The organism is Streptomyces sp. NPDC016469 (genome assembly GCF_040632905.1).
In the GTDB taxonomy this organism is placed as follows: domain Bacteria; phylum Actinomycetota; class Actinomycetes; order Streptomycetales; family Streptomycetaceae; genus Streptomyces.
On the sequence record NZ_JBEYCQ010000001.1, the window covers coordinates 310,570 to 367,439 of the forward strand.

49 protein-coding genes and 1 pseudogene are annotated in these 56,870 nt (G+C 71.5%); 29 read left to right on the forward strand and 21 right to left on the reverse strand.

From position 1 onward, the window contains the following. Positions 1–189 precede the first annotated feature (189 nt). The 3 genes from ABZ565_RS01500 to ABZ565_RS01510 all read right to left on the reverse strand — a co-directional run bounded on the left by ABZ565_RS01500 (position 190) and on the right by ABZ565_RS01510 (position 3,291). Entirely contained in the window at positions 190–1,944 is a 1,755-nt protein-coding gene (locus ABZ565_RS01500; protein WP_361018970.1) for an NAD+ synthase, read from the reverse strand. A 72-nt stretch (positions 1,945–2,016) separates the two neighbouring features. Next, a complete protein-coding gene (locus tag ABZ565_RS01505) occupies positions 2,017–2,448 on the reverse strand; it encodes a CBS domain-containing protein (RefSeq protein ID WP_361018973.1) in 432 nt (143 codons plus the stop codon). Positions 2,449–2,604: 156 nt separating this feature from the next. Next, the gene (locus tag ABZ565_RS01510; protein WP_361018976.1) at positions 2,605–3,291 is read right to left on the reverse strand and encodes a DUF3105 domain-containing protein; all 687 of its coding nucleotides are present in this window, start codon (positions 3,289–3,291) and stop codon (positions 2,605–2,607) included. Positions 3,292–3,511: 220 nt separating this feature from the next. Here ABZ565_RS01510 and glnA point away from each other — a divergent pair, with 220 nt between their 5' ends. The 7 genes from glnA (at position 3,512) to ABZ565_RS01545 (ending at position 10,525) form a co-directional block, all read left to right on the forward strand. Then, positions 3,512–4,873: a type I glutamate--ammonia ligase gene (gene glnA / locus ABZ565_RS01515; RefSeq protein WP_018518530.1), complete on the forward strand. Its 1,362-nt coding sequence runs from the start codon at positions 3,512–3,514 to the stop codon at positions 4,871–4,873. A gap of 95 nt (positions 4,874–4,968) precedes the next feature. After that, a complete protein-coding gene (locus ABZ565_RS01520) occupies positions 4,969–5,958 on the forward strand; it encodes a CehA/McbA family metallohydrolase (RefSeq protein WP_361018980.1) in 990 nt (329 codons plus the stop codon). Between the two features lie 146 nt (positions 5,959–6,104). After that, a complete protein-coding gene (locus ABZ565_RS01525) occupies positions 6,105–7,115 on the forward strand; it encodes a HAMP domain-containing sensor histidine kinase (RefSeq protein ID WP_361018983.1) in 1,011 nt (336 codons plus the stop codon). Then, positions 7,090–8,091 carry a response regulator gene (locus tag ABZ565_RS01530; protein WP_361018985.1) on the forward strand — a complete coding sequence of 334 codons (1,002 nt, stop codon included), beginning with the start codon at positions 7,090–7,092 and terminating at the stop codon, positions 8,089–8,091. The genes ABZ565_RS01525 and ABZ565_RS01530 overlap by 26 nt, the downstream gene beginning before the upstream one ends. A gap of 123 nt (positions 8,092–8,214) precedes the next feature. Then, on the forward strand, positions 8,215–8,829 hold the full coding sequence (locus ABZ565_RS01535; RefSeq protein ID WP_361018988.1) for a hypothetical protein: 615 nt from the start codon (positions 8,215–8,217) through the stop codon (positions 8,827–8,829). Between the two features lie 53 nt (positions 8,830–8,882). Then, positions 8,883–10,136, forward strand: a complete 1,254-nt coding sequence (locus ABZ565_RS01540; RefSeq protein WP_361018991.1) for a helix-turn-helix transcriptional regulator — start codon at positions 8,883–8,885, stop codon at positions 10,134–10,136. Between the two features lie 14 nt (positions 10,137–10,150). Then, positions 10,151–10,525, forward strand: a complete 375-nt coding sequence (locus tag ABZ565_RS01545) for a hypothetical protein (RefSeq protein ID WP_361018994.1) — start codon at positions 10,151–10,153, stop codon at positions 10,523–10,525. Positions 10,526–10,695: 170 nt separating this feature from the next. Here ABZ565_RS01545 and ABZ565_RS01550 read toward each other — a convergent pair whose 3' ends face one another. Next, positions 10,696–11,313 carry a hypothetical protein gene (locus tag ABZ565_RS01550; RefSeq protein ID WP_361018997.1) on the reverse strand — a complete coding sequence of 206 codons (618 nt, stop codon included), beginning with the start codon at positions 11,311–11,313 and terminating at the stop codon, positions 10,696–10,698. 9 nt (positions 11,314–11,322) lie between these two features. After that, entirely contained in the window at positions 11,323–11,748 is a 426-nt protein-coding gene (locus ABZ565_RS01555; protein ID WP_361019000.1) for a contact-dependent growth inhibition system immunity protein, read from the reverse strand. 199 nt (positions 11,749–11,947) lie between these two features. On the opposite strand from ABZ565_RS01555, the gene ABZ565_RS01560 reads away from it, so the two are divergent. From ABZ565_RS01560 to ABZ565_RS01580, 5 genes are all read left to right on the forward strand, one after another. After that, entirely contained in the window at positions 11,948–12,319 is a 372-nt protein-coding gene (locus tag ABZ565_RS01560; protein WP_361019003.1) for a tetratricopeptide repeat protein, read from the forward strand. Beyond that, positions 12,316–12,651, forward strand: coding sequence for a hypothetical protein (locus ABZ565_RS01565; RefSeq protein ID WP_361019006.1), 336 nt, complete (start codon positions 12,316–12,318; stop codon positions 12,649–12,651). Before ABZ565_RS01560 ends, ABZ565_RS01565 begins: the two co-directional genes overlap by 4 nt. A gap of 54 nt (positions 12,652–12,705) precedes the next feature. After that, positions 12,706–12,930, forward strand: a complete 225-nt coding sequence (locus ABZ565_RS01570) for a hypothetical protein (RefSeq protein ID WP_361019009.1) — start codon at positions 12,706–12,708, stop codon at positions 12,928–12,930. A 164-nt stretch (positions 12,931–13,094) separates the two neighbouring features. Beyond that, positions 13,095–13,898, forward strand: a complete 804-nt coding sequence (locus ABZ565_RS01575) for a putative protein N(5)-glutamine methyltransferase (RefSeq protein ID WP_361019013.1) — start codon at positions 13,095–13,097, stop codon at positions 13,896–13,898. A gap of 85 nt (positions 13,899–13,983) precedes the next feature. Beyond that, complete coding sequence (locus tag ABZ565_RS01580; RefSeq protein WP_361019016.1) at positions 13,984–16,974, forward strand: bifunctional [glutamine synthetase] adenylyltransferase/[glutamine synthetase]-adenylyl-L-tyrosine phosphorylase; 2,991 nt, start codon at positions 13,984–13,986, stop codon at positions 16,972–16,974. 141 nt (positions 16,975–17,115) lie between these two features. On the opposite strand, the gene ABZ565_RS01585 is transcribed toward ABZ565_RS01580, so the two are convergent. Both ABZ565_RS01585 and ABZ565_RS01590 read right to left on the reverse strand, forming a co-directional pair. Next, complete coding sequence (locus ABZ565_RS01585) at positions 17,116–18,021, reverse strand: phosphatase PAP2 family protein (RefSeq protein WP_361019298.1); 906 nt, start codon at positions 18,019–18,021, stop codon at positions 17,116–17,118. Positions 18,022–18,183: 162 nt separating this feature from the next. After that, the gene (locus tag ABZ565_RS01590; RefSeq protein ID WP_361019019.1) at positions 18,184–19,248 is read right to left on the reverse strand and encodes a LacI family DNA-binding transcriptional regulator; all 1,065 of its coding nucleotides are present in this window, start codon (positions 19,246–19,248) and stop codon (positions 18,184–18,186) included. A 371-nt stretch (positions 19,249–19,619) separates the two neighbouring features. Between ABZ565_RS01590 and ABZ565_RS01595 the strand changes: the two genes are divergently transcribed. From ABZ565_RS01595 to ABZ565_RS01615, 5 genes are all read left to right on the forward strand, one after another. Next, positions 19,620–20,897, forward strand: a complete 1,278-nt coding sequence (locus ABZ565_RS01595) for an extracellular solute-binding protein (RefSeq protein ID WP_361019022.1) — start codon at positions 19,620–19,622, stop codon at positions 20,895–20,897. Positions 20,898–20,918: 21 nt separating this feature from the next. Further along, positions 20,919–21,935 (forward strand): sugar ABC transporter permease, encoded by a 1,017-nt coding sequence (locus tag ABZ565_RS01600; protein ID WP_361019025.1) that lies wholly within the window; start codon positions 20,919–20,921, stop codon positions 21,933–21,935. After that, positions 21,932–22,819, forward strand: coding sequence for a carbohydrate ABC transporter permease (locus tag ABZ565_RS01605; protein WP_361019028.1), 888 nt, complete (start codon positions 21,932–21,934; stop codon positions 22,817–22,819). Before ABZ565_RS01600 ends, ABZ565_RS01605 begins: the two co-directional genes overlap by 4 nt. Before the next feature lie 95 nt (positions 22,820–22,914). Further along, positions 22,915–24,591, forward strand: coding sequence for an alpha-amylase family glycosyl hydrolase (locus ABZ565_RS01610; RefSeq protein WP_361019030.1), 1,677 nt, complete (start codon positions 22,915–22,917; stop codon positions 24,589–24,591). After that, the gene (locus ABZ565_RS01615; RefSeq protein WP_093709104.1) at positions 24,576–25,646 is read left to right on the forward strand and encodes a LacI family DNA-binding transcriptional regulator; all 1,071 of its coding nucleotides are present in this window, start codon (positions 24,576–24,578) and stop codon (positions 25,644–25,646) included. Before ABZ565_RS01610 ends, ABZ565_RS01615 begins: the two co-directional genes overlap by 16 nt. Before the next feature lie 66 nt (positions 25,647–25,712). On the opposite strand, the gene ABZ565_RS01620 is transcribed toward ABZ565_RS01615, so the two are convergent. Then, on the reverse strand, positions 25,713–26,651 hold the full coding sequence (locus ABZ565_RS01620; RefSeq protein ID WP_361019033.1) for a hypothetical protein: 939 nt from the start codon (positions 26,649–26,651) through the stop codon (positions 25,713–25,715). A gap of 429 nt (positions 26,652–27,080) precedes the next feature. Here ABZ565_RS01620 and ABZ565_RS01625 point away from each other — a divergent pair, with 429 nt between their 5' ends. The 5 genes from ABZ565_RS01625 (at position 27,081) to ABZ565_RS01645 (ending at position 38,171) form a co-directional block, all read left to right on the forward strand. After that, positions 27,081–28,799: a carbohydrate-binding module family 20 domain-containing protein gene (locus ABZ565_RS01625; protein ID WP_361019036.1), complete on the forward strand. Its 1,719-nt coding sequence runs from the start codon at positions 27,081–27,083 to the stop codon at positions 28,797–28,799. 92 nt (positions 28,800–28,891) lie between these two features. Continuing rightward, a complete protein-coding gene (pulA, locus tag ABZ565_RS01630) occupies positions 28,892–34,216 on the forward strand; it encodes a pullulanase-type alpha-1,6-glucosidase (protein ID WP_361019039.1) in 5,325 nt (1,774 codons plus the stop codon). Between the two features lie 95 nt (positions 34,217–34,311). Then, positions 34,312–36,348, forward strand: a complete 2,037-nt coding sequence (locus tag ABZ565_RS01635) for a regulator (protein ID WP_361019042.1) — start codon at positions 34,312–34,314, stop codon at positions 36,346–36,348. A gap of 103 nt (positions 36,349–36,451) precedes the next feature. Beyond that, on the forward strand, positions 36,452–36,802 hold the full coding sequence (locus ABZ565_RS01640) for a 5-carboxymethyl-2-hydroxymuconate Delta-isomerase (protein ID WP_361019045.1): 351 nt from the start codon (positions 36,452–36,454) through the stop codon (positions 36,800–36,802). A gap of 94 nt (positions 36,803–36,896) precedes the next feature. Beyond that, on the forward strand, positions 36,897–38,171 hold the full coding sequence (locus ABZ565_RS01645) for a hypothetical protein (protein ID WP_361019048.1): 1,275 nt from the start codon (positions 36,897–36,899) through the stop codon (positions 38,169–38,171). Positions 38,172–38,208: 37 nt separating this feature from the next. Here ABZ565_RS01645 and ABZ565_RS01650 read toward each other — a convergent pair. From ABZ565_RS01650 to ABZ565_RS01660, 3 genes and pseudogenes are all read right to left on the reverse strand, one after another. Beyond that, a pseudogene (locus ABZ565_RS01650) lies at positions 38,209–38,881 on the reverse strand (TetR/AcrR family transcriptional regulator). An 89-nt stretch (positions 38,882–38,970) separates the two neighbouring features. Then, the gene (locus ABZ565_RS01655) at positions 38,971–40,902 is read right to left on the reverse strand and encodes a hypothetical protein (protein WP_361019051.1); all 1,932 of its coding nucleotides are present in this window, start codon (positions 40,900–40,902) and stop codon (positions 38,971–38,973) included. A gap of 67 nt (positions 40,903–40,969) precedes the next feature. Continuing rightward, positions 40,970–41,515 carry a carboxymuconolactone decarboxylase family protein gene (locus tag ABZ565_RS01660; RefSeq protein ID WP_361019053.1) on the reverse strand — a complete coding sequence of 182 codons (546 nt, stop codon included), beginning with the start codon at positions 41,513–41,515 and terminating at the stop codon, positions 40,970–40,972. Positions 41,516–41,584: 69 nt separating this feature from the next. Between ABZ565_RS01660 and ABZ565_RS01665 the strand changes: the two genes are divergently transcribed. Both ABZ565_RS01665 and ABZ565_RS01670 read left to right on the forward strand, forming a co-directional pair. Further along, positions 41,585–42,088: a MarR family transcriptional regulator gene (locus ABZ565_RS01665; protein ID WP_361019055.1), complete on the forward strand. Its 504-nt coding sequence runs from the start codon at positions 41,585–41,587 to the stop codon at positions 42,086–42,088. 147 nt (positions 42,089–42,235) lie between these two features. Next, positions 42,236–43,897 (forward strand): alpha-L-fucosidase, encoded by a 1,662-nt coding sequence (locus ABZ565_RS01670; RefSeq protein WP_361019058.1) that lies wholly within the window; start codon positions 42,236–42,238, stop codon positions 43,895–43,897. On the opposite strand, the gene ABZ565_RS01675 is transcribed toward ABZ565_RS01670, so the two are convergent. Next, complete coding sequence (locus tag ABZ565_RS01675) at positions 43,894–44,541, reverse strand: response regulator transcription factor (protein WP_361019061.1); 648 nt, start codon at positions 44,539–44,541, stop codon at positions 43,894–43,896. The two genes, ABZ565_RS01670 and ABZ565_RS01675, sit on opposite strands and share 4 nt — an antisense overlap. Further along, a complete protein-coding gene (locus ABZ565_RS01680; protein WP_361019064.1) occupies positions 44,526–45,794 on the reverse strand; it encodes a sensor domain-containing protein in 1,269 nt (422 codons plus the stop codon). The genes ABZ565_RS01675 and ABZ565_RS01680 overlap by 16 nt, the downstream gene beginning before the upstream one ends. 240 nt (positions 45,795–46,034) lie before the next feature. Here ABZ565_RS01680 and ABZ565_RS01685 point away from each other — a divergent pair, with 240 nt between their 5' ends. After that, on the forward strand, positions 46,035–48,164 hold the full coding sequence (locus tag ABZ565_RS01685) for an MMPL family transporter (protein ID WP_361019067.1): 2,130 nt from the start codon (positions 46,035–46,037) through the stop codon (positions 48,162–48,164). A gap of 74 nt (positions 48,165–48,238) precedes the next feature. On the opposite strand, the gene ABZ565_RS01690 is transcribed toward ABZ565_RS01685, so the two are convergent. The 4 genes from ABZ565_RS01690 to ABZ565_RS01705 all read right to left on the reverse strand — a co-directional run bounded on the left by ABZ565_RS01690 (position 48,239) and on the right by ABZ565_RS01705 (position 51,635). After that, a complete protein-coding gene (locus tag ABZ565_RS01690) occupies positions 48,239–48,820 on the reverse strand; it encodes a winged helix-turn-helix domain-containing protein (RefSeq protein WP_361019070.1) in 582 nt (193 codons plus the stop codon). Between the two features lie 274 nt (positions 48,821–49,094). Next, the gene (locus ABZ565_RS01695; RefSeq protein WP_361019073.1) at positions 49,095–50,006 is read right to left on the reverse strand and encodes a hypothetical protein; all 912 of its coding nucleotides are present in this window, start codon (positions 50,004–50,006) and stop codon (positions 49,095–49,097) included. An 83-nt stretch (positions 50,007–50,089) separates the two neighbouring features. Beyond that, entirely contained in the window at positions 50,090–51,124 is a 1,035-nt protein-coding gene (gene glnII, locus ABZ565_RS01700; protein ID WP_361019075.1) for a glutamine synthetase, read from the reverse strand. A 127-nt stretch (positions 51,125–51,251) separates the two neighbouring features. Continuing rightward, positions 51,252–51,635, reverse strand: a complete 384-nt coding sequence (locus ABZ565_RS01705) for a hypothetical protein (RefSeq protein WP_361019078.1) — start codon at positions 51,633–51,635, stop codon at positions 51,252–51,254. Positions 51,636–51,963: 328 nt separating this feature from the next. Between ABZ565_RS01705 and ABZ565_RS01710 the strand changes: the two genes are divergently transcribed. Both ABZ565_RS01710 and ABZ565_RS01715 read left to right on the forward strand, forming a co-directional pair. Beyond that, complete coding sequence (locus ABZ565_RS01710; RefSeq protein ID WP_361019081.1) at positions 51,964–52,362, forward strand: hypothetical protein; 399 nt, start codon at positions 51,964–51,966, stop codon at positions 52,360–52,362. Positions 52,363–52,677: 315 nt separating this feature from the next. After that, positions 52,678–53,592: a Gfo/Idh/MocA family oxidoreductase gene (locus tag ABZ565_RS01715; RefSeq protein WP_361019084.1), complete on the forward strand. Its 915-nt coding sequence runs from the start codon at positions 52,678–52,680 to the stop codon at positions 53,590–53,592. An 18-nt stretch (positions 53,593–53,610) separates the two neighbouring features. On the opposite strand, the gene ABZ565_RS01720 is transcribed toward ABZ565_RS01715, so the two are convergent. Beyond that, positions 53,611–54,078 (reverse strand): MarR family transcriptional regulator, encoded by a 468-nt coding sequence (locus ABZ565_RS01720; RefSeq protein ID WP_361019086.1) that lies wholly within the window; start codon positions 54,076–54,078, stop codon positions 53,611–53,613. Between the two features lie 70 nt (positions 54,079–54,148). Between ABZ565_RS01720 and ABZ565_RS01725 the strand changes: the two genes are divergently transcribed. Then, positions 54,149–55,021: an alpha/beta fold hydrolase gene (locus ABZ565_RS01725; protein ID WP_361019089.1), complete on the forward strand. Its 873-nt coding sequence runs from the start codon at positions 54,149–54,151 to the stop codon at positions 55,019–55,021. Here ABZ565_RS01725 and ABZ565_RS01730 read toward each other — a convergent pair. Then, complete coding sequence (locus tag ABZ565_RS01730; protein ID WP_361019092.1) at positions 55,018–55,383, reverse strand: arsenate reductase family protein; 366 nt, start codon at positions 55,381–55,383, stop codon at positions 55,018–55,020. The two genes, ABZ565_RS01725 and ABZ565_RS01730, sit on opposite strands and share 4 nt — an antisense overlap. A gap of 142 nt (positions 55,384–55,525) precedes the next feature. Between ABZ565_RS01730 and ABZ565_RS01735 the strand changes: the two genes are divergently transcribed. Beyond that, the gene (locus tag ABZ565_RS01735) at positions 55,526–55,807 is read left to right on the forward strand and encodes a hypothetical protein (protein ID WP_073965512.1); all 282 of its coding nucleotides are present in this window, start codon (positions 55,526–55,528) and stop codon (positions 55,805–55,807) included. A 56-nt stretch (positions 55,808–55,863) separates the two neighbouring features. On the opposite strand, the gene ABZ565_RS01740 is transcribed toward ABZ565_RS01735, so the two are convergent. Both ABZ565_RS01740 and ABZ565_RS01745 read right to left on the reverse strand, forming a co-directional pair. Beyond that, positions 55,864–56,301, reverse strand: coding sequence for a hypothetical protein (locus tag ABZ565_RS01740; RefSeq protein ID WP_361019095.1), 438 nt, complete (start codon positions 56,299–56,301; stop codon positions 55,864–55,866). A 63-nt stretch (positions 56,302–56,364) separates the two neighbouring features. After that, complete coding sequence (locus ABZ565_RS01745; protein ID WP_361019098.1) at positions 56,365–56,739, reverse strand: VOC family protein; 375 nt, start codon at positions 56,737–56,739, stop codon at positions 56,365–56,367. Between the last annotated feature and the right edge of the window lie 131 nt (positions 56,740–56,870).

The window sequence follows — 56,870 nt, forward strand, 5'->3', positions numbered from 1 at the left end:
AGTGGGCCGCACCTGACCAGCGACGTCGGCGACTTCGGCCGAAAACAAGCTGTCCGGGGCTGAGGACGAACCCCCAGCCCCGGACGGGTCGCGGCTCATCAGCGGCGACCGGCCACAAACAAGCCCGTCCGGCGCTCAAGGACAACCCCCAGCCCCGGACGGGCGCATGTATCAAAGAATCCGCGGGCTTCAGACCGCCTCGCGCCACCGATTCGTGATCGGCAGCCGCCGGTCCTTCCCGAACCCCTTCGGTGAGATCTTCGTCCCCGGCGGATACTGCCGCCGCTTGTACTCCGCCGTGTCCACCATCCGCAGCGTCTTCGCCACCAGCGCCCGGTCGAACCCGGCCGCGACGATCGCTTCGATCCCCTGGTCCCGGTCCACGTACAGTTCGAGGATGCGGTCCAGCACGTCGTAGTCCGGCAGCGAGTCCGTGTCCACCTGGCCGGGCCGCAGCTCGGCGCTCGGCGGCTTCGTGATGGACGCCTCCGGGATCGGCGGGGTCTGCCCGCGCTCCTCGGCGGCCCGGTTGCGCCACTTCGCCAGCCGGAACACCGACGTCTTGTACATATCCTTGATCGGCCCGTACGCGCCGACGGAGTCCCCGTACAGCGTCGAGTAGCCGACCGCCAGCTCCGACTTGTTGCCCGGGGCCAGGACGATCTGGCCCTCCTGGTTGGAGATGGCCATCAGCATCGTGCCGCGCAGCCGCGACTGCAGGTTCTCCTCGGCGAGCCCGGTCAGCCCCAGCGACCCCATGTACGCGTCGAACATCGGCTCGATCGGGATGGTCCGGAAGTTGAGCCCGGTGCGCCGGGCCAGCTCGGCGGCGTCGTCCTTGGAGTGGTCCGAGGAGTACTTGGACGGCATCGAGACCCCGTACACCTGCTGCGCCCCCAGCGCGTCGCAGGCGATCGCGGCGACCAGGGCCGAGTCGATGCCGCCGGAGAGCCCGATGAGCACGCTGTTGAAGCCGTTCTTCGCGGCGTAGGCCCGCAGGCCGACGACCAGGGCGGTGTACAGCTCCTCGTCGTCGTCCAGCCGGTCCGCGTACCCGCCGGCGAGCTCGGCCCCGTACGCCGGCAGGGGCTCCTCGGAGAGGACCACGTGGTCGATCCGCAGTCCGTCGGCGACCACGCCGGACGGCGCGTCCGTCGGGGCGGCGGGCAGGTCCAGGTCGAGGATCACGCTGCCCTCGGCGAACTGCGGGGCGCGGGCGATGACCTCGCCCTCCCGGTCGACCACGATCGAGTCGCCGTCGAAGACCAGCTCGTCCTGGCCGCCGATCATCGCGAGGTAGGCGGTCGTGCAGCCGGCCTCACGGGCGCGCTTGCGGACCAGCTCCAGCCGGGTGTCGTCCTTGTCCCGCTCGTACGGCGAGGCGTTGACGGACAGCAGCAGCCCGGCCCCGGCGGCGCGCGCGGCCGGGACGCGGCCGCCGTCCTGCCACAGGTCCTCGCAGATCGCGAGGGCGACATCGATGCCGTGCACGCGTACGACCGGCATCGAGTCGCCCGGCACGAAGTACCGGAACTCGTCGAAGACGCCGTAGTTCGGCAGGTGGTGCTTGGCGAAGTTCAGCGCGATCCCGCCGCGGTGCAGCACCGCGGCGGCGTTGCGCGGCGAGCCGGCCGGCTGGCCGTAGCGCTCCGCCGCGAACTCCGATCGGTCGAGGTAGCCGACGAGGACGGGGATCTCCCCGAAGCCCTCCGCGTCGAGGCGGGCGGCGAGCGCGCGCAGCGCCGCCCGTGACGCCTCGACGAAGGACGACCGCAGGGCCAGGTCCTCGACGGGGTAGCCGGTCAGCACCATCTCGGGGAACGCCACGAAGTGGGCGCCCTGTTCGGCGGAGTGCCGGGTCCAGTGGACGATCGCCTCGGCGTTGCCGGCGAGGTCGCCGACGGTCGAGTCGATCTGATTCAGTGCGAGGCGTAGTTGAGGCACGCGGCCCACTCTAATCGTCTGACTGACGCGATGCCCGGGCGGGCCGTGCGGAAGGACTACGCCGCGGCGGGTTCAGTGGTGCGAGCGCGAGTAGACCTGCTCCGCCCAGTCGGCGATCTGGTCGTCCGAGAGGTGCCGGGCGAGGTCCGCCTCGCTGATCATGCCGACCAGCTTCTTGTTCTCGATGACGGGCAGCCGGCGGATCTGGTGGTTCTGCATCTGCTCCAGCACCGCTTCCACGTCCGCGTCCGCGTCGATCCAGCGGGGCGTGCCCTGGGCGAGGTCGCCCGCGGTGACCTTGGACGGGTCCCGGCCCTCCGCCACGCAGCCGACCACGATGTCGCGGTCCGTGAGGATGCCGATCATCCGGTCCTCCTCACCGCTGGCCGAGATGGGCAGTGCGCCGACGTGGTGCTCGCGCATCAGCTGGGCGGCGCGGTCGAGGGTCTCGTGCGCCGGGATCCAGGTGGCGCCGGTGTGCATGATGTCCTTGGCGGTGGTCATGGGGGATTCCTCCTGCGTACCGAGGGGCAGCCGTACATACATCCCCGAGCGAACCCATCGTCATGGGCCCGTTCGGGGGATGCGACCGCTGTAGCCCATTCGGGTGCATTTACGGTACGAGGGAACTTTCCGGGCCCTCCGTTCCCGTCACCCGGGTCAGGAGCCGTCGAGGCCACCCGTGCAGGCCGCGCCCGGCTCGGGGGTCTGCGGCCCCTGCACGTAATGCGCGAAGAACTGCGCCACGCGCGGGTCGTCCGCGCCGTCGACGGTGACCTGCTTGCCCCAGGCGCTCAGCATGATGGCCCCGGCCTGGTCCTTGTACGGGCTCATGAGCGAGTACGGCGTGCCGGAGACCCGGTCGGCGAGCTTCTGGAGGTCGGCGGCGGGCGCGTCGTCGGTGTACGTCACCCAGACCGAACCGTGCTCCAGGGCGTGCACGGCGTTCACGTCGGGGATGGCCTTCTTGTAGACCTCGCCGTCGCAGTTCATCCAGACCGGGTTGTGGTCCCCGCCGACCGGAGGCTTCATGGGGTAGTCGACGTCGTCGGTCACATGGTTGCGGGTGAGTTTCTTCGCGTCCCACGACTTCTCGCCCTTGATCGGCCCGGTGGCCAGGTTCTCGTCCTTCTCACCGGCGGAGGGCGTGCCACCCTTCCCGTCGGCGGTCATCGAACTGTCCGGACCGTCGGAGTCCGACTTGTCGATGATCGTGTACGAACCGAAGGCGACGAGCCCGGCGACGACGACAGCACTGAGGCTCACGGTCAGGATCCGGTTGCGGCGGTCCCGCGTGCGGTCGGCGTTGCGCATCTGCTCTATGCGGGCCCTGCGGTCGTAGCTCATGGCGTGTGGTCCTTCTGCGAAGGGGGACGGGGAGCGGCGGCTCGGGGTGACGGGGCGGTTCCCGCCCGTACACACCACGGCCGCCGATCGTAGTGGGTGGCCGAGTGCTCCATGTCACGTCGGGTGCGTAATCTGGGGGAAATCCGGGGTCGCGATACTGGAGTCTCTCCCCAGCCCCGGGAGGTGGAGCACGGACCGTCTGAACTGCAAGGATGTGGCTATGGACAAGCAGCAGGAATTCGTCCTCAGGACCCTTGAGGAGCGCGACATCCGGTTCGTACGGCTGTGGTTCACCGATGTCCTCGGGTACCTGAAGTCCGTGGCGGTGGCTCCGGCCGAGCTGGAACAGGCGTTTGACGAGGGCATCGGCTTCGACGGCTCCGCGATCGAGGGCTTCGCGCGCGTCTACGAGTCGGACATGATCGCCAAGCCGGACCCGGGCACGTTCCAGATCCTGCCGTGGCGCGCTGAGGCACCGGGCACCGCCCGGATGTTCTGCGACATCCTCATGCCGGACGGCTCACCGTCCTTCGCGGACCCGCGCTTCGTGCTCAAGCGCATCCTGGCCAAGACCTCGGACCTGGGCTTCACCTTCTACACCCACCCGGAGATCGAGTTCTTCCTGCTGAAGGACAAGCCGGTGGACGGCACCCGGCCCACCCCGGCCGACAGCTCCGGCTACTTCGACCACACCCCGCAGAACGTCGGCATGGACTTCCGCCGCCAGGCGATCACCATGCTCGAATCCATGGGCATCTCGGTCGAGTTCAGCCACCACGAGGGCGCGCCCGGCCAGCAGGAGATCGACCTGCGGTACGCGGACGCGCTGTCGACGGCCGACAACATCATGACGTTCCGCCTGGTCATGAAGCAGGTGGCGCTGGAGCAGGGCGTGCAGGCGACGTTCATGCCGAAGCCGTTCTCGGAGTACCCCGGCTCCGGCATGCACACCCACCTCTCCCTCTTCGAGGGCGACCGCAACGCGTTCTACGAGTCCGGCGCGGAGTACCAGCTCTCCAAGGTCGGCCGCTCCTTCATCGCGGGCCTCCTGCGGCACGCCGCGGAGATCTCCGCCGTCACCAACCAGTGGGTCAACTCCTACAAGCGCATCTGGGGCGGCTCCTCCCGCGCCGCGGGCGCCGGCGGCGAGGCCCCCTCGTACATCTGCTGGGGCCACAACAACCGCTCCGCGCTGATCCGCGTCCCCATGTACAAGCCCGGCAAGACCGGCTCGGCCCGCGTCGAGGTCCGCTCCATCGACTCCGGCGCCAACCCGTACCTCACCTACGCGGTCCTCCTCGCCGCCGGCCTCAAGGGCATCGAGGAAGGCTACGAACTCCCGGCCGGCGCCGACGACGACGTCTGGGCCCTCTCCGACGCGGAACGCCGCGCGATGGGCATCGAACCACTCCCGCAGAACCTGGGCGAGGCGATCTCCCTGATGGAGAAGAGCGAACTGGTCGCGGAGACCCTGGGCGAGCACGTCTTCGACTTCTTCCTCCGCAACAAGAAGCGCGAGTGGGAGGAGTACCGCAGCGAGGTCACGGCCTTCGAACTGAAGAACCTGCTGCCGGTGTTGTAAGGCGCGGCTCGGAAAGCGCAAGGCGGGCGGGGCACTCGGTTCGACCGGGTTGCCCCGCCCGTGTGCCGGGTCGGCAGACCCGTCGGAGGAGAGGCATGTCGAGTCCGGAGTTTCCTCCGGTGCGGGCGGCGGGGCGCGGGGCGGCCTGGTACCGAGGCGACTGTCACGTCCACTCCGTCCACTCGGACGGTGAGCTCACCCCGGAGGGGCTGGCCGCCAGGGCGCGCGCCATGAGGCTCGACTTCATCGCGACGACGGAGCACAACGCGGCTGCGAAGCCGGGTGCCTGGGGCCATCTGGCCGCCGATGACTTCTTGATCCTCCTGGGCGAGGAGGTCACCACGAAGACCGGGCACTGGCTCGCCCTGGGTCTCGCTCCCGGCAAGGTCATCGACTGGAACCACCAGACCGGGGACGGACGGGTGGGCGAGTGCCTGGACCAGGTCCATCGAGCAGGGGGCGTGTGCGTGGCCGCACACCCACGTGCGCCGTACCCGTCGGGCGACTTCATGTTCCCGTTCCCCGGCTTCGACGTGGTGGAGGTCTGGAACGGACTGTGGGCGTCGGACCGCCCCTGGAACGCCGACAACGAGGCGGCCCTGGCCGAGTGGGCGCGGACCCTGGCAGCGGATGTCCGTACGGGCTCGTGGCGACCGGCGATGGGTAACAGCGACACCCACCTGGAGGGGCAGATCGGTATCCCTCACACCGTGGTCCTCGCCGAGGAACTGAGCACGACGGCCGTCCTGGCCGGAATCCGCGCGGGCCGCAGCTGGATCGCCGAATCGGCGGACGTGGACGGGTCGTTCACCGCCCACGCCGATGATCGCGCCGCCGGACTGGGAGAGCGCCTTGCGACTCATGGCGGGCAGGTGGAGATCCGCGCGGCCGTACGAGGCGTCCCGGCGGGGACCATCAGCTTCCACACGGACCGGGGCAGGGTTCACCAGGCGTTGCTGCCCGATGACGGCGCCGGAGCGGTGCGGTGGCCCACGACGGCGGAGCAGTCGGCGTTCGTCCGTATCGAGGTCCGCCACCCCAACGGGCACGTCGCCGCACTCACCAATCCGATCGTCCTGGTCTGACCGCTCGTCCCTTGCTGCGACTTCTCCTGCCGCTGACCTGTCCCGACAGCACGAGCCGAAGACAGTACTGCCCCCGTTTTGTTCCAGCGGAGCGGTGACGGAGCTGGGAAGCGCGGCCTAATCTGGGCGCATTGCCGAGGGGGGCCATGAGCGAGACCATCACCGGACTCTTGTCAGGGACGACTGCGGGTGCCGTCGCGATGTTGGCCCTGTGGTTTGCCGTCAGGCAGTCCAGACGGGCGGACGAAAGGACGTACGAACTCGCGAGGTCGATCGAGGAGATGAGGAAGACTCTGCGCCTGCAGCAGTACGAGGCGTCGGAGGCGGCCAGGTCTCAGCGCTTGGTCCCGGAGCTGCTTGAACGCCTGCCCGATGAGATCGCCTTCCGGGTATGGCAGGACACGAAACGCCGGACGCAGCGCGTCACCAACGTGACAGCCGACATTGTCCACCTGAGCTCGGCCGACGTGAGCGGCGAACGGGCCAGGCTGACACAGGAGATCGCCCACTCGCTCGGCACCCCGCTGGCCCAGATCGAGGTTGCGGCGCTGTCCATGGAGTCCCTCTCGGTGGGTGGGGACGAGACTGCGGAGCGCGCTGTCCGGCGCATCCGGGAGGGCGTCGAGATATGCAAGTGCTTCATCAACGCGTACAGGAACTACGGAACCCTTCAGAAGGGTGTGGGGGAGTCCTTCACGGGCGCGGGTGCGGAGGCGCTGATCATGGCGCTCGATTTCTACTCGGACGCGGCCGGTAAACCGATCCATGCGGAGGTCGGTGAAATTCCGGAGTCCTTTGTCGGGTACTCGAACGACTTCGTTATCGCCGCGCTTCTGCCGCTTCTCGAAAACTCCGTCGACGCGTCTCCGGAGCGTGGGCGGATCGCGGTGAAATTTGCGAGAAGGCCGGACGCCATCTCGTTCACCATCTCCAACATGTGCGCGAGCGGACCGCCGGGCGGCGAGATCTTCGACCGGGGATACACCACCAAGAGCGGGCATCAGGGCGTGGGCCTGTCCGTGAGCAAGGGCCTGATCGAGGGCTACGCGGGCGGCGAGATATCGATGGCTGTGGACGATGACGAGGTCACGTTCACCGTTGCGTTGCCCTTCCGGAGAGAGGAGGACGGCGATGTACTCGGTACTGGTGGTCGATGACTCGCACAGCATGGCTGATCAGCTCGCTGAACTGATCACCGTGCAGACCGGCTTCCGCGTGCTGGCCTGCAGCCGGCCGGAAGACGCCCTAGCGGCCGTTCAGGAGCACCCGATCCGGGTCGCCCTGCTGGACCAGCGGATGCCGCTCAAGAGCGGCACCGAGCTCTACCGCGAGCTTCAGCTAGTGAACCCCACGCTCAAGGCCGTCATGGTCACCGGAGAAGCGAGCTCGAACGAGGTCGGTCAGGCGATGACCCTCGGGTTCTCGGATTATCTCGCCAAGGGTGAGATCGCGAGTGTTTCCGAGGTCGTCCTCAAATGGCATACCCAATACGAGGTGGACCGGGCGGCTCAATGGCGTGTCGGCGCCCCTGAAATCCTCCATTCCGAACGGAGGAAATACCTGCTCTTCGGCGACAGGGTCAGGTACTACCTGGCCGGGGTCAAGGTCCTTGACGAAGCGTATGTGCTTCCGGGCGGCTGGGCCACGGTCCAGCAGATCAACGCGGGCCAGGAGAAGAAGTACACGTACAGCACGTCCGTCAAAGAGACGTTCATCGTGGAGACGTCCCAGCAATACAACGCCAAGGGAAGCCTGGCGGCGGACATCGCGAGGAAGACGAAGGTCGGCGCACGCATCGAGGCGGCGGTCACCCGGATCGTGAAGAAGGCCCGGACGACCGAGACGACGGCCACGGCGTCGACAGAGGAGTCGTATCGGCTTCCTGAGGAGTCGTCGGACCCGGCGGAGAACTATGTGAAGTCCCGCCACATCGAGAGCGCCCCCGTCTACAAGAAGCTACGCCTCTCCTTTGTGAAGGCGTGCAACTGCTGTCACGAGGACACGTCGGTCCCGTTGGTGGTGCTGGTGTTCGACGACGCCTACGCGACCAGGCACACGGACTACTACCGCGACGGAACGTCGGAGGTCATCGAAACCGGCCACATCCGCCGTCCCGCCCCGGACACCGCGTAGCCCGGACCTCCCGGGCCCGGTTCCTGGCCAGGCGGCAGATTGATCGTCGCGTCGGTGGCCGGCTCCGGCCAGTGCGGCGGGTCCAGCTCATCGAGCGTGCGGTCGAGGCGCAGCGGAAGGGCCATGGCGTTCATCGTCGGTCTCGGCCCACGTATGCCGCCCGTCGTGGCCGGCGAACAGGCAACAGGCGTCGCCGTCGTGCCAGGGGGCAGTGGACGTGCAGTCCGGGAGAATGCTCAGCTCGATGTCGGCGTCGTGCCACCGGAGCCACAGGGCGATGACTGGACCGGCCTCGCCAAGGAGTCCGTAGTGCGGGCCGTCCGTGTGGCGGGGGAGTTGGCACTGCACGGCCGCATCGACGCATCCCGATCCCGTGATCTGGCGCGCCTCGTCGGCGAGGGCAAGCGGCAGCCGACGCCAGAGCGTGCACCGCATCACAGCGCCGTTCGGGTGGGGCAGGCGGTGCAGCGCGGGCACATGCACGGCGGGAACACGTCGGAGCCGATGGGCGCCATCCGGTCGCTGTCCGCCGTTACGTCCGTCCTCGGTCCCCACGACCGGCCGGAGTCGCGGGAGACCCGGAGAGTCATGACCACCTGCGCGTCGCTGTCGTTCGTCAAAGATTCTCTTCCCGTGGTCATGATCGAACTCCTCGGTGATCTCGTGTGTCCGTCCTGGTCGACAACAGAAAATCGCGCGAAGTCGCAGGTCTCCACGGCACCTATGCGGCACTCTTGATGCAGATTCGGGCATGGCGCGGAGCCGGTCGGATTCGGAGTGAGGGAGGCGTCATGGGGCTGGCGGATCGGCGCAGGACGCTGGGCTGCAGTCAGGAGAAGCTGGCTGAGCTGGTGGGCGTGGACCGTACGACGGTCGGGCGCTGGGAGAGGGGCGTGATCCAGCCCCAACCGCCTCAGAGGCGCCGCTTGGCGTTAGCGCTGGAAGTCGGCCTTCCCGAGCTGGACGCTCTTCTGTCACCATCACGAGCTTCCGGACAGGGAGCGGTCGGTCACGAGTCCGCACAGTCCCACGACGCGGGAGACCCCGACGAAATGATTCGCCGTGAATTCCTTCGGATACTGACCATCAGCGGGGCCCTGACCATCCTGCCGGTGGAAGAGGCCGAAGCGCTTGTCGACGGTGTGCGCCGGGGAGAGCCGGCCGACTTCGCCCGCATGAACGTCCACCTCTGGCAGGTCTATCAGTTGGCCCGCTCCAAGGGTTCTGTCTACCCGGTCGTCCGGGATCAGCTGGCCGCCCTCACCGATGCTCTCGGCGGCCACAGGGGAAGCCCGCGTCCTCTGTTGAACGCGGCGGCCGACCTGTTTCAGCTCGCCGGTGAGGTGGCGTTCGACGGCAGCAGATACGCCGACGCGGCGGCTTCGTACTCCTTGGCGGCATCAGTCGGCAAGGACGCCGACGCGTACGACCTGTGGGCGTGCGCACTCGTACGCCATGCCTATGTCGACATGTCGGAGCGGCGCTATCAGCAGGCCGCGCAGATGCTCGGGGCAGCCGCGAGGCTGGCGGAGCGGGGTGACAGCCACCTCTCGACGCGCCACTGGGTCGCCTCGGTTCAGGCGGAGGCGTTCGCCGGTCTCGGCGATCTGGACGCGTGCGAGCGTGCGATGGATCAGGCGGATCGCGTAAGAGACCTGCCTGAGGCCGGCGTCAGCGGTGGTTGGCTCAGGTTCGACGGTGCGCGCCTCACCGAGGAGCGAGGCTCGCGGTACGTGCAACTCGGCCGCTTGGATCTGGCAGAGCGGGCGTTGCACGAGGCACTGAAGCAGACCGCCCTGGCGTCGGGACCCTCCTACCGGCGACGTGCTTCGGTGCTTGTCGACCTGGCTGCCGTCGGTGCGAAGCGGCGCGATCCCGAGCAGGTGGTCACGTACGGAACCGAAGCCGTCGGCCTGGCGCGCGCCTCAGGGTCCGGCTATGTCGCCCGTAGACTCCGTGCCCTGCGTGACGAGTTCGGCCCCTTGGATCGCGACCAGCGTGTCGTGGAGCTGGGGGCGGAGATCGGCTTGCTCAACACAGCGTGAGGAAAGGTGTGTTCATGTCGCAGACCGAAGGCGCGCGTCTGTTTCGGGAGAGTTGGATCGCCGGGGTGCGGCGGCACTTTCCCGGGGAGCCCAAGGCCGGGTACGTCACGCCGTGGGAGGAGACGCCGCAGTGGGAGCGGGAGGCGGCCGGGGCGGTGTACGCGCAGGTGCGGCAGTTCGTCGAGGTGAGCGGCGGGCACGTGGCGCGGCTGTCGCGGGAGCAGAAGGGGCGGTTCGTCGCGTTGTGCTGGACGGCCCAGATGTACAAGCACTTCGAGGAGCCGAAGCCCGGGTACGTCGCGGACTGGGACGGGTTGCCCGCGTGGCAGCGGGAGACCGACGCTGACATCTTCGAAGCCATTGAGGCCGTGCGGCGGCTCGCGACGTAGCGGAGTGGTCGACGCCGGGGACGTCATTCAGGGAGGCCGGTTGATGCGACTGGTCGAGCCACCGGGCTCGCCCCTGAATCACCACCGACCGCGCCCGGATCAGGCACCGGGCCCGCAGCCGGCCGCTCGCCAACTGCCGCACGCGTACGAGAAGACAGCCGCCATCGGCCCTAGTCGAGTCCGGCGACCGGCTCGGTGAAGTCCCTGGTCAAGGCAGTGGGGTCGCTGGGCGCGGCCAGTGGTGTTCGTCGGGTGGCTCTCGCACCGGCGTCCACGGTGACGCCCAGGTCGCGCCGCATCGCCTCTCTCGTGACGCCTATGAGAGACCAGAGCGCATGCTGCCCTTCGGCGGCCGAGCGCATGGTCTCGCCCGGGCGGGGGCTTCCCTGTTCCAGGCGCTTGATCTGTCCATAGACCCCGTTCAGCGCCTCGTTCAGTTCGTGAGCCGGAACGATCACCGCGTCGGGGGCGATCATCAGGGCTTCGGACCATCGGTCACGGTAGTCATCCTTGGTGCCTTCCAGCGCCGATACGTCCTCCTGCCCGACGGTGTGATCCCGCATGAGGTACAGGTGTCGGCTGAGTGCCGTCGCGAACTGCCGCGCGTCCCGGTGCAGTTGTGTGTAACAGCTCCTGCGTGTCTCACGATTCTCGCGAGCTTCCTGGATGGCATGGGCCATCTCCAACTCACGCTTCTTGGCGCGGTCGGCGCCCCGCTGGGTGAGCAGCGCGCCCCCAAGTGTTCCCGCTACACCGGTGATCGCGATCAGTACCGCCCCCATGTCCATTCGGTCACCCTAGATGGCGTCACTTGGCCGCGCGCTGAAGCGGGCCATGTCGTCCTCGGCGCCTTGGGGAAGAGCGTCGTAGGCCGACTCCGGCAGGGCCGTGACGGCGGCACGCAGCTCCTCCGCGACCTCCGGCAGTGGAGCCCAGACTGCCGGTGGGACGTTCACGGTGGCGAGCAGTAGGTCGCCCGGGTAGAAGTACGCGTCGAGCAGCGGATCGTCCACCAGGAGGCGCACGGCGAGCGGTACGACGTACGGCAGGGCCACCTGCTGGGAGACGAGCGTGCGCAGGTCCGCCGGGCGCAGTTCGCGCAGCGGTACGCGCCGCAGCGCGTGCACCTTCCGTACCAGGTGGGTCGCATCGGCGGGCGGATCCGGCCAACGTGGCGGATCCAGCTCATCGAGCGTGCGGTCGAGGTGCAGCGGAAGGTTCATGGCGTTCATTGTCGGCCGCGCCGTATGTGTGCCATCCGGCGCGGCAGTGGGAACCCGGACACCCGTGCGAGCCGTCCCTACCGTAGACGTCGGTGTGACCGGGAGGACGTGTATGTCGCGAGGTTGGAAGGTCGTTGCGGCTCTGCTGGCCGTCGGGGGCGTTGCCGAGGTGGTGCGCAGGCGGCGGAGGGCGGACTGGATGGGGCGGGCGATCAGGGAGCTCGACGTCCGGGACCGGGTGTTGCGCACGGAGGATTCCGGGACTCTCGACCTTCGGCACGAGGCCCATCGGCTACGTGAACTGGGCGACGCCGCAGGCGCGTTGGAGGTCCACGGGCGATTGCTGTCCGCCCGGGCGGAGGCGCTGGGCGGGGATCATCCGCAGGTGCTCGTCACGCGCTTCAATCACGCCGGCCATCGATGGGAGGCCGGGGACAGGGCCGGAGCTCTGATGGCGTACGAACAAGTCCTGGCCGACATGGTGCGGGTGCTGGGGGAGGACGATCCCAGTACGTCGTGGACCCGGAACGTGCTGGCGAGCCGGAAGAAGGAAGTGGAGGACACCCCGTGACCACCCTGTGGCGCCCCACGGGACCCGAAGAACTGGACCTGGTGCGCGACCTGAACTGGCGCGCCTGGCCTCCGCGCCTCCCGGAGCAGCCGATCTTCTACCCGGTCCTCAACGAGGACTACGCGATCCGGATCGCCCGCGACTGGAACGTCCAGCACAGCGGCGTCGGTTACGTGACCCGCTTCGAGGTCGAGACCGAATTCCTGAGCCGGTACCCGGTGCAGCAGGCCGGCGGGCGGACGATCCTCGAACTGTGGGTCCCGGCAGAGGAGCTGGACGACTTCAACGCGCACATCGTGGGCGAGATCGAGGTGACCCACGAGTTCCGCTGAGGCTGCTCCCTGCCCGACAATGGGCGGAACCAGGGGGAACGGGGGAGGCACACCATGTACGCGGTTCTCATTGTGTTCGGGCTGCTCCTGAGCACCATCGTGTTCCTGATCGTGAAGGTGAACCTGCGGCAGCGGCGGCGTACGCACAACTTCGACGGTCAGGAGATCGAGCGGCACCACAGCGCGGAGATACGCCACATCCGCGCCGCCAACACCTCGGTCGCCGTCCACAACAGCTTCGTCAACGGCGGCAACGAGTACAGGCCCGGAAGGCGCTGAAACCTGAGGTAGTCTTTCGCATCCCCGCACGGGGACGTAACCAAGGAGGTGGGACCCATTACCGCTGTATCGACCCGGGTGCTCCCCTCCCGTGAACGCGTGGCCGACCGGATCTGAACCGGCCGCGGAGCACCCCTCGGCGTTCATCCGAAAGGCTCCGCACCATGCCGGTCCCGCTGTCACCGTCCGACCTGTCCTCCCTCGTCGCCACCCTCCGCGCCGCCGGCTGCGTCTTCGCCGAGGACGAGGCCGGGCTCATCGCCGCCACCGCCACCGATCCCGCCCAGGTCGCCGCCATGGCCGAACGGCGCGCCGCCGGGCACCCCCTGGAACACGTCCTCGGCTGGGCCGAGTTCGCCGGGCTGCGGATCGCCGTCGACCCCGGCGTCTTCGTCCCCCGCCGCCGCACCGAGTTCCTGATCGACCGGGCCGTCGCCCTCGCCCCGGACCCGGCCGTCGTGGTCGACCTGTGCTGCGGCTCCGGCGCGCTCGGCGCCGCCCTCGCCGCCGCCCTGGACCGGGTCGAGCTGCACGCCGCCGATGTCGAGCCCGCCGCCGTACGCTGCGCCCGGCGCAACATCGGGGACCGGGGGCGGGTGTACGAGGGCGACCTCTTCGCACCCCTGCCGGGCGCCCTGCGCGGGCGCGTCGACGTGCTCCTCGCCAATGTGCCGTACGTACCGACCGGCGATGTCGCCCTGCTCCCCGCCGAGGCCCGCGTCCACGAACCGCTCGTCGCGCTCGACGGCGGCGGCGACGGCCTCGACGTCCTGCGCCGGGTCGCCGCGGAGGCGCCCCGCTGGCTCGCCCCGGGCGGCAGCCTCCTGGTCGAGACGAGCGAGCGGCAGGCGGAGACCGCGGCGAAGGTCCTGGCGGACGGCGGGCTCGTGGCGTGCGTCGACTCCTGCGAGGAGCGGTACGCGACCGTCGTCACCGGGTCGCTGCCGGCGCGGCCCACGGCGCCGTGACCGGGACGCCGAAGGCGCGGGGCGTCCGTACCGCCTAAACTCCGAAGGCTGGGAGCTGATCGGGCGGCGAGCGGGAGAGCGCGGGATGACCATGGTGCCGGGACGCAGGAGCAGTACGTTCACCCGACTGCTGCGGCACGGTTTCACCGACCCGTCCGCCGCCGAGCGGCTGCTCGACCTGCCGGACTTCTCGTCCGTACGCTCCGACTCCGTGCTCCTCGACGCGCTCGGCGCCACCGCCGACCCCGACCTCGCGCTGCGCGGCCTCGTCCGGCTGGTCGAGGCGGAGGAGGCGGGGGAGCGGCAGATCCTGCTGGACACGCTGGTCACCGCCAAGCCGCTGCGGGACCGGCTGCTCGGGGTGCTCGGCGCGTCCGAGGCGCTCGGCGACCACCTGGCCAGGCACCCCCGCGACTGGCAGGCCCTCGTCACGTACGAGGCCGCCGACCTGCACCCCGGGGTCGCCGAGTTCGAGCAGGAGCTCGCCGGGGCGGACGGGCCGGACGCCCTGCGCGTCGGCTACCGGCGGTGCCTGCTGTCCATCGCCGCGCGGGACGTCTGCGGGACGACCGATGTCGCCGAGACCGCCGCCGAGCTGGCCGACCTCGCCACCGCGACCCTGCGCGCCGCCCTCCGTATCGCGTCGGCCGCCGCCCCCGACGACGCCGCGCAGTGCCGGCTGGCGGTCATCGCGATGGGCAAGTGCGGCGGGCACGAGCTGAACTACGTCTCCGACGTGGACGTCATCTTCGTCGCCGAGCCCGCCGACGGGGCCGAGGAGAGCAAGGCCATGCAGGCCGCGACCCGGCTCGCCTCGCACCTCATGCGGATCTGCTCCGACACCACCGTCGAGGGCACCATCTGGCCCGTCGACGCCAATCTCCGCCCCGAGGGCCGCAACGGCCCCCTCGTCCGCACGCTCTCCTCGCACCTCGCGTACTACCAGCGCTGGGCCAAGACCTGGGAGTTCCAGGCGCTGCTCAAGGCCCGGCCGGTGGCCGGGGACCGGGCGCTCGGCGAGGAGTACGTCGAGGCCGTCTCACCGCTCGTCTGGCAGGCGGCCGACCGGGAGAACTTCGTCCCCGACGTGCAGAAGATGCGCCGCCGCGTGGTCGACACGATCCCCGCCGACCGCGTCGACCGGGAGCTGAAGCTCGGCCCCGGCGGGCTGCGGGACGTCGAGTTCGCCGTACAGCTCCTCCAGCTCGTGCACGGCCGCAGCGACCCCGCCCTGCGCAGCGGATCGACCCTGGAGGCGCTGGGCGCGCTCGCCGGGGGCGGTTACGTGGGACGCGTCGACGCCGTACAGCTGGACGACGCCTACCGCTTCCTGCGCGCCATGGAGCACCGCATCCAGCTCTACCGGCTGCGCCGCACCCACCTCGTCCCCGACGAGGAGCCCGACCTGCGGCGCCTCGGCCGCTCCCTCGGGCTGCGCACCGACCCCATCGCCGAGCTGAACCAGGCGTGGCGGCGGCACGCGTCCGTGGTGCGCCGGCTGCACGAGAAGCTGTTCTACCGGCCGCTGCTGGACGCCGTCGCCCAGCTCGCGCCCGGCGAGTCCCGGCTCAGCACCAAGGCCGCCGCCGCCCGGCTCGTCGCCCTCGGTTACGAGGACCCGGCCGCCGCCCTGCGGCACCTGGAGGCCCTGTCGTCCGGGGTCTCCCGCAAGGCCGCCATCCAGCGCACCCTGCTGCCGGTGCTCCTCGGCTGGTTCGCGGACTCCGCCGACCCGGACGCCGGGCTCCTCGGCTTCCGCAAGGTGTCCGACGCCCTCGGCAAGACCCCCTGGTACCTGCGGCTCCTGCGCGACGAGGGGGCCGCCGCCGAAAATCTCGCCCGGGTCCTGTCGGCCGGCCGGCTCGCCCCGGACCTGCTGATGCGTGCGCCCGAGGCCGTCTCCATCCTCGGCGACCCGCAGGGCCTCGCCCCGCGCAGCCGGGTCCACCTGGAGCAGGAGGTGCTGGCCGCCGTCGGCCGCGCGGACGACGCCGAGTCGGCCGTCGCGGTGGTGCGCGGGGTGCGCAGGCGCGAGCTGTTCCGCACGACGGCCGCCGACCTCATCGGCTCGTACGGCACGGAGGACAGCCCCGCCGAGTCCGACCCCGGCGCCCTCGTGGACCGGGTCGGCGGCGCCGTCACGGACCTGAACGCCGTCACGATCGCCGGCGCCCTGCGCGCCGCCGTCCGCGCGGAGTGGGGCGACACCCTGCCGACCCGGTTCGCCGTCATCGGCATGGGGCGGTTCGGCGGGCACGAGCTGGGGTACGGCTCCGACGCGGACGTCCTCTTCGTGCACGAGCCCCGGGAGGGCGTGGACGAGCAGGAAGCGAGCCGGGCGGCGAACCGGGTGGTCTCCGAGATGCGGCGCCTCCTCCAGCTGCCCACCGCGGACCCGCCGCTGCTCATCGATCCCGACCTGCGCCCCGAGGGCAAGAACGGGCCCCTCGTACGCACCCTGAAGTCGTACGACGCGTACTACCGGCGCTGGTCCCTCGGCTGGGAGAGCCAGGCTCTGCTGCGGGCCGAGCCGATGGCCGGGGACCTGGACCTGGGCGCGGAGTTCGTGGAGCTCATCGACCCCCTGCGGTATCCGGTGGACGGGCTGGGGGATGACGCCGTCCGCGAGATCCGGCGGCTCAAGGCCCGGATGGAGTCGGAGCGCCTGCCGCGCGGCGCGGACCCGACGCTCCACACGAAACTGGGGCGCGGCGGGCTCAGCGACGTCGAGTGGACGGTCCAGCTGATGCAGATGCGCCACGGCCACGAGGTCCCCGGCCTGCGGACCACCCGCACCCGCGCGGCCCTGGCCGCGGCGCGCGCGGCGGACCTGATCTCCGAGGACGACGCGCAGACCCTGGACGAGGCGTGGGTCCTGGCGACACGCGTCCGCAACGCGGTGATGCTCGTACGGGGGCGCCCCGGCGACACGTTCCCCTCGGTCCCGCGCGAGCTGACCGCCGTCGGGCGGTACCTGGGGTACGAGGAGGGGCACGTGGGGGACATGCTCGACGACTACCGCCGGGTGACGCGGCGGGCGCGGGGGGTTGTGGAGGAGCGGTTCTACGGGGGCTGAGCGGGGCCCCTCCGGGGGTTTCGTGGGGCGCTGCCCCACAACCGCCTCCTCAATCGCCGCAGGGGCTTGATTTGTCCGCTGCCCGGTGAAACCCAGCCCCTCCGGCGATTTGAGGAGCGGGGTCCGGGGCGGAGCCCCGGGTCAGTTGCGGGTGGGGGCCGGTTCCCTGCGTTGCGCGCTGAGCGCGCTGAGGCGAGGGCGCCCCGCCTTCGGCGGGATGAGCCGCGGCAGCCGGTGCGGCAGCGACCCGTACCACGCGTACGACGCCGCGTAGCCGAACGCCAGGCAGGCCACGCCGCCCACCGCGTCCAGCCAGAAGTGGTTCGCCGTCGACACGATCACCATCAGGGTGACCGTGGGGTACAGCAGCCCCAGGATGCGCGCCCAGGGGGCCGAGGCCAGGGCGAAGACGGTGAGGCCGCACCAGAGGGACCAGCCGATGTGCATCGACGGCATCGCCGCGTACTGGTTGGACATGTTCTTGAAGTTGCCCGACGCCATCGAGCCCCAGGTCTGGTGAACCAGGACCGTGTCGATGAAGTGGCCGCCGTTCATCAGGCGGGGCGGGGCCAGGGGGTACAGGTAGTAGCCGAGGAGCGCGACGGCCGTGGTGGCGAACAGGGCCAGTCTGGCTGCCGCGTACCGGCCCGGATGCCGGCGGAACAACCATACGAGCACACTGACCGTGACGATGAAGTGCAGCGTCGCGTAGTAGTAGTTCATCGACACGATGAGCCATGTCACCGAGTTCACCGCGTGGTTGACCGACTGCTCGACCGCGATGCCGAGGAAGCGTTCGACCGACCACAGCCAGTCCGCGTTGGCGAGGGCGGCGGCCTTCTGCTCGGGGACCGCGTTGCGCACCAGCGAGTACACCCAGTAACTCATCGCGACGAGCAGGATTTCGAACCAGAGACGGGGCCGCCGTGGCGACCGGGGGGACCGCAGCCGGGCCGCGACGTGATCGAGTGGTCTGTCGAGCGCTCTGCCGAGCCCGTGCGCGCGGCCGGACTGCTTGGTGTTCGCCTCGGGAGCCGCCTCGTTCACGATGGGTGACGGGGTGGCCTCCGTGCGGCCTTCCTGTCGTTTCACGCTCAATTCACCCATAGGCACAGAGTCTGCCAGATTTGCCTTCTCTGCCCGATGATCCTCCGGCGGAGCGCGAGTTGCACGTCCGGCGGGAGCGCCCAGGGGTGTGCGACGGGCCGGTCAGGCCTTCGCGTGCGATCCTGGGAGGGCGGCGGGGGTGGCCGTGTCCTGGCCGGGGCCCGCCGCCGTGGAGCCGCGTACCACCAGCTCCGGCATGAAGACGAACTCGCTGTGCGGGGCGGGCGTGCCGCCGATCTCCTCCAGGAGCGTGCGCACCGCGGCCTGGCCCATCGCCGTGACCGGCTGCCGGATCGTGGTCAGCGGCGGATCGGTGAACGCTATGAGCGGCGAGTCGTCGTACCCCACCACCGACAGGTCGCGCGGGACCTCGCGGGAGAGCCGGCGGGCGGCCCTGATCGCGCCGAGCGCCATCATGTCGCTCGCGCACACCACCGCCGTGCAGCCCCGCTCCATCAGCGCGGAGGCGGCGGCCTGGCCCCCCTCCAGCGTGTAGAGGGAGTGCTGGATCAGCTCCTCGACCTCGTCCGCCGTCAGGTGCAACTGCTCGCTCATCGTGGCGTGGAAGCCCTCGATCTTGCGGAGCACCGGCACGAAGCGCTTCGGGCCGACCGCGAGCCCGATCCGGGTGTGGCCCAGCGACACCAGATGCGTCACCGCCAGCCGCATCGCGGCCCGGTCGTCCGGCGAGATGAAAGGTGCCTGCACCTTGGGCGAGAAGCCGTTGACCAGTACGAAGGGGACGCCCTGGGCGCGCAGTTGCTCGTAACGCCCCATGTCGGCGGAGGTGTCGGCGTGCAGCCCGGAGACGAAGATGATCCCGGAGACGCCCCGGTCGACCAGCATCTCGGTCAGCTCGTCCTCGGTGGAGCCGCCCGGGGTCTGGGTCGCGAGGACCGGGGTGTAGCCCTGCCGGGTCAGCGCCTGCCCGATGACCTGGGCGAGCGCCGGGAAGATCGGGTTCTCCAGCTCGGGCGTGATGAGGCCGACGAGCCCCGCGCTGCGCCTGCGCAGCCGTACGGGCCGTTCGTAGCCGAGTACGTCGAGCGCGGCGAGTACGGACTCGCGGGTGGCAGCGGCTACCCCGGGCTTGCCGTTCAGTACGCGGCTGACCGTCGCTTCGCTGACCCCCGCCTGAGTTGCGATATCGGCAAGCCGTGCGGTCATGGCAATGGACTGTACCGGGAGCGGGTCGGATTGCCCACCATGCACGGGAAACGGGCGGGACCGGCCGTATCGGGGCGCTCGGAGGGGCGCCCCGCCGCACCTGGCGGCAACATCTTGCAAGGTCTTGCGGGCCCGGTTTGCCGGCTGCGGTCAGATCGTCGCACTGCGGCATCAGGGCTGGTGGGCCCTCTGTGGCAGGGATCGGGGAGTTTCGTCAAGTGGCTTGACGGCAACCTTGAGGACACGCCAATGTAACGATCGCCGGAGCTTGCAGAAATCTTCCGCAAACTCTTTCGGTCGTCTTTCATCCTTGTTACGTTCACGTCGACCCGGCGCCGCGACGGAGCGGTACGGCAGTTGAAGGAGTTCAGATGCGACGTGGCATAACGGCCACCGCCCTGGTCGCGGCCCTGGCGCTCGCGGCGACCGCCTGCGGCAGCGATGACGACAAGTCGGACAGCGGTTCCAAGGGCTCGGGCGAGCTCTCCGGCACCGTGACGTGGTGGGACACCTCCACCGCGGGCAGCGAGGACAAGGTCTTCAAGAAGATCGCCGAGGGCTTCGAGAAGCTGCACCCGAAGGTCGACGTCAAGTACGTCAACGTGCCCTTCGGCGATGCGCAGAACAAGTTCAAGAACGCGGCGCAGGCCGGCTCCGGCGCTCCCGACGTGATCCGCTCCGAGGTCGCCTGGACCCCCGAGTTCGCGGACCTCGGCTACCTCGCCCCGCTGGACGGGACCCCCGCCCTGCAGAAGCAGGACGACTTCCTGAAGCAGGCCGCCGCGTCCACCAAGTACAACGGCAAGACGTACGCGGTGCCGCAGGTGATCGACTCCATGGGCATCTTCTACAACAAGAAGATGTTCAAGGAGGCCGGCGTCGAGGTCCCCACCACCATCGACGAGCTGAAGACCGTCTCCAAGAAGATCAAGTCGAAGACCGGCAAGACCGGCTTCTACCTGCGCGGTGACGACGCCTACTGGTTCCTGTCCTTCCTGTACGGCGAGGGCGGCGACATGGTCAACGCCGCCGACAAGGCCGTCACCATCGACGACGCCGCCGGTGTCAAGGCCATGAAGGTCGTCAAGGACCTGGTCGACTCGGGCGCCGCCAAGACGGACGCCACGGACGGCTGGGAGAACATGCAGGCGTCGTTCAAGAACGGCGACGTCGCGATGATGATCAACGGCCCGTGGGCCGTCGCCGACACCTTCACCGGCAAGGAGTTCAAGGACAAGGCCAACCTGGGCGTCGCCCCGGTCCCGTCCGGCTCCGCCGCCCAGGGTGCCCCGCAGGGCGGCCACAACCTGGCCGTCTACGCCGGTTCCAAGAACCTGGACGCCTCCTACGCCTTCGTCGACTACATGACCTCCGTCAAGACGCAGGCCCAGGTCACCAAGGAGCTGAACCTCCTGCCGACCCGTACCTCCGCCTACGCCGAGGAGCCGGTCGTCAACAACGAGATCGTCGGCTTCTTCAAGCCGGTCGTCGAGAGCGCCGTCGAGCGCCCCTGGATTCCGGAGACCGGCAGCCTCTTCGCGCCGCTCGTCACCGAGTACACCAAGGTCCTCACCGGTCAGACGACCCCGGAGAAGGCGGTCAAGGCGACCGGCGACTCCTACCGCAAGCTCCTCAAGGGCTGGAAGTAACTCAGGAAGGCAGGCCGGCTGATGGCTGTCCACACCAGCCAGTCGGTGGTGAAGGCCGCGGGCGACGACGTCGCCCGCGGCCGGAGCCGCGGTACTGGTAACCCCCCGCCGCCGGGACGGATACGGCGGGCCCTGTCGACGCACTGGTACGCCTGGACGATGGTGGCCCCGGTCGTCGTCGTGATCGGCGTGATCATCGGGTATCCCCTGGTCCGCGGCATCTACCTGTCGCTGACCGACGCCAACGAGCGCAACGTCGCGCGGTCCATCGGTGTCAACCACCTGCCCGCCACGTACGAGTTCGTAGGCCTGGACAACTACGCCGACGCGCTCACCGGCAACCAGTTCCTCGGCACGCTCGGGTGGACCCTGGTGTGGACGGTCTCCTGCGTGGCCATCACCTTCGGCCTCGGCATGGCACTGGCGAACATCCTCAACCGGAAGATCGCCGGCCGCTCCGCGTACCGGATGGCGCTCATCCTGCCCTGGGCCATCCCCGGCTTCGTCTCCGTCTTCGCCTGGCGCTTCCTCTACAACCAGGACCGCGGGCTGCTCAACAAGATCCTCGCCGGCGGCGGCATCGACGGCATCGACTGGCTGGGCGACCCGACCATCGCCAAGGTCTCCGTCATCGTCGTCAACGTGTGGCTCGGCGTGCCGTTCATGATGGTCGCCCTGCTCGGCGGCCTCCAGTCCATCCCCAGCGAGCAGTACGAGGCCGCGGAGATGGACGGCGCCACCGCCTGGCAGCGCTTCCGCCACGTCACGCTGCCCGGACTGCGGCCGGTCTCCACGACCGTCATCCTGCTCTCCACCATCTGGACCTTCAACATGTTCCCGGTGATCTTCCTGCTCACCCGCGGCGGACCCGGCGAAGCCACCCAGATCCTGGTCACCCAGGCGTACAAGTTCTCCTTCGAGATCAGCCCGCGCGACTTCGCGCAGTCCTCCACGTGGGGCGTGCTGATCCTCGTACTCCTGCTGATCTTCGCCGCGGTCTACCGGCGGGTCCTGCGCACCCAGGGAGATGACTGGTGACCACCACGACCACCCCCACCGCGCGGCACTCCGCGCCGCGCCCGGCCAAGGTACGCAAGCGCGGTGAGCGTTCGCCGCTGGCCTCCACCGCACTGCACCTGACGCTGATCGTCGCGTCCGTGATCGCGGTCTTCCCCGTGCTGTGGGTCCTGCTCACCTCGCTGAAGCCCGCCGAGTTCGCCACCACCACGGACTTCTTCAAGGACACGACGTTCGAGAACTACACGAACCTCATCCAGGACACGAAGTTCCTGACGTGGTTCGGCAACTCGCTGATCGTCGCGGGTCTCACCACGCTCATCGGCGTCATCGTCTCGGCCTCCACCGGCTACGCCGTCAGCCGCTTCCGCTTCCCCGGCAAGCGCGGGCTGATGTGGACGCTGCTGATCACCCAGATGTTCCCGGTCGCCGTCCTCATCGTGCCGATCTACAACATCATGGCGGGCATGGGGCTGCTCAATAAGCCCGCCGGTCTCGTCATCACGTACCTGACCATCTCGGTGCCGTTCTGCGCCTGGATGATGAAGGGCTTCTTCGACACCATCCCGCGCGAGATCGACGAGTCCGGGCAGGTCGACGGCCTCACCCCGTTCGGCACGTTCTGGCGGCTCATCCTGCCGCTGGCCAAGCCGGGCCTCGCGGTCACCGCGTTCTACTCCTTCATCACCGCCTGGGGCGAGGTGGCGTACGCCTCCGCCTTCATGGTCGGCGAGGACAACCTCACCCTCGCGGGCGGCCTCCAGCTGTTCGTCAACCAGTACGGGGCCCAGTGGGGCCCGATGACCGCCGCGTCCGTACTCATCGCGATACCCGCGGCCCTGGTGTTCCTGTTCGCACAGAAGCACCTGGTCACCGGCATGTCCGCCGGAGCCGTCAAGGGCTGAGCAACGCCCGTACGACCGCACGCACCAGTCACGGTGGCGCCGGAATCCCGACCCGGTCCCGGCGCCACCCCCCACCCAGACACCCCAGGGACGACATGACCCAGCACCTCGCTGCCCCCTCCACCGGCACGTCCGACGACGCCGCCGGCCACCGCACCGGCTGGTGGCAGGACGCGGTGATCTACCAGGTCTATCCGCGCAGCTTCGCCGACGGCAACGGCGACGGCATGGGCGATCTCGCAGGCGTACGCGGCAGACTCCCGTACCTCAAGCAGCTCGGCGTCGACGCCGTCTGGCTCAGCCCGTTCTACGCGTCCCCGCAGGCCGACGCCGGGTACGACGTCGCCGACTACCGGGCCATCGACCCGATGTTCGGCAGCCTCCTCGACGCCGACGCGCTGATCCGCGACGCCCACGAACTGGGCCTGCGGATCATTGTCGACCTGGTGCCCAACCACTCCTCCGACCAGCACGAGTGGTTCAAGCGCGCGCTCACCGAGGGCCCCGGCTCCGCCCTGCGCGACCGCTACCACTTCCGCGCCGGCAAGGGCGCCGACGGCGAACTCCCGCCCAACGACTGGGAGTCCATCTTCGGCGGCCCCGCCTGGACCCGTACGGCCAACCCGGACGGCACCCCCGGCGAGTGGTACCTCCACCTCTTCGCGCCCGAGCAGCCCGACTTCAACTGGGAGCACCCGGCCGTCGCCGACGAGTTCCGCTCGATCCTGCGCTTCTGGCTCGACATGGGCGTCGACGGCTTCCGCGTGGACGTGGCGCACGGCCTGGTCAAGGCCGAGGGGCTGCCCGACCTGGGCACCCACGACCAGCTGAAGCTGCTCGGAAACGATGTCATGCCGTTCTTCGACCAGGACGGGGTGCACGAGATCTACCGCAGCTGGCGCACCATCCTGGACGAGTACCCCGGCGACCGCATCGCGGTTGCCGAGGCGTGGACGCCGACCGTCGAGCGCACCGCCAACTACGTGCGCCACGACGAGATGCACCAGGCGTTCAACTTCCAGTACCTGGCCACCGCCTGGGACGCCGCCGCGCTCCGCGAGGTCATCGACAGCTCGCTCGACGCCATGCGCCCGGTCGGCGCCCCCACCACCTGGGTGCTCTCCAACCACGACGTCACCCGGCACGCCACCCGGTTCGCCAACCCGGCGGGCCTCGGCACCCAGATCCGCACCCCCGGCGACCGCGAGCTGGGCCTGCGCCGGGCCCGCGCGGCCAGCCTGCTGATGCTGGCGCTGCCCGGATCCGCCTACGTCTACCAGGGCGAGGAGCTCGGCCTGCCCGACGTCACCGACCTGCCCGACGAGGCCCGCCAGGACCCGTCGTTCTTCCGGGCCGAGGGCCAGGACGGCTTCCGCGACGGCTGCCGCGTCCCGATCCCGTGGACCCGCGAGGGCTCCTCGTACGGCTTCGGCGCGGGCGGTAGCTGGCTCCCGCAGCCCACCGGCTGGGGCGAGCTGAGCGTCGAGGCGCAGACCGGCGCGGCCGGCTCCACCCTGGAGCTGTACCGGGCCGCCATCGCCGCCCGCCGGGCGCACCCCGGGCTCGGCGCGGGCGCCGACGTGCGCTGGCTGGACGTCCCGGAGGGGCTGCTCGCGTTCGCCCGCCCCGGGTTCGTCTGCACCGTCAACACCACGGGCGCCCCGGTCCGCATCCCCGTACAGGGCACGGTCCTGCTGTCCAGCGCCCCGGTCGAGGCCGACGGCGACACGGTCGAGCTGCCCGCGGACACCACGGTGTGGTGGACGGTGTGACGACCGTCCCCCTGCCGAGGGGCCCCGGCGCGGGCGGTGCGCTGCGGCTGTCGGACATCGCCGGCCAGGCGTCCGTCAGCGAGGCGACCGTCAGCCGGGTCCTCAACGGCAAGCCGGGCGTCGCGGACACCACGCGTCAGCGGGTGCTCGCGGCGCTCGACATCCTGGGCTACGAACGGCCCGTACGGCTGCGGCAGCGTAGCGCCGGGCTCATCGGGTTGGTCACCCCCGAGCTGACCAACCCGATCTTCCCGGCGTTCGCCCAGTCCGTGGAGCAGGTGCTCGCCGGGCACGGCTACACACCGGTGCTCTGCACCCAGCTGCCCGGCGGCGCCACCGAGGACGAACTGGTCGAGCAGCTGGTCGAGCGCGGCGTCGGCGGCATCGTCTTCCTGTCCGGGCTGCACGCCGACACCTCGGCCGACCCGGCGCGCTATGCCGCGCTGTCCGAGCGCGGGGTGCCGTTCGTCCTGATCAACGGGTACAACGAGCGGATCAGCGCCCCGTTCGTCTCGCCCGACGACACCGCCGCCGTGCGGATGGCCGTGAGCCATCTCGCCGAACTCGGCCACCGCCGGGTGGGCCTGGCCATAGGGCCGCAGCGCTATGTCCCCTCCCGCCGGAAGCGGGACGGCTTCGTGGACGCCGCGGTCTCCGTGCTGGGCCTGGACCGCGCGGACGCCGAATCCCTGGTGTGCTCCACGCTGTTCAGCGTCGAGGGCGGTCAGGTCGCGGCCGGTGCGCTGCTCGACAGCGGGTGCACCGGCATCGTCTGCGGCAGCGACCTGATGGCGCTGGGCGTGGTCCGCGCGGCCCGGGACCGCGGGCTCGACGTGCCGCGCGACGTGTCCGTGGTGGGCTTCGACGACTCGCAGCTCATCGCGTTCACCGACCCGCCCCTGACCACGGTCCGCCAGCCGGTCCAGGCGATGGCGGCGGCCGCGGTGGGCGCGCTGCTGGAGGAGATCGGCGGCAGCCCCGTGCAGCGCACGGAGTACGTGTTCCAGCCGGAGCTGGTGGTCCGGGGCTCGACGGCGGCGCTGCGGAGCGCGTGACGCCGTGACGAGGACGGGAACGGGGCGGCCGGAGGGGGGTCGGCCCGCACCCGCGGGCGGTCCTGCTCAGCCCTCGCCGTCGCCCTTCTCGAAGAGGCGTACGGTGCCGAGGATCTGGCGGATCGTGGCGTCGGGCACCTCGTCCTGGACGCCATGCGCTCCGACGTAGGTCCACGAGACGAACTTGCCCTCCGCGTTCTTGAAGGCGAAGGTCACCGCCTTGCCGTCGGTGTCGCACTTGCCCTTCTTCGGCGTCCCGGACGACGTGACGGTCACCAGGCTGCCCTCCACGCCGGTCTTCGTCCGGAACGACTCGGGCTCACCGACCGTGAGGCGCGAGCGGTCGGGCTGGGTGTAGAGGCCGTAGACCCAGGTCGTGGCCGTGTCCTCGGCGGCCTCGGCCGTGCTCGTGGCGCCCTTCTCCCCGGTGGTGCCGACGGAGGCGAGCGAACTCTCCTCGGGGGTGCCGTCCTTGTCGTCGTCGGACGTGCACCACTTCTCCTTGAGGACCGCCGGGGCCATCATCGCGACCAGCGGCTTCTCCTCGGGGTCGTCGTTCTCCGAGACATAGCTCACCCAGTCCGCGGACTGGCGCTCCCAGGAGGCGGGCACGTCGAAGGTGATGCCGCGCTTGGCGTTGACCACCGTGTTCCAGCCGGGGACGAGCGGGTCCGAGCCGCCGCCTCCGGCACCCCGGTCCGTGCCATCGGCCCGCGCGGACGCGCTCGCGGTGGGCGTCGGCTGCGGACCGGCCTCGTCGTTCCCGCCGTCGCGGAGTGCCAGGTAGCCCACCGCCGCGCAGGCCACGACGACCGCCGCGGCGGCGGCCACCACGGTGACCGTGGTCCGGTTCCGGCGGGGGCGGGGCGGTTCGGGGGCGTTGATGCCGACCGTGGGTGCCGCGTGCCAATCGGGGCTGCCCCGGCCGGGCTGCGCCGGGGGCGAACTGTACTGAGCGCGCGGCGTGTTCGGCTGATCGGGGGACGACTGTTCTCCTGGCCACATGGGGGCGAGCCTAGTCGCGGTCCGGCAGAGGGCCGGGGGCGGGATGCCACAGGAGAGGCACCGGAGGTCGACCCGGATTGGGCCGGCGGGGAGGTGTGACCGCCGGTGCCTCTCATGTCCTGACCGGCCCGGCCGGCCGGGCGCGTGGGGCCCGGGGTACGGGACCCCCGGCCGGCCGGACCGGAGTCGGGAGAAACTTAACAGGGCTGCAATGTCTTGCGTAAGACCTTGCAGGAAGAAATCCGCGGTATTTCGTGGATGTGAGCGGCCGGTGTCCAAAGGGTTGACCGGGACCTGCCGGACTCGTACGGTCTCGCTGCGGCAAGGTTTGCATTCTTGCAGCAAGAACCTTCAGGAGCCTTGAGGGCAGGGCGCGTTGCCGATGAGGCTGCACCGTCACCCGCATTTCCCCCACAGCAGGAGGAAAACATGGCCAGCAGACCCCTGTCTGCCGCGCTCGCCCTCGTCGCGGGAGCCGCCGCCCTCGTGGTCCCCGCCACGACGGCCGAGGCGTCCGCCCCGGGCACCAAGGACGTCACCGCCGTCCTCTTCGAGTGGAAGTTCGACTCCGTCGCCAAGGCGTGTACGGACACCCTCGGCCCCGCCGGATACGGCTTCGTCCAGGTCTCGCCGCCGCAGGAGCACATCCAGGGCGGCCAGTGGTGGACCTCGTACCAGCCGGTCAGCTACAAGATCGCCGGGCGGCTCGGCGACCGTACGTCCTTCGCCCACATGGTCAGCACCTGCCACAGCGCGGGCGTCAAGGTCGTCGCGGACTCGGTCATCAACCACATGACCAGCGGCTCCGGGACCGGCACGGGCGGCACCTCGTACACCAAGTACAACTACCCCGGCCTTTACTCCTCGGCCGACATGAACGACTGCACCGCCCAGATCAGCAACTACGGCGACCGCGCCAACGTCCAGAACTGCGAGCTGGTCGGGCTCGCCGACCTGGACACCGGTGAGGACTACGTACGCGGGAAGATCGCCGGCTACCTCAACGACCTGCTCTCGCTCGGTGTCGACGGATTCCGCATCGACGCGGCCAAGCACATGCCCGCCGGTGACCTCGCCAACATCAAGTCCCGGCTGAGCAACCCCAACGCCTACTGGAAGCAGGAGGCGATCTACGGGGCCGGCGAAGCCGTCTCGCCCGACGAGTACGCCGGGACCGGCGACGTCCAGGAGTTCCGCTACGCCCGCGGCCTCAAGCAGGTGTTCAACAACGAGAACCTCGCCAACCTGAAGAACTTCGGCGAGGGCTGGGGCTTCATGTCCTCCTCGAAGGCCGCGGTGTTCGTGGACAACCACGACACCGAGCGCAACGGCGAGACCCTGAACTACAAGGACGGCGCCACCTACACGCTCGCCAGCGTGTTCATGCTGGCCTGGCCCTACGGCTCGCCCGACGTGCACTCCGGCTACGAGTGGTCCGACAAGGACGCCGGCCCGCCCAACGGCGGCACGGTGAACGCCTGCTCCAGCGACGGCTGGAAGTGCCAGCACGCCTGGCGCGAGATCTCCTCCATGGTCGGCTTCCGCAACACCGCGCGCGGTGAGGCGGTCACCAACTGGTGGGACAACGGCGGCGACCAGATCGCCTTCGGGCGCGGCTCCAAGGCGTACGTGGCGATCAACCACGAGGGCTCCTCGCTGACGCGCACGTTCCAGACCTCGCTGCCCGCCGGCGACTACTGCGACGTCCAGTCCGGCAAGGGCGTCACGGTCAACGGCTCCGGCCAGTTCACCGCGACCCTCGGCGCCAACACCGCGCTCGCCCTGCACACCGGCGCCCGCACCTGCGGCGGCGGCTCCACCGACCCGACCGGCCCCGGCACGGAAACGGGCACCTCCGGCGCCTCCTTCGGCGTCAACGCCACCACCCAGCTCGGCCAGAACATCTACGTCACCGGCAACCAGTCCGCCCTCGGCAACTGGAACACCGGCAGCGCGCTGAAGCTGGACCCGGCGACGTACCCGGTCTGGAAGCTCGACGTGAGCATGCCCGCGGGCACCGTGTTCGAGTACAAGTACATCCGCAAGGACGCGAGCGGCAACGTGACCTGGGAGAGCGGTGCCAACCGCACGGCCACGGTGCCGTCCTCCGGCAGGGTCACGCTGACCTCGGACGTCTGGCGCGGCTGACCTCCCGCCCTCCACCCCCCACCCGCCGGACGGGCCGTCCTCCAGCGGCCCGTCCGGCCCCGCACACCCCCGTACCCCTCCGAGGAGCCCGAGTGAAACGTCCGTACCCGCGCGTGCCCGCACGCAGAACGGCGACCGCCGTCGTCGCGGCCGCCCTGTGCGCGGCCCTGGTGCCCGCGCTGCCCGCCGCCGCGGCCCGGCCGCCCGCCGCGCCCTCGGACGCCAAGCTGGCCGCCCAGGCCACCCGGCACGACCTGACCCGCGAGCAGTTCTACTTCGTGATGCCCGACCGGTTCGCCAACGGGGACACCCGCAATGACCGGGGCGGGCTCACCGGTTCGCGCCTGGAGACCGGCTACGACCCCACCGACAAGGGGTTCTACCAGGGCGGCGACCTCAAGGGGCTCACCGACCGGCTCGACTACATCAAGGGGCTCGGCACCACCGCCATCTGGCTCGCCCCGATCTTCAGGAACCGGCCCGTCCAGGGCACCGGCAAGGACGCGTCGGCCGGCTACCACGGCTACTGGATCACCGACTTCACCCAGGTCGACCCGCACTTCGGCACCAACGCCGACCTGACGAAGCTGATCGACAGGGCCCACCGCAAGGGCATGAAGGTCTTCTTCGACGTCATCACCAACCACACCGCCGACACCGTCGACTACGCCGAGAAGACCTACGGCTACAAGTCCAAGGGCGCCTACCCCTACCTCGACCGCGACGGGCGCCCCTTCGACGACGCCGCCGGCATGGCGAAGGCGGACGCCGACTCCTTCCCGTACAAGCCGGTGAGCGGCGGCGGCAAGACGCCGTCCTGGCTCAACGACCCGACGATGTACCACAACCGGGGGGACTCCACCTACGCCGGCGAGTCCACCACGTACGGCGACTTCTCCGGCCTGGACGACCTGTGGACCGAGCGGCCCGAGGTCGTCTCCGGCATGGAGAAGATCTACGAGAAGTGGGTCCGGGACTTCGACATCGACGGGTTCCGGATCGACACCGTCAAACACGTCGACATGGACTTCTGGACCCAGTGGGCCACCGCGCTCGACGCCTACGCGGCGAAGCACGGGCGCGAGGACTTCTTCATGTTCGGCGAGGTCTACTCCTCGGACACCGCCGTCACCTCGCCGTACGTCACCCGGGGCCGGCTCGACGCCACGCTCGACTTCCCGTTCCAGGAGGCGGCCCGGCAGTACGCCTCGCAGGGCGCCCCGGCCTCGAAGCTCGCCGCCGTCTTCGGTGACGACTACCGGTACACCACCGACCGGGCCAACGCCTATGAGCAGGTGACCTTCCTCGGCAACCACGACATGGGCCGCATCGGGACCTTCCTGAAGCAGGACAACCCGAAGGCCGGTGACGCGGAGCTGGTGAAGCGCGCGGAGCTCGCCAACGAGCTGATGTTCCTCAGCCGGGGCAACCCCGTCGTCTACTACGGCGACGAGCAGGGCTTCACGGGCGCCGGCGGCGACAAGGACGCCCGCCAGACGATGTTCGCCTCGAAGACCGCCGACTACCTGGACGACGACGAGCTGGGCACCGACCGCACGCACGCCTCCGACGCGTACGACGAGAAGCACCCGCTCTACCGCTCCGTCGCCGCCCTCTCGAAGCTGACCCGGGACAACCCGGCGCTCCGCGACGGCGTCCAGACCGAGCGGTACGCCGAGGGCTCCGTGTACGCCTTCTCGCGTACGGACGCCAAGCGCGGTGACGAGTACGTGGTCGCCGTCAACAACGGCACCTCCGCGAAGACCGTCGAGCTGGCCACCGAGTCCGCCCGCATGGACTTCCGCACCCTGTACGGCGGTTCCGGCACGGTCCGCAGCGGCGCCGACAAGAAGATCACGGTCACCGTCCCGGCCCTGTCGAGCACCGTGCTCCGCGCCGCCGGGCCCCTCGCGCCCCCGGCCACCAAGCCCTCCGTCGCCCTGAAGGCCCCCGCCGCGGGCGCCACCGGCACCGTCGAGCTGACCGCCGACGTGGACGGCGGCTCGCTCAACCGGGTCGTCTTCGCCGCCCAGACCGGCAACGGGACGTGGACCACCCTCGGCACCGCCGACCACGCCCCGTACAAGGTCACCCAGACGCTGAGCGACAGGACCGCCGCCGGAACACCGCTGCGCTACAAGGCCGTCGTGGTGGACCGCACCGGCCGCACCGCGAGCGCCACCGGCACGTCCACCGCCGGACAGGCGCCCGCCCCCGCCAAGCCCGTCGCCGTCGAGCGGGACTACGCGGTCGTCCACTACAAGCGCGCCGACGGCGACTACGACGGCTGGGAGGTGAAGTCCGGCGGGACCACCGCCGCCTTCGCCGGGCGCGACGCCTACGGCGCGTTCGCGTGGATCAAGGTGCCCGAGGGCGCCGCCACCGTCCCGTACACCGTCGAGAAGTCCGGGACCGCCGACGGGCTCGAGCGCGCCGTGGACCTCGCGAAGACCGGTGAGGTGTGGATCGCCCAGGGCGAGGACGGCCAGGCCGGGACCGCGCCCGACGGGGCCTACCCGGCGCAGGACACCACCAAGGCCGTCCTGCACTACTACCGGGCCGACGGCGACTACGACGGCTGGGGGCTGCACACCTGGACCGGTGCCAAGGAGCCCACGGACTGGGCCAAGCCGCTCCAGCCCGTGAAGAAGGACGCCTCCGGGCTCACGTTCGAGGTCCCGCTCACCGACGGGGCCACCACCCTGAGCTACATCCTGCACCGGGGCGACGAGAAGGACCTCCCCAGCGACCAGGCCCTCGACCTCGCCACGTACGGCCACGAGGTCTGGATGCTCGGAGGGCAGGCGGGATACCTGCTCCCGCAGGCCGGCGGCGTGCCGGCGCCCGACCTCACCAAGGCCGAGGCGCAGTGGATCGACGCCGACACCGTCGTCTGGAAGGTGAAGGCCACCGAGGCCACCAGCCAGCAGCTCGTCTACGCGTCGCACGGCGGCATCACCGTCGAGGACGGCGCCCTCAGCGACGAGGGCCAGTGGCTGCGCCTCACCCCGTCCGCGCTGACCGACGCCCAGAAGGCGAAGTACCCGCACCTCAAGGACTACCCCGCCTTCACCGTCGACGCCCGGGACCGCGACCGCGTCCGCGAGGCCCTGCGCGGCCAGCTCATCGCCACCCAGCGCGCCGCCAACGGGGCCCTGCTCGCCGCCACCGGAGTGCAGAGCGCCGGAGTCCTTGACGACCTCTACGGCGCGAAGGCGAGCGGTGCCGACCTCGGCCCGGTCTTCCGCCACGGCACCCCCACCCTCTCGGTGTGGGCGCCCACCGCCCGTACCGTCGCGCTCGAACTCGACGGGAAGACCGTGCCCATGCGGCGCGACGACCGCACCGGCGTCTGGTCCGTCACCGGAAAGAAGAACTGGACCGGCAAGCCGTACCGGTACGTCGTGAACGTCTGGGCGCCGACCGTCCAGAAGCTCGTCACCAACAAGGTCACCGACCCCTACTCCACCGCCCTCACCACCGACTCGGCCCGCAGCCTCGTCGTGGACCTGGAGGACCGAAAGCTCGCCCCCAAGGGCTGGAACACCCTCCGTAAGCCCGCCGCCGTGCCGCTGCGCGACGCGCAGATCCAGGAGCTCCAGATCCGCGACTTCTCCATCGCGGACCCCACCTCCGAGCACCCCGGCGAGTACCTGGCCTTCACCGACACCCGCTCCGACGGGATGAAGCACCTCAAGCAGCTCGCCGACTCAGGCACCGGCTACGTGCATCTGCTGCCCGCCTTCGACATCGGCACCATCCCCGAGAAGAAGAAGGACCAGGCCAAGCCGGCCTGCGACCTGTCCGTCCACGCCCCCGACTCCGCCGAACAGCAGGCGTGCGTGGCGAAGGCCGCCGCGAAGGACGCCTTCAACTGGGGCTACGACCCGCTGCACTACACGGTCCCCGAGGGCAGCTACGCCTCCGACCCGGACGGGACGAAGCGCACGGTCGAGTTCCGGCGGATGGTCCAGGGCATCAACGGCGCCGGACTGCGGACGGTCATGGACGTCGTCTACAACCACACCGTCGCCTCCGGCCAGGACGACAAATCCGTCCTCGACCGGATCGTCCCCGGCTACTACCAGCGGCTCCTGGAGGACGGCACCGTCGCCACCTCCACCTGCTGCGCCAACACCGCCCCCGAGAACACCATGATGGGCAAGCTCGTCGTGGACTCGGTCGTCACCTGGGCCAAGGAGTACAAGGTCGACGGCTTCCGCTTCGACCTGATGGGCCACCACCCCAAGGCCAACATCCTGGCCGTCCGCAAGGCCCTCGACGCGCTGACCGTCGCCAAGGACGGCGTGGACGGCAAGAAGATCATCCTGTACGGGGAGGGCTGGAACTTCGGCGAGATCGCCGACGACGCCCGCTTCGTCCAGGCCACCCAGAAGAACATGGCCGGCACCGGCATCGCCACCTTCTCCGACCGGGCCCGCGACGCCGTACGCGGCGGCTCCCCGTTCGACGAGGACCCCGGCGTCCAGGGCTTCGCCACCGGTCTCTACACCGACCCCAACACCTCCACCGCCAACGGCACGCAGGCCGAGCAGAAGGCCCGCCTGCTGCACTACCAGGACCTGATCAAGGTCGGCCTCACCGGCAACCTCGCCGACTACACCTTCACCGACACCTCCGGGAACACCGTCAAGGGCTCCGGTGTCGACTACAACGGCGCCCCGGCCGGATACGCCGCCGCACCCGGTGACGCCCTCGCCTACGCCGACGCCCACGACAACGAGACCCTGTACGACGCGCTCGCGTTCAAGCTCCCGGCGGGCACCCCGGCCGCCGACCGGGCCCGCATGCAGGTCCTGGCCATGGCGACGGCGACCCTCTCGCAGGGCCCCGCGCTCTCCCAGGCCGGCACGGACCTGCTGCGCTCCAAGTCGCTGGACCGCAACTCCTTCGACAGCGGCGACTGGTTCAACGCCCTGCACTGGGACTGCCGGGCCGGCAACGGCTTCGGGCGCGGACTGCCGCCGGCCGCGGACAACGAGGCCAAGTGGCCCTACGCGAAGCCCCTGCTGACCGACGCCACGGTCACCCCGGGCTGCGCACAGATCAACGGCGCCTCGGCCGCGTACCGCGACCTGCTCACCATCCGCACCACGGAGAAGGACTTCGACCTGGCGTCCGCCGCGCAGGTGCAGTCCCGGCTCTCCTTCCCGCTGTCCGGTGAGGACGAGACCCCCGGCGTGATCACCATGCGCCTCGGCAAGCTCGTCGTCGTCTTCAACGCCGCGCCCGGCACCACCACCCAGAAGGTCGCCGCGCTGGCCGGACAGGACTACGCCCTGCACCCCGTCCAGACGAAGGGCGCGGATTCTACCGTCAAGAAGTCCTCGTACGAGCGGAGTTCGGGCAGCTTCACCGTTCCGGGGCGCACAGTGGCGGTGTTCACCCTGCGCTGACCGCCACGGGACTACCGTATGGGCAGCCGCCCGGGGGTGTCGCTCCACACACCCCCGGGCTCGCCTTTCACTCCACCTGTGCAGCGACGGTGACGATGGCCAGCAACCTCCCCGAGGAGACCACCAGCTTTGTCGGACGGACGGCCGAGCTCACCGGGCTCGAACACGCCCTCGCCACCGGCCGGCTGACCACCCTCACCGGCACCGGAGGCGTCGGCAAGACCCGGCTCGCCCTCCGCGCCGCCCGCCGCGCCGCACCCGGCTACCGCGACGGCGTCCGCTGGGCCGACCTCGCCCCGCTGCACGACGACGAACTCCTCCTCGCCACCGTCTCCGACGCGGTCGGCCTCAGCGACCACACGCTGCGCCCGCCCATCGACGTGCTGTGCGAATGGCTCGCCGACAAGCAGCTCCTGCTCGTCCTGGACTCCTGCGAGCACCTGCGCCCCGCCTGCGCCCACCTCCTGGGCGAGATCCTGACCACCTCGCCGGGACTCACCGTCCTCGCCACCAGCCGCCAGCCCCTGGACCTCCGGGGCGAACAGCTCGTGGAGGTCGACCCGCTGCCCGTGGACGGCGCCGCCGACGCGCTCGCCCTCTTCCGGGAACGGGCCACGGCCGCCGCCCCCGCCACCCCGTTCCGGGAACCCGGCACCGCCGAGGCAGCCGCCGACATCTGCCGCCGCCTCGACGGCATCCCGCTCGCCATCGAGCTCGCCGCCGCCGCGGTCGGCAGGCAGAGCGTCCAGGAGATCGCCCAGCGCCTCGGCTCCCGGCTCGACGTCTTCGCCGACCCCACGCTCCGACCGGTCCGCCACCGCACCCTGCGCACCACCATCGGCTGGTCCCACGAGCTGTGCACCCCGCTCGAACGGCTCCTGTGGGCCCGGCTCACCGTGCTGCGCGGCGACTTCGAGGAGGACACCGCCGTCACCGTCTGCACCGGCGGCCCGCTCACCGAGGACGGCGTGCGCACCGCCCTGCGCGGCCTGGCCGCCAAATCCGTCGTGACCCGCGAGGGCACCCGCCACCGCATGCTCGACACCCTGCGCGAGTACGGCCGGATGTGGCTCGCGGAGCTCGGCGAGGAACGGGCCGCCGCCGACCGGCACGCCGCCTGCTTCCTGAGCCTCGCCCGCAACGCCCACGCCGGCTGGACCGGCGACGACCAGATCCTCTGGTACCACCGCATCGCCGACGCGCACGCCGACCTGTGCGCCGCGCTCGACCACCTCCTCGCCCACGACCCCGCCGCCGCCCAGGAGATGGCCGGCCGCATCGGCTTCTTCTGGTGCTGCTGCGGCCACCTCCCGCAGACCCGGGGTTACGCCCAGCGCGCCCTGGACACCGGACCGGCCGGCGGCCCCCACCGCACCCGGGTGCTGTGGGTGCTCGGCATCTGCGTGCTGCTCCAGGGCGACTACCCGGCCGCCGAACGCATCGGCCGCGAGTGCGTCCGCGAGGCCGCCGCCGACGGCACCGACGAGGGCGTCCTCGCCGCCGCCTATCTGCGCGGACTCACCCACCTGATGACCGGTGAACCCGGGAAGGGCCTCCGCGAGGCGCAGCGGGTGCTGCGGACCACCGCGTCCGGCACCCGGCTCGAAGCCGCCTACCGGCTGCGCTGCCACCTCATCACCGTCTTCGCCCTCACCGGCCTGGGCCGGCTGGAGGAGGCCGCGTCGGCCGCCGTCGTGCTGCGGGCGGCCTGCGAAGCCCAGGACGAGTGCTGGACCCGGTCCTACGTGGACTACCAACTCGCCCTGATCGCCCTGCTCCAGGGCCGCGCCGCACCCGCCGCCGCGCACGCCCGGGCCATGCTCGCGGGCAAGCACCGGCTCCGCGACCGCTTCGGCATCGCGCTCGGCCTGGACATCCTGGCCGCCGCCATCGCCGCCCAGGGCGAGGGGGCCGGGGCGGCCAGGGTCTACGGCACCGGACAGGTCTACTGGCGCATGGTCGGCCACCCCCAGCGCGGCACCCCCGAGCTCGGCCCGGTCCGCGAGACCTGCGAGCGGCGCGCCCGGGAGGCGGTCGGCGACGCGGCGTACCGGCGAGCGTACGAACAGGGCCGGGCGGACAGCGCGGAGGCGGGCCTCGCGCTGGCGCTGCAAGGGGAGTTGCTGACGTAACGGCTCGCCCCACCGGTTCACATAGTGAATCGGTGTTGTGCGCCTTCGCCGGTACGGGGAAGGCTGGGCGGCGTCCGTCCCCCCGCCCGACCTGGAGACCGCCATGCCGCAGATCACCGTCGACTACTCCGCCGAGCTCGACGACGCCTTCGACCGCCCCGCCTTCGCCCTCGCGCTGCACCCGCTGGTCGCCGAGACCGTCGACACCAAGATCGCCGCCTGCAAGACCCGCTTCCGGCGGGCCGAGGAGACGGTGGTCGCGGACGCGGCGGGCGGCGACGCCCTCGTGCACGTGGACATCTCGCTGCAGCCCGGCCGCACCCCGGAGACCAAGGCCCGGCTGACCGAGTCCGTCCTGGAACTGCTGACCGCCCACCTCGGCTCGGTCAACGGCACGGCCCTGCGCCTTTCGGCCGAGGTCCGGGACCTCGACCCCTCCTACCGCAAGGTCTGACACGGCTACCGCAAGGTCTGACACGGCTCGGGTGCAACCCGGCGGGCGGGCCAGGGCACTTACCGGGTGAGACCGTCTCCGGAAGGAACCATCCGTGCTGAAGTCCAGCCGCCGTCGCTCACTGCTCCGCGCCGCCGTGGCCACGGCCGCCCTGGCCGCCGTCCTGTCCACCCCCCTGCCCGCCACCGCGCTGGACGGGCCCCGCCCCTCCGCACGCACCTGGACGGCCGAGGCGGCGCCGTACGCCGACGCCAACCTCGTCGACGTGGTGAGCATGGGGCGGGGGAGGACCTGGGCGGCCGGGTTCACCGTGCGCAAGGAGGGGAAGGTCACCCGCTTCCAGCCGGTCGTGGCCGAACGGTCCGCTCCCGGTGCGGCGTGGACACCGCTGGCGTCGGCCACCGCGGCGGCGGGCGAGGTCAGCAGCCGGGTCAACGCCGTGGACGCGAACGGCGCCCGCGATGTGTGGCTCGTGGGCGACGACGCCGCCGCCCTCGACGGGCGGGTCTACACGCAGCACTTCGACGGCACGCGCTGGCAGGTCGTGCCGGTGGACCTGGCGGAGAAGACGGAGGCCGGGTCCCTGGTGGCCGTCGACGCGCGTCCGGGAGGCGCCTGGGCCGCGGGCTTCGCGCAGATCGAGGTCTCCCGCACCTGGGACGCGGAGAAGGGCAGCTGGATCATCGAGTCCCGGACCGCCGGGATCGTCCGGCACTTCGACGGTACGGCCTGGCGCGACGTGCCGCTCCCCGGACTGCCCGGCGACTACTGGTACCTGAACGGCATCCAGGCGATCGCCGATGACGACGTCTGGGCGGCCGGTTACGACGGTGACAGAGGCAGCCCGCTCCTGATGCACTACGACGGCTCCTCCTGGCAGCGCGTCGACGCCCCCGGGGTCACGGACATCCCCGGCCATGCCGCGAAGCTGGCCGTCACCGAGGACGGCGAGGCGTGGGTGGTCGGCGAGGACTGGTCCCCCGAGGACGGGTCCACCCGGGCCCTGGTCGCCCGCCACGACGGCAAGGGCTGGCACAAGCTCGCGGTACCCGACGTGCCCGCGCGCCTCTTCGGCCTCACCGCACGGCCCGGAGGCGCCATAGCCGTCGTGGGCCAGACGCTCGGTGACCGGCGGGAGGCGCTGGCCTGGTCCTGGAGCCCACTGGACCCGGACGCCACCGGCGCGGCCGGGGGCCGCTGGAAGGACCTGGCCCTTCCGCAGCCCGCGGTGACGGACGCCTCGGTCCCCGTGGAGAACATGGCGAGTGGTGTGGTCGGCGGTCGGGCGGGGCTCACGGTGGTCGGCACGTCGACCGCCGTGGGCGCGGAGCCCCAGCCGTTCGTGTCCGTACGCTTCGACAGGCGCTGAAACCGGGGGGCGGCGTGCGGGCTTCCGCGCGCCGCGCCTACGGCAGCCGCTGCGCGGGCACCGCCGGCACGGCCGGCGCGAGGGCGGAGAGCCGCGTCAGCAGGTCCCCGAATCTCCTCGTCGTACGCCGCGCTCACGGCGGCCAGCGCGGCGAAGTCGTGCACGAGCTGCAACTCCAGCTCCGCCCTGGGCACCCGCCGCCCGTCCAGCCAGAGCAGCGCCGTCGACTCGGCGAGCGACACCCAGGACCGTACGACCAACTCCAGTCGGGCCGGGGGCTCCCCGACGTCCAGATGGGCCAGGATCTGTTCGCGGGCGGCCCGGCGCACCCCGTCGATCATGGCGTTCGCCGTGGACGAGCCCACCGCGGGACCGCCCCGCATCAGCGCGGCGAACCCGGGTCCGTGCTCGTCCACGAAGTCGAAGAACCGCCCCATCACCCGCAGCAGCCGGGCGCCGAGCGGCCCTTCGTGAGGCTCCAGGAACCTGGCCGCCAGCTCGTCGGCCGCCCGCCGCAACGCCGCCTCGTACAGGCTCTGTTTGCCCGGGAAGTAGTGGTAGACCAGGGGCCGCGAGATCCCGGCCGCCGCCGCTATCTCATCGATCGACACCTCGTCCGGCGACCGGTGGCTGAACAGCTCCAGCGCGACGCCGATCAGCTGCTGCCTGCGCTCCTCGACGCCCATCCTGCGCCGCACCCCGGTCGTCATGGCCCCAGCGTACCGACCGGTGGGTCCGGCGGGACCGCTGGTCCGCCGCGGCCGGAACGACCGCGTCCGCACCCGGAACCGCCCCGGGTTCAGTGCAGCGCGCCGACCCGGCTGCCGTCCTTGAGCCGGCCGTCGAGCCGGGGCCTGACCCCCTCGGCGGCGGGCACCGCGAGCAGCCGCCCCGGGGCGCTCCCCGTCACCCCGCCCGACGTGGACAGCGACGCGAACTGCTCGCTGCCCGCCGCCAGGACGTACCACCGCCCGCCCGGCGACTGCCACAGCACGCCCGCCAGCACCCTGGGCGACCGCGCCCCGCACTCCGGCGCGTCCTCCGCACGCGCCGCGACCGCGCCGGGCGCCGCCGGGAGGGCGGACGGGGCCTGGAACTGGGCGATGACCCTGCTCCCCGGCCCCCGCCAGGTCTCCGCCCGGGTGCACAGCCAGCGCGCCGTGCCACCGTCCTCGGGCAGCGCCTGCCGGGCGTAGGCCCAGGAGTTGACCGAGCGCACCCCGTGCGACCGGACCTCCCGCAGCAGACACGCGGTGCGCGCCCAGCTCTCCCGCTCGGCCCGCCCCGTGACGTCCTGCGGGCTGCCGGGGGCGCCCGAGGTGAGCCGGGCCGGGGCCAGCTCGCCCAGGTCCGTGACCAGCCGCACCGACGAGCCCCCGGTCAGCTCGACGGCCTTCCAGGACCGGCAGCCGGAGCCCGCCGCCGGGACGGCCAGCGGTCCGGTCACCCCGTCCGGGGAGCGGTCCAGTGGGCGCGGTGCCCGATCCGGCGCGCGCAGGTCCCGTACCCGGACGTCCCGCACCCAGGGCGCCGTCAGATACCGCACCGCGTCCCCGGTCCGGGTCACGACCAGCGCACCCGACGACGCCTCGTCCGCCCCGTCCACCCGGGCGAAGTCGAGCGCGGCGCCCAGCGCGGGGTCGGCGTTGCGCGGCTCGGCGTACCGCACGACGCGCAGCCCGTCGTGGAACAGCACCACCGCGGAGTCCCCCACCTCACCCGCGTACAGCAGCTGCGGGGCGCCCATCGGCGGGCCCGTGGGCGTGCCGGGTGTCGCCGAGGTCCGGACTCCGGCGCCCGGCCGGGCCCACACCCCGAGGGCCCGCCGCAGCAGCCGGGTGTCCTGGGTGCGGTCGCCGCGCGTGGGCCAGACGGTGAAGTCCGTACGCGCCGAGTGCCGCCAGTACGTCGCGGGCACCCGGCGCAACGCCCCCGGCTCCAGGGCCGTTTCGGACGCCGGATTGCGCGCGTACAGCGGGGCGGACAGCGACGCGTGCCCCCAGCCGTCGCCGGGCAGCCCGAGCAGCGCCCCGCACACCAGGAGCGCGGCGCCTGCCGCGAGCGCGGTGCGGGCCCGTCGGCGGCGGCCCGGCAGATCGGGCGGCCGGGCCTGGAGCGAGCAGGGGTCGAACTCCGGGGAGCCCAGCAGCGCGTGGCCGGCCCGCACCCCGTCCGCCTCGGTCAGGGCCGCGTGCGGATCGGCGACCCCGATGGCGGCCAGCTCCCGCCGGACCTCCCCGTCCGCGAGCCCCTCCAGGCCGCGCAGGACGAACGCGGCCCGGGCGGGGGCGGTGAGCGCGGCCAGCTCCCGTTCCAGGGCGAGTTCCCCGGCACCGCCCGGGTGCGGGAGCAGCCGCAGGCCCCAGGCCGACGGCAGGACGGGCGGCAACGCGGCGCGGCGCGGCCAGACCCTCAGGCGCCGGGCCCGCCCGGCCGCCAGCGCCCGGCGCAGCACCTGGCGCCGCACGTAGGTGTACGCGGGGTCGGCGTCGCCGGTGCGGGGGGCGCGGTGGGGGAGGGGGACGGCGGCGGCATCGGCGCGGTGGGCCGCCTGGAGGGAGCGCTGGGCGAGGGCGTGGGCGGCGAACACGCGACGGGCGCGGCCCGGCGAGGGAGGCAGCAGGAGGTAGCCGATCCGGACCAGCCGCGGGTAGTGCTCGACCAGCGCGGCCTCGGCCTGTTCCGCGTCGACCGGGGCGACGGCCAGCGGCAGCTCTGACGGTGGGGGCACATTCAGCTGAACGAGCGAATGGTGCGATGGTCACTCCGGGGCGCGTCCGCCGGGCGCCCGGGGAGGGTCAGGCGAACCGGGTCAGCGGCCCGTCCACGGGGGCGCCCGTCATCCGGTTGGCGAGCGTGGACAGGGTGTAGGCGGCGATGCCGAGGGTCACCTCCAGCGCGTTGCGCGCGGTGTAGCCGTGGGCGGTGAACGCCCGCAGCGTCTCGTCGTCGACCTCCCCGTTCGTGGCGAGGACGGCCAGGGTGAACCGCCGCATCGCCTCCAGGCGTTCGTCGGGGAGCGGGGTGCTCTCGCGCAGGGCCGCGACGAGGGCGGGGTCCGCTCCGAGGGCGGTGAGGATGCCGGTGTGCATCGCCACGCAGACGTGGCAGTCGTTCCTCGTCGCCATGGTCATGCTCAGGACCTCGCGGGAGAGCTTGTCCAGCGTGGTGGACTCGAAGAGAGCATTCATCTTCAGGAAGCCGCCCAGCACCTCGGGCGAGGTGGCCATCCTTCCGGCGGCGGCAGGCAGGAACCCCTGCTTCCGGGCGATGGCGGCCAGCCCGGGGCGGGTGGCGGCGGGGGCGGATTCGAGGGTGTGGTCGGGGAAGGCGGTCGCGGGCATGGTGGGACCTCTCGGCTAAACTCGACAACGTGATTGACGAAAACGTAAACCAGGTTGTCGAGTTTCGCAATGGCTGAAGGCGAGCACGGCCGCGACGGGGCGCGCCCGGACGAGGTGGGCCGGGGCTTCGAGCTGCCCCTTCTGCTGTTCGCGGGCTTCCGCACGGTCATCGACGCGCTCCACCGCGACCTCGCCGAGCAGGGCCACACCGACATGCGCCCCGCGTACGGCTACGCCCTCCAGGCCGTGGGCATCGAGGGGGCGACCGCCAGCGAGATCGGCCGCCGCCTCGGCGTCTCCAAGCAGGCCGCCGGCAAGACCGTCGACAGGCTCGAAAGCCTCGGTTACGTGGAACGCGCCGACGACCCGGCCGACGGGCGCCGCAAGCTCGTCCTGCTGACCTCGCGCGGCATCGATGTGCTCCGGCGGTCCGCCGACGGCTTCGACCGGCTGCGCGCCGAGTGGGTCCGGGTCCTCGGAGCCGAGCGGGTCCGCGCCCTGGAGGACGACCTGCGCACGATGGCCCCGGACGGCGCCTTCCGGCTCGATGTGGCGGCCTGGTTCAACGGCTGAGCGCAGTCCTGTGCGACTTGGACTTCTCTCGCCAGACATAGGACGTATGAAGTCCGAACCCTATCCGGATGCGTCTCTGTGCGGCAGCATGCACGCGTCGGCACCCGAGAGATCCGACCACTCGCTGGTCGTGAAGGAGAGGGAATCATGGCACGACGCACCCATGTGCTCAGCGCGCTCGCGCTGGCGGCCGCCGCCGCGCTCATCCCCGCAACCGCCACCGCGCAGCAGGCCGCGTCCGGGCCGTCTGCTGCGGCGGGCGCGTGCCGGGGGCCAGTGAAACCCGCCTCGCAGATGACGGTGGAGGACTGCGACAGCCCCCGGCGGATCATCGAGAAGGCGGCGAACATCGTGCCCACCGCTGGGCAACTCGCCTGGCAGCAGCGGGAAGTCACCGCCTTCACCCACTTCGGCATGAACACCTTCACCGGCCGCGAGTGGGGCTCCGGCACCGAGGACGAGAAGCTCTTCGCCCCCGCCGCCATCGACGCCGACCAGTGGATGCGCGCCTACAAGGCCGCCGGCGCCGAACAGGTCATGCTCACCGTCAAGCACCACGACGGCTTCGTCCTCTACCCCAGCCGCTACACCGACCACTCGGTCGCCCTCAGCCCCGGCAGCCCGGACGTCGTCGCCGCCTATGTGAAGGCCGCCCGCAAGGCCGGGCTGAAGGTCGGGTTCTACCTCTCGCCCTCGGACGGCGCCGAACTCCCGCACGCCTGGCACGCCGAGTGGGTCGAGAAGATCCGCGCCAAACAGGCCGCCGGCCAGTCGCTCTCCCTGCCCGAGCGCATGGCCCTGGAGGACGGCGACCGCGCCCCGGCCGGCCAGGGCCGCTTCGGCAACGGCAGCCCCGTCACCGCGCGCACCATCCCCACACTCGTCCCCGGCGACGACCGCGCCGCCCGCGTGAGGAGTGGCGCACTGCCCGCCTTCCGCGTCCGGGCCGACGACTACGACGCGTACTACCTCAACCAGCTCTACGAGATCTTCACCCAGTACGGCCCCGTCGAGGAACTGTGGCTCGACGGCGCCAACCCCTGGTCGGGCTCCGGCATCACGCAGAAGTACGATGTCAAGCAGTGGTTCGACATGGTCAAGGCACTGTCGCCGGACACCGTCGTCTTCCAGGGCCCCCAGGGCGTGCGCTGGGTCGGCAACGAGAACGGCACCGCCCGCGAGACCGAATGGAGCGTGACCCCGCACACCACCGACCCCTGGACCGGGCTCGGCTCGCTGCCCAACGACTCCACCGACCCCGACATCGGCTCCCGCACCCGGCTCCTCGACCCTTCGGTCAACTACCTCCAGTGGTACCCGGCCGAGGCGGACGTCTCCAACCGGCCCGGCTGGTTCTACCACGAGGACGAACAGCCCAAGACGGCCGCGCAGTTGATGAACCTGTACGAGAAGAGCGTCGGCCGCAACGCCTCGCTCCTGCTCAACGTCCCGCCCGCCCCCGACGGCCGCATCGCCTCCGAGGACGTCGCGCAGCTGACCGCCTTCGGCGCCGAGGTGCGCCGGATCTACGGCACCGACGTACGCACGAGGCGCCCGGGCCCGTACACCTTCGACCGCGTCGCCGTCCGCGAGGACATCCGGCACGGTCAGCGGGTGGAGAGGTTCGCCGTCGAGGCCGAGGTGGACGGCGCCTGGCAGCGGATCGCCGAGGGCACCACCATCGGCCACGAACGCATCCTGCCCCTGCCCGAGGCCGTCACCGCATCGGCGGTCCGCGTCAAGGTGCTGGAATCCCGGGCGAAGCCGCACCTGGGCACCACCACCCTGCACCTGACCAGCAGGGGTTAGCCCCGGTCCAGATACGCCAGTACGGCCAGAACGCGGCGGTTGTCGTCGTCGGACGGCGGCAGGCCCAGCTTCCCGAAGATGTTCGAGGTGTGCTTGGCCACCGCCCGCTCCGTGATCACCATCTGCGAGGCGATCGCCGCGTTCGACCGGCCCTGGGCCATCAGCTCCATGACCTCCCGCTCGCGCGGCGTCAGACCGCCCATCGGCTTGTCCTGCGAACGCCGCGTCAGCAGCTGCGAGATGACCTGCGGATCCATCGCCGTGCCGCCCGCCGCCACCCGGCGGACCGCGTCGATGAACTGGTCCGCGTCGAACACCCGGTCCTTGAGCAGGTACCCGATCCCGCCGTTGCCGTCCGCCAGCAGCTCGCGCGCGTACAACTGCTCGACGTGCTGGGAGAGCACGAGGACGGGCAGCCCGGGCCGCGCCCGCCGGGCCGCCAGTGCGCACTGCAGGCCCTCGTCCGAGTGGGACGGCGGGAGCCGGACGTCGACGACGGCGACGTCCGGCTCCAACTCAGCGAGGGCCTTGGTGAGTTCGGGCCCGGTCTCGACGGCGGCCGCGATCTCGAAGTCGTACGCCTCCAGCATCCGCACCAGCCCGTCGCGCAGCAGGAAGAGATCTTCGGCTAGGACAACTCGCAAGGGATCTCCATGGTCACCATGGTGGGACCGCCCGCGGGGCTGCTGACGGCCATGACGCCGTCGAATGTACCGAGCCGCCGTTCGATTCCGCTCAGACCCGAACCCGCGCCCACCGAGGCGCCGCCCTTCCCGTCGTCCGTGACCGAGAACTTCAGCGCCCCGTCGCGGTGGCGCAGGTCCACCCAGATCCGCTCGGCCTCCGCGTGCTTCGCCGCGTTCGTCAGCGCCTCGCTGATCGCGAAGTACGCCGCCGACTCCACCGGCGCCTCCGCCCGGCCGCCCAGCTCCACGTCCACGTCGCACGCAATCGGCAGCCGCAGCGCCAGCGCCTTCACCGCGTCCCCGAGCCCGCGCTCGGCGAGGACCGGCGGGTGGATGCCCCGGACCAGGTCGCGCAGCTCGGTCAGCGCCTCGGCCGAGGACTCCCGGGCCATCGCCAGGAGCTGCTTCGCCTGCGCCGGGTCCTTCTCGATCAACGCCTCGACGGTGCCGAGGTTCATCCCCATCGCGACCAGCCGGGCCTGCGCCCCGTCGTGGAGATCGCGCTCGATGCGCCGCAGCTCGGAGGCGGCCGTGTCCACCGCCTCGTGCCGGGTCTCGGTCAACCGGTCGATGCGCAGGGCGAGTTCCTGCTCCTGGGTCGGGGCGAGCACCGACCGGGCGAGCACGAAGTGCGCCCGCAGCAGCCGCTCGCTCACCAGCACCCCGAAGGCGAAGAGCACCACGCCGAGCGCCGCGGCCAGCAGCCCCGTCGCCTGGCTGTCGACCGGGACGAACGCGTACCAGTACCGGTCGTCCGTGAAGACCCGCCACAGGCCCGCCGCCAGGACGAACCCCTCCACCGGGTAGACCATCAGCGCCGCCGCCAGGATCGCCACCGTGTAGCCGGCCGTCATGTCGACCAGCATCCACCGCATGTCCCGCCAGGTTGCCGGGTCCTTCAGCAGCAGCGTCGTCCGCTCCACCTGCCCGGTGAACCCGCTCCGCAGATCCTTCGGGAACGGCCGGTACGGGACCGGGATGCGCACGTCCGACCAGGTGATCGCGAGCAGCCGGCGCTGGTTGGCGTGCTTGCGGACCGCCTCCAGGATGTACGGCGTGGTCACCAGGCCGATGCCCAGCGGGATCATCGAGAGGGAGAGCAGCGCCAGTACGAACAGCGTGCACGACCCCGCGAGGGCGGCGAACGACACCACCAGCCCGCGCCACGCGGCCAGCAGCGCCGACCCGATCCGTCCCCGTATCGCGTCCATCCCGGTCCCTCTTCCCCTCGCCGGGCCCTCGTGCCGGCCCCGTGTGGCTCACAGTCTGACCCGGCGCACCCCGCGCCGGGCAGCCGGTTCCCCACCCGATGGGGGTGTACCCAGCACCACCCCCGCCACCTCGCCCTACGCGCCGCGCGACCGGGGGTTTCACCGGCTGGGGCGGCCGGCCCGGCGTTCCTAGATTCGAGGGGCATCGTCGGACTTCCACTAACAGGGGGCGAACCCGCCATGAGGCGTAACCTCGCGGCACGTATAGGTGTGTGGAGCGCACACCACCGCAAGACGGCCATTCTCGGCTGGCTGCTCTTCGTCGTACTCGCCGCGGGCATCGGCGGTGCCTCGGGCATGGTCGAGATGACCGACGCCGAGAACGGCGCGGGCGACTCGGCACGCGCCGAGCAGATCCTCTCGGACGCGGGGCTCAGCCACCGGGCCGGCGAACTCGTCATGGTCTCCTCCGCCGAGCCGGACGGCTGGCGCACCGCCGCCCGCGAGCTGACCACCGCCATCCAGGACACCGGCGAGGTCACCGGTCTCGCGGACCCGGTCGCGTCCGAGGACCGCAAGGACGCGCTGATCACCTTCGAGATGAAGGGCGACCCGGACACCGCCCCCGACCGGGTGCAGCCCGTGCTCGACGCCGTCGCCGGGGTGGAGCGGAAAGAACCCGGCGTCACCGTCAGCCAGTTCGGGGACGCCAGCGCCGGCAAGTGGCTCGGCGACCTGCTCGCGGACGACTTCAAGAAGGCCGAGTTCACCGCCGTACCGCTGGCCCTCGGTATCCTCCTGGTCGCCTTCGGCGCCGTCGTCGCCGCCCTGCTGCCCGTCGGGCTCGCGCTCACCGCGTGCATGGCCGCCTTCGGCCTGCTCTCGCTCGCCAGCCACCAGCTGCACCTGTTCCAGACCACCTACTCCGTGATGTTCCTGATGGGCTTCGCCGTCGGCGTCGACTACTGCCTGTTCTACCTGCGCCGCGAACGCGACGAGCGGGCCGCCGGACGCGACGCCGAGACCGCCCTGCGCATCGCAGCCGCCACCAGCGGCCGGGCCGTCCTGGTCTCCGGGGTCACCGTGATGGTCGCCATGGCCGGCATGTTCCTGTCCGGGCTGATGCTCTTCAAGGGCTTCGCCCTCGCCACGATCACCGTCGTCCTCATCGCCGTGCTCGGCTCCGTCACCGTGCTGCCCGCCCTGCTGTCCTGGCTCGGCGACCGCATCGAGGCCGGGCGGGTGCCGCTGCTGAACCGGCGCGGCAAGCGGGGCGACAAGCAGAGCGGCCGCATCGCCGGCCGGGTGCTGCGCCCCGTCCTGAACCGCCCGAAGTTCTTCGCCGCCGCCTCCGTCGCCGTCCTGCTGGTGCTCGCCGCGCCCGCGGTCGGCATGAAGACCGAATCCCTGGGCCTGGAGAAGCAGTTCGGCTCCGACTCCACGCTGTCCGTCGCCTACCGCCACATCAGCGAGACCTTCCCCGGCGGCCCCGCCCCGGCCCAGGTCGTCGTCGAGGCCGACGACATCACCGCCCCGGCCGTACGCAAGGCCCTCGCCGGCTTCGACCACGTCACCGTGCACCGGGCGCAGAACGTCGCCGAGTTCGAGGTGCCGCTGCCCGGCGGCGAGAAGGGCCTCACCGAACTCCGCGAAGACCGTCTGCCCACCGCCTTCGACGGCAGCGGCGCCCGCGCCTACGTCACCGGCGAGGTGGCCGGGTCCGTCGACTTCAACGACCAGCTGAAGCGCGGCATCGCCCCCGTCTTCCTCTTCATCACCGCCGTGACGTTCCTGCTGATGCTGTTCTGCTTCCGCTCGTACGTGATCGCCGTGACGTCCATCCTCCTCAACCTGCTCTCCGTGGCCGCCGCGTACGGCGTGATGACCGCGGTCTTCCAGCACGGCTGGGGCGCCGGGCTCATCGGCTCGGAGGGCGTCGGCGCGGTCGAGTCCTGGATGCCGCTGTTCGTCCTCGTCGTCCTGTTCGGGCTCTCGATGGACTACCACGTCTTCGTGGTCTCCCGGATCCGCGAGGCCCACGGCCGGGGGATCGGCAACCGCGCCGCGATCGACGAGGGCATCCGCCGCACGGCCGGCGCGGTGACCGGGGCGGCCGTGATCATGGTGGCGGTCTTCTCGGTCTTCGCGACCCTGTCCATGCAGGACATGCAGCAGATGGGCGTCGGCCTCGCGGTCGCGGTCCTGCTGGACGCCACACTCGTACGGATGGTGCTGCTGCCCTCCGCGATGGCGCTGCTCGGCGAGCGCAACTGGCGCACCCCGCGCGGCCTGCGCCGGCTGCCGGGCCTGGACCACGGCGAGCCTTCGGCAGCCCCGGCACCGGACCCGGTCGGGACCGCACTGCGCTGACCCGCATGTACGAGGGCGGGCCCCGGTTCCGGTAGCGCGTACCGGAACCGGGGCCCGCCCCTTCGCTCTGCCTGTCAGGGCGTGTACTTGTACCCGACCCGGCGCACGGTCTGGATCGAGCGGCGGTGCTCGGCGCCCAGCTTGCGGCGCAGCCGGGCGATGTGGACGTCGACGGTGCGGCCGTCGCCCACGTGTCCGTAACCCCAGACCGTGGTCACCAGCTGGTCGCGGGTGTGGACGCGGTGGGGATGGGCCACCAGGTGGGCCAGGAGCTCGAATTCCAGGTAGGTGAGGTCCAGCGTCCGCCCGTTCACGGAGGCGGAGCGCCGAACGGAGTCGATGGTCACCGGCCCCGCCGCCGGCTCCGCCTTCGCCGGCTCCGGCACCGCGTACTGCGCGGCGACGGCGGCGAAGGCGGGTTGCTGGTCGGCGGGCACGAGCACCAGGTAGCCCACCATCGGCGGGCGGCCCGGCAGGCTGGGCAGGGTGTGCTGGGGAGCGGGCAGCCACGTCGCACCCGGCGTCAGGAGCGCCGAGACGTCGGCCTGCTGCACGACCTCGTCGGGGGCGACGGCACGCAGCCGGTGCCGGTCGGGGGAGGAGGGGCGGACCGAGGGGGTCGCAGCGACAGCGGAGAAGGTACGGGTGTTCGCCATGAGGGGTCAGCTCTTTCGCGCGAAGGAGTCGTCGGTGGACGGACTTGCTGCGTGCGCGCGGACCGAAGGCCGGGTGAGGGCTTCAGAGGGCCGGCGCGTTCAGCGCGCGGCAACACACCCGGTCGAAGTCGTGGTGCTGACGGGAGGGCCAGAACGGCTCGAGGTCGCTGCGACCGGTCGAGGTGTGCGGGAAGCTGGCCATGCCCCCATTGAAGCAGAGAACGCGTGGCGGCGCGCCCCTCGGGACAACGAGGTGAGCAAGGCGACAGAGGCCCTAACCCACCAGCCGCTTGCGCCAGTCCAGGTCCGTCAGCTCGATCGCCTGGTCCGGGGAACCGTCCCACTCCGCCGCCAGCCCTGCCTCGCCCAGCGCGGCCACCACCTCCCGGCCCACCGCGGCGGTCGTCTCCGCGGAGTCGTCGAACCCGCCGTAGTACAGCGCGAGTCCGTGCCCGGCCGCCGCGCTCTCCGTGCCCTGGCTGTGGAAGAAGACGAAGCCCCTGGCGTCCTCGCGCCCGGCCGCGTATATCTCGCTCATCCCGCACGAGCGGCAGCACGTGAAGTGCTCCCGGGCGGTGATCCCCTGCCGGTCCAGCTCGGCGAACACCCGCTCCAGCCGGTCCGGGTCCGTCACATCCGCCCAGCCCCGCTGCTCCTCGACCCGCTCCAGCCAGAGCCGCTCCACCAACTCCCCCGCCTGGGCCCGGGAGACCGGCCGGACCCCGTCCTTCACGAGGTAGTCCTCGGCCGCCTCGGTGAGCGTCCGCACGGTCCCGTAACCGCCGCGCAGCAGCTCCCGGACCCGGGGCTCCAACTGCTCCCGGACCTCCTGCGCGAGCTCCGGCACGGGCTCCGGCTCCGGTATCCCGGCGCTCTCCCAGTCGGTCCCCGCGTCCCAGCCGGGCTCCTCGCGCGCCCAGCGCGTCATCAGCGCGACGATCCGCTCCGGGTCGCCGATGACGGTACGGACATGGCTCGTCGCCGTCCCCGTACGGTGCTCCAACTCGTAGTCCCCGCCCGCCTCGTGCCACACCTGGATGAAGGTGCCGGGGATGTCCGGGACCCGCTGGACGACCAGGAAGTTGTCCCCGCGCGCACCGATGCGGTACACGAGGTCCTCGAGCTCCTGGCCGGAGACTCGGAGGTGGGACTGCTGGTTCTCGGTCATGACCTTGACGCTGAGCATGCGATCAGCCTGGCACACCCCACTGACAGCGGAGGGCGCCCACCGCACGCGCGGTGGGCGCCCTCCGTGACCGTACCGGCGGATCAGACCTGACCGGCCTTCTCCAGGGCCGTGCAGCAGGTGTCCACGATCAGCCGCGTGACGACGTACGGGTCGACGTTGGCGTTCGGGCGGCGGTCCTCGATGTAGCCCTTGCCGTCCTGCTCGACCTGCCACGGGATGCGCACCGAAGCGCCGCGGTCGGACACGCCGTAGCTGTACTCGTTCCACGGGGCGGTCTCGTGCAGACCGGTCAGCCGGTCGTCGATGCCCGCGCCGTAGTTCTTGACGTGGTCCATCGGCTTCGAGCCCTCGCCCAGCGACTCGCAGGCCGTGATGATCGCGTCGTAGCCCTCGCGCATCGCCTTCGTGGAGAAGTTGGTGTGCGCGCCCGCACCGTTCCAGTCGCCCTTGACCGGCTTCGGGTCGAGGGTCGCGGACACGTTGAAGTCCTCGGCGGTGCGGTAGAGCAGCCAGCGGGCGATCCACAGCTGGTCGGAGACCTCCAGCGGGGACAGGGGGCCCACCTGGAACTCCCACTGGCCCGGCATGACCTCGGCGTTGATGCCGGAGATGCCCAGCCCCGCCTTCAGGCAGTTGTCGAGGTGCTTCTCCACGATCTCCCGGCCGAAGATCTCGTCCGAGCCGACGCCGCAGTAGTAGCCGCCCTGCGCGGCCGGGAAGCCGCCCTCGGGGAAGCCGAGCGGCCGGTGGCCGTCGAAGAAGGTGTACTCCTGCTCGATGCCGAAGATCGCCTCCTGCCCGGCGAACTGCTCGGCGACCGGACGCAGCAGCGCCCGCGTGTTCGACGCGTGCGGGGTCATGTCGATGTCGAAGACCTCGCACAGGACCAGGATGTCGTCGCCGCCGCGGATCGGGTCCGGGCAGCTGAAGACCGGCTTCAGCACCCGGTCCGAGGCGTGGCCCTCGGCCTGGTTGGTGCTCGACCCGTCGAAGCCCCAGATCGGCAGCTCGGCCACGTCGGACGACGCGCCGCCGGACATGATCTTCGTCTTGGAACGGAGCTTGGCGGTCGGCTCGGTGCCGTCGATCCAGATGTACTCAGCCTTGAACGTCACGGAAGCCATCCTTTGCGGGCGCTGCGGTCTATGCGCCGCAGCTTCGCAAGCCGCGATTTCCCGACCGTTGCCCTCATGTGAACCCCGTGTTACCGAGGTTTCCCCCGGCGGCCGCCGGACGCCGCGGTCATCCTTCGATGAACTGGCAGTCGCTGACGATGCGGCCGTCGGCGCCCAGCACGAGGATGTCCAGTCCGACGCCGGCGGCCTCGCCCCCGTCCCGGGGCGCCGTCTCCCGGCTGAACCTGACGATGTCGCGGAGCCGGTCGGCGTTGCCGCGCGACCGGAAGACCAGGGTGCCGGGCGCCACGAACTCCTCGTGGGCGCGCGTCACCCGGAAGTCCAGCGCGTCGTGCCCCCGGGCCTCCAGCAGGAGGCGGTCGAAGCCCGGCCCATCGGCGGCCTCCCGGATCTCCTTCGGAGGCCGCAGTACGTGAAGGGCGTCGGCCGACCACAGCTCACGGACTGCGGCGCGGCGGGCTCCGCGTCGGGCTCGTTCACACGGCGACATAGCGGTCGGTGAGCTCGTGGATGTCGATGTCGGTCGTGGGTGATCCCCTCGGTTCAGGTGCGGCCGGTGTGCAGGTGTGGCCGGTGTGGGGCAACGGCCCTGCTGCGACGGGCGTGCGGGCGGCAATTCCCCGCAGGGCATCGCGGACCGGCGGCCGGACGGTATACACAGGAGGCGTGATGACCGAACCGGCCGGAGGCATCCTCGCCGGAGCGTTACGCGGACGGCGCACCCGGCGGCGCGGCAGCCGGCAGGAACTGGCCACGCGTGCACCACGCAGCAGCACCTCGGCTTCATCGAGAGCGGACGGTCGGCCCCCGGCCGGTCGATGACCATCCGGCTCGCGAAGTCCCTGGGGGTCCCGATCCGCGAGCGCAACGACCTGCTCCTCGCGGCCGGATTCGCACCGGTCCACCCGCACACGGACCTGGACGACCCCCGGCTGGAGCCGATCCGCACCGCCCTCGAACGGATCCTGGACGGCCACCTGCCCTACCCGGCGGTCGTCGTGGACCGGCACGGCGACCTCGCCGCGGCCAACGCCGCCTTCCGCACCCTCACCGCCGGGGCGGCCCCGCACCTGCTCGAACCGCCGGTCAGCGTCCCCCGGGTCCTGCTGCACCCGCAGGGCCTCGCGCCCCGCATCGCCAACCTCGACGCATGGGCGTGGCACATCATCGACCGCGTCCACGCCGAGAGCGTGCGCAAACCGGACGACCGGCTTTGAGACCCGGCCGCCGAACGCACCGGCCTCGCCCCGCCCGCGCGACTCCCCGCACCACCTCGGCTTCGCCGTATCCCTGCGCCTGAGGCCGCCCGATCCGGCCGACGACCGGGAGCTGACGCTGATCACCACGCTCACCCACTCCGGCACCGCCACCGACGTCACCGTCGCCGAACCACGGCTTGAGGCGTTCCTCCCGGCGGACCGGGCGACCAGCGACATGCCGGCCGAACTCCACCGGGCCCGAAGTGACCGCTCCCCGGGCGCCGGTTGTCCAGGCGTTGCGGCCCCGAAGGCCCCACCCGGCAGACTGGACCCATGACGACACCCGAGACCCCCCTGCGCATCGGCCTGGCCGGCACCGGACCCTGGGCCCGCAACACCCAGGCCCCCGCCCTCGCCGCACACCCCGGCGTCGTGCTCAGCGGTGTGTGGGGCCGCCGGGCCGAGGCCGCCGGGGAGCTGGCCGCCGCCCACGGTGCGCCGGCGTACTCCGGAGACGCGGGGCTCGACGAGCTGTTCGCCACGAGCGACGCCGTCGCCTTCGCGCTGCCGCCGGACGTGCAGGCCCCGCTCGCCGCCCGCGCCGCCGCGGCCGGCTGCCACCTGATCCTGGACAAGCCGGTCGCCACCACGGTCGCCGGTGCCCGCGAGGTCGCCGAGGCCGCCGAGCGGGCCCGGGTCGCCTCCGTCGTGTTCTGCACGCTCAGGTTCGCCCCGCAGCCCGCCGCCTGGATCGCCGAACAGGCCGCGGCGGGCGACTGGTTCACCGCCCGCGCCGAGTGGATCGCGGCGCTCTGGGCCCCCGGCACCGACAACGACTACGCGGCGTCTCCATGGCGCCGCGAACGGGGCGGCCTCTGGGACGTCGGCCCGCACGCCCTCTCGGTCCTGCTCCCGGTCCTGGGCGACGTCACGGAGCTGACCGCCGCCCGTGGCCCTTCCGACGCCCACCATCTCGTCCTGCGCCACGCCTCGGGGGCGTCCAGCACGGTCACCCTGACCCTCGGCGCGCCGGTGGCCGCCGCCGGCGTCGAGGTCGTCCTCCGGGGCGAGCACGGCGTCGCCGCGCTGCCGCGGTGGGACGGGGCGGTGGACGCCTTCGCGGCGGCCGTGGACGCGCTGATCGACTCGGTGCGTACGGGCGAGGCCCACCCCTGCGACGTACGGTTCGGCCTCCGGCTGACGGAGCTCCTGGCGGAGGCGGAGGCCCAGGTCCGCGGCGGGGAGTAGGCGCCGGGCGGGGCGGGGTCAGCCGTCGGACCCCGCCCCGCCGCCCTCCGACACCGCCGTCAGGAACCCGTCCAGGAACCGCCGCACCGCAGCGACCTCCCCCTCGTCGAACTCCCGCAGCAGCGCCACCGCGCTCCCGATCGCCGGGCCGAACGCCTCCCAGCCCAGCTCCACCGCCCGCGGCGTCACCCGCAGCAGCACCCGCCGCCGGTCCCGCTCGTCGCGCGTCCGCGTCAGCTGCCCCAGCCGTTCCAGCCGGTCGATGAGCGACGTGGTGCCCGCCGAGTTCAGCCCCAGCTCCGCCCCCAGCCGCCCGGCGGTGACCCCCGACCCCTCGCGCTCCGCGTCGAGCAGGCACACCAGGGCGCGTACATCCGTCGGATGCATCCCGTGCCGGGCCGCGAACTCCGCCTGGCGCAGCCCGAATGCGGACGTCACCTTCCGCAGCAGATGGACGATCTCCAACTCCGGCCCCTGCTCACTCATCTCCGGCACCTCCCGCTATTGTCTCGCTCAGCGAGATAATATCCAGGTGTACGGAGTCCAGGGAGCGCCCATGACACCCACCCCGCCCGCGACCACCGCCGACGCGGCCTTCCTCGCCGCCTACGACGCGACCGTCGCGGCCACCTGGCCGCCCGGCACCACGCCGACCACGGTCCCCACCCCCTACGGCACCACCCACCTCAACAGCCACGGCCCCGAGGACGCCCCGCCCCTGGTCCTCCTGCCCGGCGGCGGCGCGACCTCCACCGCCTGGTACGCCCAGGCCGCCGCCCTCGGCCGCACCCACCGGGTCCACGCCGCCGACCTCATCGGCGAACCGGGCCGCAGCACGGCGGGGGAGCGGCCCGTCCGCAGCGCCGCCGATCTCTGCGGCTGGCTCGACGCCCTGCTGGACGGCCTGGGCGCCACGGGGCCGGTGGCCCTCGCCGGCCACTCGTACGGCGGCTGGATCGCCCTGCACTACGCCCTGCACGCGCCCGACCGGCTGCGCAGGCTGATCCTCCTCGACCCCACCGGCTGCTTCAGCGGCTTCCGCCCGGGCTACCTGCTGCACGCCCTGCCGATGCTGCTCCGCCCGAACGCCGCCCGTACCCGCGCCTTCCTGGCCTGGGAGACCGGCGGCGCCGAGCTCGAACCCCACTGGCTGCGGCTGCGGGAGACGGCGGCCGGCTTCCCCTCGGCCCGCCCGGTCACCGGACCCCGCCCCGAGCCGGACGCCCTGCGCGCCCTCGCCGTACCGACGCTGATCCTGCTCGCCGGTGACAGCCGCGCCCACGACGCGGAGAAGACGGCCGCCACCGCGCACCGGCTGCTGCCGGGCGCGGAGACGGCCGTCCTCCCGGACGTCTCCCACCACGCACTGCCCCTGCACGCCCCGACGGCCCCGGAACTCAACCGCAGGATGGGCGAGTTCCTCGCCTAGCCCTTACGTCCCAGCGCGTCCCGGACCGCCTCGTCCGTGCGGCCCACGACCGCCGTGCCGTCCTCCGCCGTGATGATCGGCCGCTGGATCAGCTTCGGGTGCTCGGCGAGCGCGGTGATCCACCGCTCCCGGGCACCCGCCTCACGCGGCCAGTCCTTCAGGCCCAGCTCCTTCGCGTCCGCCTCCTGGGTCCGCGTGATGTCCCACGGTTCGAGGCCGAGCCGGTCGAGCACCGCCCGGATCTCGTCCGGCGACGGCACGTCCTCCAGGTAACGGCGGACCGTGTAATCGGCCCCTTCCGCGTCGAGCAGCTGCACCGCGCTGCGGCACTTGGAACACGCGGGATTGATCCAGATCTCCATGGGGCCCAAGGTACGGGACGGACCTCGCAGGAGGGGCCGAAAACCCCTCTGGCCAGGGCCGATTGTCAGTGCGGGCCGGTAGAATGGGAGTCAGTTCGTGAGGGTTTCCGAAGAGTTCCGCCACCGTGCCAGGAGGTAGCCCATGGCCGTTGCCGCAGTCACGACCAAGCCGCTCGACAAGCCCCTGCACCAGCCCCTGACCAAGAAGCCGCTCCCCGCCGGCCGCCCCCGCGAGTGGTACGTCTCGCACAACCGCCGGCTGAAGGCGATGCGCCTCGCCATCGCCCTGCTCGACACCGGCGTCTACCTCCCGTCCAGCGCGAACAACGCCCGCATACGCACCACCGCCGCGCGCCTCGGCATCCACCCGCCGTCCGACATCACCTGCCGCATGGTCCGCGCCCTCATCCGCTACGGCCGCTGACCGCTGACCGACCGACGCAGGGCGGGCCCCCGGAATCCTTCCGGAGGCCCGCCCTCTCAGTACCCGTCGCAGTTCGCCGTCGCGTACGCACCCGAGGCCGAGTCCGTACGCCGCGTGCCGTCGTCCACGGTCACCGAGCACGACACATCGCCGCCGCCCCGGCCCACGCTCACCACGAACGAGCCGCCGCTCATGAAGCCCTTCGAGTCCAGCTCCCCGGCCCACGGCAGCGACCGCAGCGCCAGCCGCCCGGTCGACAGCTCCTCGCCCCGCCAGGTGCTGTACGTCAGCACCACGTCGCGCGCGGTCCCCGTCACCTCGTACCGGATGTGCACCTTCCGCGAGCCCTCCGAGTGGAGCACGTCCGACAGCACCGCCATGACCGCCCCCGCGGCGAGGGCCAGCACCACGGCGACCAGCAGCAGCACCCACGGCCACATCCGCCGCCGGGGAGGCGGCGGGACCGGACCGCCGGGAGGAGCCTGCTCACTCATCCCCCCAGCCTCCGCGCTCCGGCCCCGCACCGCGACCCCTCGGGGTCCGTCCGGCTCCCCGGTCTACAGATACGGCTGGGTGATCAGCTCGATCGCGTGCCCGGCCGGGTCCTTGAAATAGACCCCGCGCCCGCCGTGCTCGGTGTTGGTCTCCCCGGGCCGCTTCATCTGCGGATCGGCCCAGTGCTCGACCCCGCCCCCGACCAGCCGCCCGTAGGCCCGGTCGAACAGTTCCTCGTCCACGAGGAACGCGTAGTGCTGCATCTGGATCTCCACCGGCGGCTCCGCGAACTGGAGCAGGACGCCGTCCTCCAGCCGGATATTGACGAACGGCCCCCAGGACGGGGCCTCGTCCAGCTCCAGCAGCTCCCGGAAGAACCGCGCGGACGCATGGCGGTCCACGGCGGCCACGATGGTGTGGTTGAACGAAACGGACATGGCTGACGACCTCGTGATCTCTTCGGCTCGACACAGTGGTTTCGTACGGTGTACGAGCCGGGGGAGGCCCCCGCGCCAGGCATACGGAACACCCGGCGGGGCACGTCCGGCGGGGGCTCAGCCCACCACCG

Coding starts and splice junctions, on each gene's coding strand:
- ABZ565_RS01505 (WP_361018973.1), bottom strand. CDS start 2,448: ATGACCACCGCCAAGGACATCATGCACACCGGCGCCACCTGGATCCCG.
- ABZ565_RS01510 (WP_361018976.1), bottom strand. CDS start 3,291: ATGAGCTACGACCGCAGGGCCCGCATAGAGCAGATGCGCAACGCCGAC.
- glnA (WP_018518530.1), top strand. CDS start 3,512: ATGGACAAGCAGCAGGAATTCGTCCTCAGGACCCTTGAGGAGCGCGAC.
- ABZ565_RS01520 (WP_361018980.1), top strand. CDS start 4,969: ATGTCGAGTCCGGAGTTTCCTCCGGTGCGGGCGGCGGGGCGCGGGGCG.
- ABZ565_RS01525 (WP_361018983.1), top strand. CDS start 6,105: ATGAGCGAGACCATCACCGGACTCTTGTCAGGGACGACTGCGGGTGCC.
- ABZ565_RS01530 (WP_361018985.1), top strand. CDS start 7,090: ATGTACTCGGTACTGGTGGTCGATGACTCGCACAGCATGGCTGATCAG.
- ABZ565_RS01535 (WP_361018988.1), top strand. CDS start 8,215: ATGGCGTTCATCGTCGGTCTCGGCCCACGTATGCCGCCCGTCGTGGCC.
- ABZ565_RS01540 (WP_361018991.1), top strand. CDS start 8,883: ATGGGGCTGGCGGATCGGCGCAGGACGCTGGGCTGCAGTCAGGAGAAG.
- ABZ565_RS01545 (WP_361018994.1), top strand. CDS start 10,151: ATGTCGCAGACCGAAGGCGCGCGTCTGTTTCGGGAGAGTTGGATCGCC.
- ABZ565_RS01550 (WP_361018997.1), bottom strand. CDS start 11,313: ATGGACATGGGGGCGGTACTGATCGCGATCACCGGTGTAGCGGGAACA.
- ABZ565_RS01555 (WP_361019000.1), bottom strand. CDS start 11,748: ATGAACCTTCCGCTGCACCTCGACCGCACGCTCGATGAGCTGGATCCG.
- ABZ565_RS01560 (WP_361019003.1), top strand. CDS start 11,948: ATGGGGCGGGCGATCAGGGAGCTCGACGTCCGGGACCGGGTGTTGCGC.
- ABZ565_RS01570 (WP_361019009.1), top strand. CDS start 12,706: ATGTACGCGGTTCTCATTGTGTTCGGGCTGCTCCTGAGCACCATCGTG.
- ABZ565_RS01575 (WP_361019013.1), top strand. CDS start 13,095: ATGCCGGTCCCGCTGTCACCGTCCGACCTGTCCTCCCTCGTCGCCACC.
- ABZ565_RS01580 (WP_361019016.1), top strand. CDS start 13,984: ATGACCATGGTGCCGGGACGCAGGAGCAGTACGTTCACCCGACTGCTG.
- ABZ565_RS01590 (WP_361019019.1), bottom strand. CDS start 19,248: ATGACCGCACGGCTTGCCGATATCGCAACTCAGGCGGGGGTCAGCGAA.
- ABZ565_RS01595 (WP_361019022.1), top strand. CDS start 19,620: ATGCGACGTGGCATAACGGCCACCGCCCTGGTCGCGGCCCTGGCGCTC.
- ABZ565_RS01600 (WP_361019025.1), top strand. CDS start 20,919: ATGGCTGTCCACACCAGCCAGTCGGTGGTGAAGGCCGCGGGCGACGAC.
- ABZ565_RS01610 (WP_361019030.1), top strand. CDS start 22,915: ATGACCCAGCACCTCGCTGCCCCCTCCACCGGCACGTCCGACGACGCC.
- ABZ565_RS01620 (WP_361019033.1), bottom strand. CDS start 26,651: ATGTGGCCAGGAGAACAGTCGTCCCCCGATCAGCCGAACACGCCGCGC.
- ABZ565_RS01625 (WP_361019036.1), top strand. CDS start 27,081: ATGGCCAGCAGACCCCTGTCTGCCGCGCTCGCCCTCGTCGCGGGAGCC.
- ABZ565_RS01635 (WP_361019042.1), top strand. CDS start 34,312: ATGGCCAGCAACCTCCCCGAGGAGACCACCAGCTTTGTCGGACGGACG.
- ABZ565_RS01640 (WP_361019045.1), top strand. CDS start 36,452: ATGCCGCAGATCACCGTCGACTACTCCGCCGAGCTCGACGACGCCTTC.
- ABZ565_RS01660 (WP_361019053.1), bottom strand. CDS start 41,515: ATGCCCGCGACCGCCTTCCCCGACCACACCCTCGAATCCGCCCCCGCC.
- ABZ565_RS01665 (WP_361019055.1), top strand. CDS start 41,585: ATGGCTGAAGGCGAGCACGGCCGCGACGGGGCGCGCCCGGACGAGGTG.
- ABZ565_RS01670 (WP_361019058.1), top strand. CDS start 42,236: ATGGCACGACGCACCCATGTGCTCAGCGCGCTCGCGCTGGCGGCCGCC.
- ABZ565_RS01680 (WP_361019064.1), bottom strand. CDS start 45,794: ATGGACGCGATACGGGGACGGATCGGGTCGGCGCTGCTGGCCGCGTGG.
- ABZ565_RS01685 (WP_361019067.1), top strand. CDS start 46,035: ATGAGGCGTAACCTCGCGGCACGTATAGGTGTGTGGAGCGCACACCAC.
- ABZ565_RS01690 (WP_361019070.1), bottom strand. CDS start 48,820: ATGGCGAACACCCGTACCTTCTCCGCTGTCGCTGCGACCCCCTCGGTC.
- ABZ565_RS01695 (WP_361019073.1), bottom strand. CDS start 50,006: ATGCTCAGCGTCAAGGTCATGACCGAGAACCAGCAGTCCCACCTCCGA.
- ABZ565_RS01705 (WP_361019078.1), bottom strand. CDS start 51,635: ATGTCGCCGTGTGAACGAGCCCGACGCGGAGCCCGCCGCGCCGCAGTC.
- ABZ565_RS01710 (WP_361019081.1), top strand. CDS start 51,964: ATGACCATCCGGCTCGCGAAGTCCCTGGGGGTCCCGATCCGCGAGCGC.
- ABZ565_RS01715 (WP_361019084.1), top strand. CDS start 52,678: ATGACGACACCCGAGACCCCCCTGCGCATCGGCCTGGCCGGCACCGGA.
- ABZ565_RS01720 (WP_361019086.1), bottom strand. CDS start 54,078: ATGAGTGAGCAGGGGCCGGAGTTGGAGATCGTCCATCTGCTGCGGAAG.
- ABZ565_RS01725 (WP_361019089.1), top strand. CDS start 54,149: ATGACACCCACCCCGCCCGCGACCACCGCCGACGCGGCCTTCCTCGCC.
- ABZ565_RS01730 (WP_361019092.1), bottom strand. CDS start 55,383: ATGGAGATCTGGATCAATCCCGCGTGTTCCAAGTGCCGCAGCGCGGTG.
- ABZ565_RS01735 (WP_073965512.1), top strand. CDS start 55,526: ATGGCCGTTGCCGCAGTCACGACCAAGCCGCTCGACAAGCCCCTGCAC.
- ABZ565_RS01740 (WP_361019095.1), bottom strand. CDS start 56,301: ATGAGTGAGCAGGCTCCTCCCGGCGGTCCGGTCCCGCCGCCTCCCCGG.
- ABZ565_RS01745 (WP_361019098.1), bottom strand. CDS start 56,739: ATGTCCGTTTCGTTCAACCACACCATCGTGGCCGCCGTGGACCGCCAT.